Source organism: Micromonospora sp. H61 (assembly GCF_018070325.1).
GTDB classification, from domain to species: Bacteria; Actinomycetota; Actinomycetes; order Mycobacteriales; family Micromonosporaceae; genus Micromonospora; species Micromonospora salmantinae.
The window spans coordinates 1-41,969 of record NZ_JAGPXY010000060.1 but is presented as its reverse complement, the minus strand read 5'-3'; the positions used below and the strand labels follow the sequence as shown (position 1 = coordinate 41,969).

38 protein-coding genes are annotated in these 41,969 nt (G+C 72.1%); 12 read left to right on the top strand and 26 right to left on the bottom strand.

Annotated elements, in window-relative coordinates:
* Positions 1–279: 279 nt before the first annotated feature.
* Positions 280–621: an RNA polymerase-binding protein RbpA gene (locus KBX08_RS24860; protein ID WP_091398247.1), complete on the top strand. Its 342-nt coding sequence runs from the start codon at positions 280–282 to the stop codon at positions 619–621.
* Positions 622–708: 87 nt separating this feature from the next.
* On the opposite strand, the gene KBX08_RS24855 is transcribed toward KBX08_RS24860, so the two are convergent.
* From KBX08_RS24855 to KBX08_RS24815, 9 genes are all read right to left on the bottom strand, one after another.
* Positions 709–1,236 (bottom strand): FxsA family protein, encoded by a 528-nt coding sequence (locus KBX08_RS24855; protein ID WP_210785788.1) that lies wholly within the window; start codon positions 1,234–1,236, stop codon positions 709–711.
* A gap of 68 nt (positions 1,237–1,304) precedes the next feature.
* Positions 1,305–2,114, bottom strand: coding sequence for a polyprenol monophosphomannose synthase (locus KBX08_RS24850; RefSeq protein ID WP_307850646.1), 810 nt, complete (start codon positions 2,112–2,114; stop codon positions 1,305–1,307).
* Between the two features lie 34 nt (positions 2,115–2,148).
* Positions 2,149–3,843, bottom strand: a complete 1,695-nt coding sequence (lnt, locus tag KBX08_RS24845) for an apolipoprotein N-acyltransferase (protein WP_247670010.1) — start codon at positions 3,841–3,843, stop codon at positions 2,149–2,151.
* Positions 3,844–4,331: 488 nt separating this feature from the next.
* Entirely contained in the window at positions 4,332–5,348 is a 1,017-nt protein-coding gene (locus KBX08_RS24840; protein WP_210785786.1) for a glutamate mutase L, read from the bottom strand.
* A 40-nt stretch (positions 5,349–5,388) separates the two neighbouring features.
* On the bottom strand, positions 5,389–5,796 hold the full coding sequence (locus tag KBX08_RS24835) for a hotdog domain-containing protein (RefSeq protein WP_210785785.1): 408 nt from the start codon (positions 5,794–5,796) through the stop codon (positions 5,389–5,391).
* The gene (locus tag KBX08_RS24830) at positions 5,793–6,548 is read right to left on the bottom strand and encodes an OAM dimerization domain-containing protein (RefSeq protein WP_307850645.1); all 756 of its coding nucleotides are present in this window, start codon (positions 6,546–6,548) and stop codon (positions 5,793–5,795) included. Before KBX08_RS24830 ends, KBX08_RS24835 begins: the two co-directional genes overlap by 4 nt.
* Positions 6,545–8,104, bottom strand: coding sequence for a lysine 5,6-aminomutase subunit alpha (locus KBX08_RS24825; protein WP_210785784.1), 1,560 nt, complete (start codon positions 8,102–8,104; stop codon positions 6,545–6,547). The genes KBX08_RS24830 and KBX08_RS24825 overlap by 4 nt, the downstream gene beginning before the upstream one ends.
* A complete protein-coding gene (locus KBX08_RS24820; protein WP_210785783.1) occupies positions 8,101–9,666 on the bottom strand; it encodes an amidohydrolase in 1,566 nt (521 codons plus the stop codon). The genes KBX08_RS24825 and KBX08_RS24820 overlap by 4 nt, the downstream gene beginning before the upstream one ends.
* A 5-nt stretch (positions 9,667–9,671) precedes the next feature.
* Positions 9,672–10,721, bottom strand: coding sequence for a zinc-binding alcohol dehydrogenase (locus KBX08_RS24815; RefSeq protein WP_210785789.1), 1,050 nt, complete (start codon positions 10,719–10,721; stop codon positions 9,672–9,674).
* Positions 10,722–10,874: 153 nt separating this feature from the next.
* On the opposite strand from KBX08_RS24815, the gene KBX08_RS24810 reads away from it, so the two are divergent.
* Positions 10,875–12,266 (top strand): KamA family radical SAM protein, encoded by a 1,392-nt coding sequence (locus KBX08_RS24810; RefSeq protein ID WP_210785782.1) that lies wholly within the window; start codon positions 10,875–10,877, stop codon positions 12,264–12,266.
* Positions 12,267–12,321: 55 nt separating this feature from the next.
* Here the strand turns inward: KBX08_RS24810 and KBX08_RS24805 are convergent, their stop codons facing one another.
* From KBX08_RS24805 to KBX08_RS24790, 4 genes are all read right to left on the bottom strand, one after another.
* Positions 12,322–13,386: a hypothetical protein gene (locus KBX08_RS24805; protein ID WP_210785781.1), complete on the bottom strand. Its 1,065-nt coding sequence runs from the start codon at positions 13,384–13,386 to the stop codon at positions 12,322–12,324.
* Positions 13,383–13,952 carry an RNA polymerase sigma factor gene (locus tag KBX08_RS24800; protein WP_210785780.1) on the bottom strand — a complete coding sequence of 190 codons (570 nt, stop codon included), beginning with the start codon at positions 13,950–13,952 and terminating at the stop codon, positions 13,383–13,385. Before KBX08_RS24800 ends, KBX08_RS24805 begins: the two co-directional genes overlap by 4 nt.
* A gap of 116 nt (positions 13,953–14,068) precedes the next feature.
* Entirely contained in the window at positions 14,069–14,728 is a 660-nt protein-coding gene (locus KBX08_RS34485) for a polysaccharide deacetylase family protein (protein ID WP_210785779.1), read from the bottom strand.
* A 661-nt stretch (positions 14,729–15,389) separates the two neighbouring features.
* Positions 15,390–15,584, bottom strand: coding sequence for a CsbD family protein (locus tag KBX08_RS24790; RefSeq protein WP_088989634.1), 195 nt, complete (start codon positions 15,582–15,584; stop codon positions 15,390–15,392).
* 157 nt (positions 15,585–15,741) lie between these two features.
* Between KBX08_RS24790 and KBX08_RS24785 the strand changes: the two genes are divergently transcribed.
* Positions 15,742–16,353 carry a histidine phosphatase family protein gene (locus tag KBX08_RS24785; protein WP_210785778.1) on the top strand — a complete coding sequence of 204 codons (612 nt, stop codon included), beginning with the start codon at positions 15,742–15,744 and terminating at the stop codon, positions 16,351–16,353.
* Here KBX08_RS24785 and KBX08_RS24780 read toward each other — a convergent pair.
* The 3 genes from KBX08_RS24780 to KBX08_RS24770 all read right to left on the bottom strand — a co-directional run bounded on the left by KBX08_RS24780 (position 16,283) and on the right by KBX08_RS24770 (position 19,151).
* Positions 16,283–16,789, bottom strand: a complete 507-nt coding sequence (locus tag KBX08_RS24780; protein ID WP_091398289.1) for an Lrp/AsnC family transcriptional regulator — start codon at positions 16,787–16,789, stop codon at positions 16,283–16,285. The genes KBX08_RS24785 and KBX08_RS24780 overlap by 71 nt on opposite strands.
* 107 nt (positions 16,790–16,896) lie before the next feature.
* Positions 16,897–18,039 (bottom strand): acyl-CoA dehydrogenase family protein, encoded by a 1,143-nt coding sequence (locus tag KBX08_RS24775; RefSeq protein WP_210785777.1) that lies wholly within the window; start codon positions 18,037–18,039, stop codon positions 16,897–16,899.
* A complete protein-coding gene (locus tag KBX08_RS24770; RefSeq protein WP_210785776.1) occupies positions 18,036–19,151 on the bottom strand; it encodes a Xaa-Pro peptidase family protein in 1,116 nt (371 codons plus the stop codon). Before KBX08_RS24770 ends, KBX08_RS24775 begins: the two co-directional genes overlap by 4 nt.
* A gap of 202 nt (positions 19,152–19,353) precedes the next feature.
* Here KBX08_RS24770 and KBX08_RS24765 point away from each other — a divergent pair, with 202 nt between their 5' ends.
* Positions 19,354–20,721, top strand: coding sequence for a glycosyl hydrolase family 18 protein (locus KBX08_RS24765; protein ID WP_210785775.1), 1,368 nt, complete (start codon positions 19,354–19,356; stop codon positions 20,719–20,721).
* Between the two features lie 64 nt (positions 20,722–20,785).
* Here the strand turns inward: KBX08_RS24765 and KBX08_RS24760 are convergent, their stop codons facing one another.
* Positions 20,786–21,673 (bottom strand): winged helix-turn-helix transcriptional regulator, encoded by an 888-nt coding sequence (locus KBX08_RS24760; protein WP_210785774.1) that lies wholly within the window; start codon positions 21,671–21,673, stop codon positions 20,786–20,788.
* 164 nt (positions 21,674–21,837) lie between these two features.
* On the opposite strand from KBX08_RS24760, the gene KBX08_RS24755 reads away from it, so the two are divergent.
* The 3 genes from KBX08_RS24755 (at position 21,838) to KBX08_RS24745 (ending at position 24,416) form a co-directional block, all read left to right on the top strand.
* Positions 21,838–22,065: a hypothetical protein gene (locus tag KBX08_RS24755; protein ID WP_112588019.1), complete on the top strand. Its 228-nt coding sequence runs from the start codon at positions 21,838–21,840 to the stop codon at positions 22,063–22,065.
* A gap of 58 nt (positions 22,066–22,123) precedes the next feature.
* On the top strand, positions 22,124–23,080 hold the full coding sequence (locus KBX08_RS24750) for a 5'-3' exonuclease (protein WP_210785773.1): 957 nt from the start codon (positions 22,124–22,126) through the stop codon (positions 23,078–23,080).
* 127 nt (positions 23,081–23,207) lie between these two features.
* On the top strand, positions 23,208–24,416 hold the full coding sequence (locus tag KBX08_RS24745; RefSeq protein WP_210785772.1) for a low temperature requirement protein A: 1,209 nt from the start codon (positions 23,208–23,210) through the stop codon (positions 24,414–24,416).
* A 14-nt stretch (positions 24,417–24,430) separates the two neighbouring features.
* Here KBX08_RS24745 and KBX08_RS24740 read toward each other — a convergent pair whose 3' ends face one another.
* Both KBX08_RS24740 and KBX08_RS24735 read right to left on the bottom strand, forming a co-directional pair.
* Positions 24,431–25,189 (bottom strand): aspartate/glutamate racemase family protein, encoded by a 759-nt coding sequence (locus tag KBX08_RS24740; RefSeq protein WP_210785771.1) that lies wholly within the window; start codon positions 25,187–25,189, stop codon positions 24,431–24,433.
* Positions 25,186–26,013, bottom strand: coding sequence for a hypothetical protein (locus KBX08_RS24735; RefSeq protein ID WP_210785770.1), 828 nt, complete (start codon positions 26,011–26,013; stop codon positions 25,186–25,188). The genes KBX08_RS24740 and KBX08_RS24735 overlap by 4 nt, the downstream gene beginning before the upstream one ends.
* 253 nt (positions 26,014–26,266) lie before the next feature.
* Between KBX08_RS24735 and KBX08_RS24730 the strand changes: the two genes are divergently transcribed.
* Positions 26,267–26,473: a hypothetical protein gene (locus KBX08_RS24730; RefSeq protein ID WP_007460667.1), complete on the top strand. Its 207-nt coding sequence runs from the start codon at positions 26,267–26,269 to the stop codon at positions 26,471–26,473.
* Positions 26,474–26,551: 78 nt separating this feature from the next.
* On the opposite strand, the gene KBX08_RS24725 is transcribed toward KBX08_RS24730, so the two are convergent.
* Positions 26,552–26,914, bottom strand: coding sequence for a helix-turn-helix domain-containing protein (locus KBX08_RS24725; RefSeq protein ID WP_210785769.1), 363 nt, complete (start codon positions 26,912–26,914; stop codon positions 26,552–26,554).
* Between the two features lie 95 nt (positions 26,915–27,009).
* Between KBX08_RS24725 and KBX08_RS24720 the strand changes: the two genes are divergently transcribed.
* Together KBX08_RS24720 and KBX08_RS24715 are read left to right on the top strand one after the other, a co-directional pair.
* Positions 27,010–27,891: an NAD(P)-dependent oxidoreductase gene (locus tag KBX08_RS24720; protein ID WP_210785768.1), complete on the top strand. Its 882-nt coding sequence runs from the start codon at positions 27,010–27,012 to the stop codon at positions 27,889–27,891.
* Positions 27,892–28,053: 162 nt separating this feature from the next.
* Positions 28,054–29,013 (top strand): TIGR03557 family F420-dependent LLM class oxidoreductase, encoded by a 960-nt coding sequence (locus KBX08_RS24715; RefSeq protein ID WP_210785767.1) that lies wholly within the window; start codon positions 28,054–28,056, stop codon positions 29,011–29,013.
* Positions 29,014–29,214: 201 nt separating this feature from the next.
* Here KBX08_RS24715 and KBX08_RS24710 read toward each other — a convergent pair whose 3' ends face one another.
* From KBX08_RS24710 to KBX08_RS24690, 5 genes are all read right to left on the bottom strand, one after another.
* Complete coding sequence (locus KBX08_RS24710; protein ID WP_210785766.1) at positions 29,215–30,576, bottom strand: right-handed parallel beta-helix repeat-containing protein; 1,362 nt, start codon at positions 30,574–30,576, stop codon at positions 29,215–29,217.
* Positions 30,577–30,838: 262 nt separating this feature from the next.
* Positions 30,839–32,935 carry an APC family permease gene (locus KBX08_RS24705; protein ID WP_210785765.1) on the bottom strand — a complete coding sequence of 699 codons (2,097 nt, stop codon included), beginning with the start codon at positions 32,933–32,935 and terminating at the stop codon, positions 30,839–30,841.
* 87 nt (positions 32,936–33,022) lie between these two features.
* Complete coding sequence (locus tag KBX08_RS24700; protein WP_210785764.1) at positions 33,023–33,424, bottom strand: hypothetical protein; 402 nt, start codon at positions 33,422–33,424, stop codon at positions 33,023–33,025.
* A 376-nt stretch (positions 33,425–33,800) separates the two neighbouring features.
* Positions 33,801–34,571 (bottom strand): DUF5995 family protein, encoded by a 771-nt coding sequence (locus KBX08_RS24695; RefSeq protein WP_210785763.1) that lies wholly within the window; start codon positions 34,569–34,571, stop codon positions 33,801–33,803.
* A gap of 145 nt (positions 34,572–34,716) precedes the next feature.
* Positions 34,717–37,614 carry a LuxR family transcriptional regulator gene (locus KBX08_RS24690; protein WP_210785762.1) on the bottom strand — a complete coding sequence of 966 codons (2,898 nt, stop codon included), beginning with the start codon at positions 37,612–37,614 and terminating at the stop codon, positions 34,717–34,719.
* 194 nt (positions 37,615–37,808) lie between these two features.
* On the opposite strand from KBX08_RS24690, the gene KBX08_RS24685 reads away from it, so the two are divergent.
* A complete protein-coding gene (locus KBX08_RS24685; protein ID WP_210785761.1) occupies positions 37,809–40,061 on the top strand; it encodes an adenylate/guanylate cyclase domain-containing protein in 2,253 nt (750 codons plus the stop codon).
* Between the two features lie 30 nt (positions 40,062–40,091).
* On the opposite strand, the gene KBX08_RS24680 is transcribed toward KBX08_RS24685, so the two are convergent.
* A complete protein-coding gene (locus KBX08_RS24680) occupies positions 40,092–40,637 on the bottom strand; it encodes a YciI family protein (RefSeq protein WP_210785760.1) in 546 nt (181 codons plus the stop codon).
* Between the two features lie 165 nt (positions 40,638–40,802).
* On the opposite strand from KBX08_RS24680, the gene KBX08_RS24675 reads away from it, so the two are divergent.
* On the top strand, positions 40,803–41,969 hold a 1,167-nt coding region (locus tag KBX08_RS24675), incomplete at its 3' end, for a BTAD domain-containing putative transcriptional regulator (RefSeq protein WP_210785759.1).

Sequence of the window (41,969 nt, the reverse complement as noted above, 5' to 3'; positions counted from 1 at the left end):
GTGCCGCTGGCCCGCCGCGGCGCCGCCACTCCCGGGGACGCCGCCTGACGCTCGGGGCGCAACCGTCGGTAGGCTCGGGCGGAAAACCTCCCCGGGGGCAGCGGACACACCCCGTTGTCCCGACCCGCCTGGGGATCACCTCACCGGGTGAGCGTCCCGGCCGGCTACCCTTGGTCCCGGCCCACCCGTGGACGCCTCACGCCCTCGGGCGGGAATGGCTCGACGGGGACGCACCGTTACACCCAGAAGACCAGCACCACGAACGAGGGGAAGTCGATCATGGGCGAGCGTATGCTGCGCGGAAGCCGCCTTGGCGCGGTGAGCTATGAATCCGACCGCAACACGGAGCTCGCGCCGCGTCAGACCCGCGAGTACCTCTGCGCCAAGGGCCACCAGTTCGAGGTGCCGTTCGCCGTCGACGCCGAGGTCCCGACGACCTGGGAATGCAAGTTCGACGGCAGCGTCGCCCGACTCGTCGACGGCAACGAGCCGGAGCAGAAGAAGGCCAAGCCGCCGCGTACCCACTGGGACATGCTTCTGGAGCGGCGTTCCATCGCCGAGCTGGAGGACATCCTGGAGGAGCGCCTGCAGGAGGTTCGGACCCGCCGCGGCCGCGCCTGAGCCGCACGACGCACGATGACGGCGCCCCCGGGGTTTTCCCCGGGGGCGCCGTCATGTCTGTCCTCAGCGCGGTAGGTGGCCCGGTCTTCAGTGCCGGCCGGGCTCGACGATCTCGCCCTCGATGGCCCGACCGCCGTCGACCACCGGCTGTTCCGGCTGTGGAGTCGGTTGCGGGGTGTGTTGCGGCGCACCTTGGCGCACCCGCACCGTGCGGGGCCCGAACAGGTCACCGGCGACCATCGACGACACCCGCCGCTCGGTGGCGCGGCGCACCCCGGCGCGGGCCAGTCGACGCACCGGCGGCACCAGCAGCAGCAACCCGACCAGCCCGCTGACCAGGCCGGGCACCGCCAGCAACAGCGCGCCGGCCAACCCGACGAGCCCGTCGGTCACCTGCCCGCCCGGGGGCTGCCCGGCGGCCGCGGCGGCGCGGAAACCACGCCAGGCGCGCATCCCCTCGCGGCGCAGCAGCACCAACCCCAGCAGGGACGCGGCGAACACCAGCAACACCGCCGCGCCGAACCCCAGCGCCCGTCCCACGCCGACGAACACCGCCAGCTCCAGCACCACCGCCAGCAACAGGGCCAACGGCACGAACCTCAGTCCTCGGCGCATCTCACCTCATCGCCATTCCTGCGGACACCACGGACGTGTTCCGCTCATCCAGCATGACACGGCCGCGCTCACGGCCACCGTGCCTGGCCGGTGGCGGTGCCGTGCAGGCCCCGGCGTACCGCCTGGCGCCGGTCGCGCACCCCCCACGCGGTGATCCGCCACAACGCCTCGGCCACGATCTTCGGGCTCATCTTGCTGTCGCCGCGTTCCCGCTCGGCGAAGGTGATCGGCACCTCCACGATGCGCACCCCGGCCCGGTGCGCCAGCCGCGACAGCTCCACCTGGAACGAGTAGCCCTGCGACGTCACCGACTCCAGGTCGATGGCGTCCAACGCGCTGATCCGGTACACCCGGTAACCGCCGGTGGCGTCCGAGACGGGCATTCCCAACGCCAGGCGCGCGTACAGGTTGCCGCCACGCGACAGCAACAGCCGCCGCAGCGGCCAGTTGAGCACCCGCGCGCCGCTGGTCCACCGGGACCCGATCACCACGTCGGCGTCACGGGCGGCGTCCAGCAGCGCCGGCAGGTCCTCCGGGGCGTGCGAGCCGTCCGCGTCCATCTCCACGACCGCCTGGTAGCCACGCTCGCGCGCCCACCCGAACCCGGCCAGGTACGCCGCACCCAGGCCCTGCTTGTCGTGGCGGTGCATCACCTGTACGTGCGCGTCGCCGTCGGCGAGGGCGTCGGCGATCGCGCCGGTGCCGTCGGGGCTGTTGTCGTCGGCGATGAGGATCTGCACCGCCGGGGCGGCCCGCCGGACCCGGCCCACGATCACGGCGATGTTGTCGGCCTCGTTGTAGGTGGGGATCACCACCAGCACCCGGCCCACCCCGGGCACCTCGTCCGCGCGTCGGATCGTATCGGTCGCCTGGATCACGGTTCCTCCGCTCCCGCCGGCGTACCGGCTGTTGCTATCCGGGCCTGACCCGCTGCCGCCGGCGCAGCACCGCCGCGCCGACCAGGGCCGCCGCGGCCAGCGCGGCGAGCGCCACCTCGGGCCACCAGCCGAGGCGGGTGGCGAGGGTGCGTCCGTCGTCGAGCCGCAACTGCCGCACCACGACCTCCCGGGTGTTGAACCCGGTGGCATCGCTTACCCGCCCGTCGGGTGCGACGAACCCGGACACCCCGACCGTGGAGGCCATCAACGCCGGCCGTCCGTGCTCCACTGCCCGCAACCGCACCATGGCCATCTGCTGGCGGGCCTCCGCCACGTTGAAGGTGGCGTTGTTGGTCTGCACCACCAGCAGTTGCGCGCCGCCGGTGACGGTGTCGCGGACCACCTCGTCGTAGGCGACCTCGAAGCAGATCACGTCACCGAGCACGGCGGGGCCGGCGCGTACCACGCCCGGGGTGCTTCCGGGCACGAAGTCGTTGCGGATCAGGTCGACCTGCTTGCTGACCATGCGGGCCACGTCGCGCAGCGGCACGTACTCGGCGAACGGCACCGGGTGGCGTTTCGTGTACAACTGCTCGAGGTCCGCGCCGGTGCCGGGGCGCCACAGGATGCCCGCGTTGCGGACCTGCCCGGCGTCGGGGCCCAGCAGGACCGCGCCGACCAGGATCGGGGCGCCGATGGTGTCGGCGGCCTGGGAGATGCGCGCACCGGCGGTGGGGTTGCGCAGCGGGTCGATGTCGCTGGAGTTCTCCGGCCACACCACCAGGTCGGGTCGCCGCTGTTGCCCGGCGGCGACCCGCTCGGCCAGTTCGATGGTGGCGTCGACGTGGTTGTTGAGCACCGCCTGCCGTTGGGCGTTGAAGTCCAGGCCCAGCCGGGGCACGTTGCCCTGCACGATCGCCACGGTGACGGTGGCGCCGGACCCGGCGGTGGCTACCGGAACCAGCAGACCCCCGGCGGTCAGCGCGACGGCCACGACGGCCGGTACGACCACCGGCGTCCACCGCCGCCCCGGCGCACCCCCGGCGCGTGCAGGGTCCTCCAGCGGGCCCTCAGCGCCCGGCACGGCGTCGCTCGCCGTGGTGGTGGGCTCAGGTGCGGGGCGCTGGGCGGTGACCCAGCCCCGCCAGACGGCGGTGACCAGCAACCCGCCGATGAGGGCCACGACGAAGGTGACCAGCGGGGCGCCGCCCAGCGCGGCCAGGCGCAGCAGCGGCGAGCTGTCCTGGCTGAACGCCAACCGCCCCCACGGGAACCCGCCGAACGGGGTGCGGTCGCGCAGCGCCTCCTGCCCGACCCAGAGCAGCCCGGTCAGCGCCGGCCACGCCCAGCGGGCGCGGTCGACCAGCGGCGACACCCAGGCGGTGGCCGCGCCCAGCAACGCCAGGTAGCCGGCCTGAAGCAGCGACAGCAGCACCCACGGCAGGTAGCCGGTGTGCAGGTTCGTCCAGGCCAGCAGCGGGGCGAACAACGCCACCCCGGTCAGGAAGCCCAGGCCGGCGCCGGCGCGCAACCGCCGCCGGTGCGCGGCGGCGGCCAGCAATGCCACCCCGACCGGCGCGAGCGGCCACACCCCGTACGGGGGGAACGCCACCAGCAGCGCCAGCCCGGCGGCCACGGCCAGGGGCACGGCGACCCGCAGCGGCAGCGGCCGACCGGGAACGACCGGCCGGGGCAGCGCCGCCGGGGTGTGCGTCTCGTCCCGGTCCAGGGTCGTCACCGCTTCACCTCGATCACGGGGCGAAGGTTACCTGGCTGGCGGGTGCACCGGCCGCGTCGGGCCGTCGGGGACGAACCGCCCGGTGGACATGAAATCGGGGCGCGGCTCGCGCCGCGCCCCGATGCTCCCAGGCCCTTCCCGGCCGGTGTGGCGAGAATGGGGCACGACGACCTTCGGACCGACCGGACGTGGACTGGCTGCCCCCGCCGGGCCGTTGTCTACTGGCCGTGCACCTCACCCTGCCCGTACACCGGTAACCGCGGCCGGTTCGCGCCGCCCCGCCGACCCCCGCCCGCTGGACCTGGCCGCCGCGACGATGACGCTCAAACATGTCACTCGGCCAGCGGACGAAGGGACGAAGCGAACAACAGCCGCTTCCCGTGGTAGGACTCAAAGACGGTACGTGCCGACCCCCGTCGGTTGTCAACCCGCAGCCGGCCTGTCGTGTGTTGCGACACGGCGTGTCGGGTCGGCGAGTCTCAATGCGTCCGCAGATGCTGACGCAGCAGCGCCTGCGCGGTGCCCCGGTGCTCCTCGGCGAGCAGCCCTGCGGCGGCCAACACGTAGTCGGCGTCGACCACCGCCGCGGCGGCGCGCGGCAGCGCCCACCCGCCGGCGTGGTCGGCCAATACCGCCGTCAGCACCTGCCCGGACACGTCCGCCGACGAGTGCCGCAACACCCCACCGGAGCCCACCAGCATCCGCACGTCGCGCAGGTCCCGCCCGGCCCGCTCACCGGTGGCGGCGCCCCGGGCGTGCCGGCGCAGCGCCACCGTCGCGGCGAGGGTGGCGAGGCGCCGGTCCACGGCCCGCTCGACGTCGTCGACGGCCAGCAACGCCGGGTCGGCCGCCCGGCGCGCCGCGGCAGCACCCAGGTCGTCGGCCTCACCGGCGGTGAGCAGCCGCTCCTCCGCGGCGGCCCGCACCACCCCGGGGGCGCTCCTCCGCAAGCCCAGGTCGCCCTCCACGGTGCGGGCCCGCCCCAGGCTGCCGGCGTCCTCCCGGCCCGGCCCGGTGGCCCGCTCGTCGGGCGTGAGCACCGAGTACACGTCGGTGGTGGCCCCACCCACGTCGACAACGGCCAGGTCGCCGCCGAGGGTGTCGGCGAGCACCTCCACACCGGTGAGCACCGCGTCGGGGGTGGCCGCCCGCAACGCCGTCAGGTCGGCGGCGTCGAGCCGCCCGGCCGCGACTTGCACCACGTGCGCGCCGGCGGACAACCCGACCCGCCGGCCGGCCTGAGCGGTGACCAGCGGCTCGTAGCCGATCACGGCCAGGCGCAGCCCACCGCCGGCCGACGAGCACACGTACCAGGGAACGTCGCGCACGCCGAGCCCGGCGGTGGCCGCCGCGACCGCGGCGTCCAGGCCGTGCAGCACGTCGGTGCCCACAGTGGTGGGCGCCGACGCCGCGCCGGCCAGCACACCGGCGGCCAGGTCCACCACCGCCACCTTCGTGTACGTGGAACCGACGTCGGCGCAGACCGCCAGGGTCACGAGTTTCCCTGTTCGCGACTGCGGGGCTCGCAACCCCGGCTCACTCCTCGCGACTCACGCTGGCGGCGGGGACGACCACGGTGCCGGTCGCGGTGACCGCCACGATCGGCGGGTCGAGGACCTCCGCGGCGGACGCGGAGCGGTCCGGGCGACCCCTACACACGACCGCGCAACTCAACTCCAGGGTGCGGCTGCGGGTACCCAGCCGCGCCACCCGCGCGGTCACCTCGACCACGTCCCCGGCATGGACGGGCGCGTGGAACCGCACGTCGGCGTACCCGGCGAACAGGCCCTCGTCGCCGTCGGTGCGGATGCACACCTCAGTGGCGACATCGCCGAACAACCCCAGCGCGTACGCCCCGTCGACGAGGTTGCCGGCGTAGTGGGCGTGCGAGTACGGCACATACCGCCGGTGCGTCACCGTCAACCCGAGCCGTGCGTCGGTCATGCCATCGCCTTCCGTTGCGTGATCAGGGCGTGCACGAGGTAGCTGGCCACCTCACCGGGCGTGGTGCCCCGACCGAAGATCCGGTCCACGCCCAACTCGTCGGTCATCGTCTCGTCGAAGCGGGGACCACCGACGATCAGCAGCGGCCGCCGCCCCGCCGGCATCGCCTCCCGGAACGCCGCCGACATCTCCCGGGTGTTGTGCAGGTGCGCGTCGCGTTGGGTGACCACCTGCGACACGAGCACCGCGTCGGCCTTCTCCGCCCGGGCGGTCTCCACCAGCTCCGGCACGCTGACCTGCGCGCCCATGTTGGTGACCTTCAACTCCCGGTAGTACTCCAGGCCCTTCTCCCCCGCGATGCCCTTGACGTTGAGGATCGCGTCGATGCCCACCGTGTGCGCGTCGGTGCCGATGCACGCCCCGACCACCGACAACTTGCGCCGCAACCGCTGCTTGATCACCGTGTTGACGTCCTTCGCCGACAGCAGCGCGAAGTCACGTTCCACCACCTGCACGGCGCCCAGGTCGACCAGGTGGTTGACCCGCCCGTAGACGACGAAGAACGTGAACCCGTCGCCCATCGGCTTGGCGTGCACCACCATCGCCGGGTCGATGCCCATCTTGTTGGCCAACTGCACCGCCGCGCCCTCGGCGCGCTTGTCGTGGGTCACCGGCAGGGTGAACGACACCTGCACCATCCCGTCACCGGTGGTGTCCCCGTACGGGCGCACGATCTGCTTCTCCCCGCTCACGCCGCGGCCTCCAGGATGTCGGTGGCCGGGTTGCAGTAGTCGGCCTCGTGCGCGGCCACCCCGGACAGGCCCTTGCCGCGATCCGCGGGCCGCTTCATGATCCCGAAGGTGCCCTCGGCGATCGCCGTCAGCAGCGTCTGCTCCCCGATGCGGTCCAGCAGGTCCAGTGCCTCACCGAGGACCTGGTTGGCACGACGGCGGATGAACCCGCCCGGCGCCGGCACGAAGTCCTCGTGCAACCCACCGGCCGCGCCGAGGACGTAACGCACGTTCTGCAGGGCGATGTCCCGGTCGGACAACCACGGCGTCACCACCGCCTCGGTCATCATCCCCACAAGCAGAATGCCCTGACCGGTCAGCGCACCGGCCAGGTTGAAGAACCCGTCGAGCAGATTGCCCCGGAACACGTCACCGGTCATGTGCTTCGTCGGCGGCATCCACTTCAACGGCGCGTTGGGGAACAACTCCCGGGCCAGCAACGCGTGCGCCAACTCCAACCGGAACGACTCCGGCACCTCCGGATTGATCTCGAACGCGTGCCCCAACCCCAACTGCCAGTCCGCCAACCCCGCCTCGTGCGCGAAGAACTCGTTGAGCAGCTGCGACACCGTCACCGTGTGCGCCTCGTCGACAGCGTCGGCGGTGGTCAGGTAGTTGTCCTCACCGGTGTTGATGATGATCCCGGCGCGGGCGTGCACCTGCCGGGAGAACCGCTGGTCGACGAACGTACGCACCGGGTTGATGTCGCGGAACAGGATCCCGTACATCGAGTCGTTCAACATCATGTCGAGGCGTTCCAACCCGGCCAGGGTCGCGATCTCCGGCATGCACAGCCCGGACGCGTAGTTGGTCAACCGCACGTAGCGGCCCACCTCCTTCGACGACTCGTCCAACGCCGCACGCATCAGCCGGAAGTTCTCCTGGGTGGCGTACGTGCCCGCGAAGCCCTCCCGGGTCGCGCCCTCGGGCACGTAGTCCAGCAACGACTGCCCGGTGGAACGGATCACCGCGATCACGTCCGCGCCGGCGCGCGCCGCCGCCTGCGCCTGCGGAATGTCCTCGTAGATGTCACCGGTGGCGACGATCAGGTAGATCCACGGCCGCTGCGCCGGGTCGCCATGGCGCTTCACGAGGCGGTCCCGCTCGGCGCGCCGCCGGTCGATGCGCCGAATGCCCGCGCCGACCGCCTTACGCGCCGCCGACCGGGCCGCCGTGGCCGCCCGCCCGGTGGGCTGGGTGAACCGCACCGACCCGGCTGCGGCCTTCTGCGCCAGCAACGTCACGTCGGTGCTGCCCTCGCGGACCAGGGCGTCGAACACCGGCACCGCCACCCCGTGACCCAACCCCACGTCCGCGGCCACCGCGTCGACGAGCCGGTTCACCCACGGGATGCCGTCCGGGTCGGCGCCGGTCACCCCGGCCAACCGCAGGACCGCCCGCTCCACCGACACCGTGGTGTGGCTGCGCGCCAGGTCCACCACCGGCTGCCCGGCCCGACGCGCCAACTCCCGCGCCCGCGCCACCAGCACCGGATCAAGATCAAGCTTCCCGGTCATGACGACCCTTCCTCGTAGATGACCTCACCGCGCAGCACCAGACGCCGGCACACCGGCAACGGCGTCGGATCGTCCGGACCCCGCGCCTCCGGGTCCTCGGCCTGCAACACCGGCAGACCCCGCTCCACCCCCGCCGGCGTCGACCACACCGCGAACGTCGCCGGCGCACCCAACGCCAGGACCCCCTCGACGTCCAGGTGCACCGCCCGCCACCCGCCCCGGGTGTGCGCCGCGAACGCCGAGCGCACACCCATCCGGTGCGCCGGGTTGTGGTGCGCCACCGCCGCCCGCACCGACCCCCACGGGTCCAGCGGCGTCACCGGCGAATCCGACCCGAACGCCAACGCCACCCCCACCGAGTGCATCGCACCCATCGGGTTCGACTCCAACGACCGGTCCAACCCCAACCGCGTCTCGTACATCCGGCCCGCGCCACCCCACAACCTGTCGAACGCCGGCTGCATGCTCGCCACCACCCCGTACTCCACGAACCGCGCGATCAACGCCTTATTCATGATCTCCGCGTGTTCGATGCGGTGCCGGGCCGCGCGCAACCGCTCCACCCCCACCGTCCGCGCCGCCGCCGCGAACCCGTCCAGGACGGTGCCGATCGCCGCGTCACCGATGGCGTGGAACCCGCCCTGCATACCGTGCGCCGCGCAGTCCAACAGGTGATCGCGCACCTGCTCGACCGACAGGTACCCGTGCCCGCAGCCGTCACCGTCGCCGTACGGCCGCGACACGTGCGCCGTGCGCGAGCCCAACGCCCCGTCGGCGAACAGGTCCCCACCGGCGCCGACAGCGCCCAACTCCCGGGCCCGCGCCGCACCACCCAACTCACCCCAGTACCCGTACACCTCCGGCAACCCCGCACCGGAGATGCCCAGCAAACCGGTGAAGTCCTCCTCGTCGGAGATCTCCGGGCCACCACACTCGTGCACCGCCGCGATCCCCAACGACGCCGCGTGGGCCAGCGCCACCCGCTGCGCCGCGACCCGCTGCGCCCGACTCACCGAAGCCTGCGCCGCCGCCCGCACCACGTGGTGCGCGTCGCGCCGCAACCAGCCCGACGCGTCGTACCCGGCCGCCTGCACCGCCTGCGGGCACGCCGCCAGCAACGCCGACGACACCAACGCCGAATGGATCGACGCCTGCGACAGGTACACCCGCCGACCACCGGCCGCCCGGCCCAGCGCCGCCGCGTCCGGCAACGTCGGATCCGACCAACCCGACTCGTCCCAGCCATGCCCCAGCACCACAGCGTCCGCCGGCAGACCCGCCGCGAACCCCGCCACCGCGTCGAGCAACTGCCCCGCCGAGCGCACCCCGGACAACGCCAACCCGGACAACGCCAACCCGGTGTCGGTGGCGTGCACATGCGCGTCGACGAACGCCGGCGTCACCAACGCCCCGCCCAGGTCCACCACCCGATCGGCCGACGGCGCGTCACCGTCGGTCCCCAACCAGGCAATCCGCCCACCGGACACCAGCAGCGCGGTGGCGCTCGGGTCGGCGGGGCAGTGCAGCACTCCACCGCGATACAACGTCGAGGGGTTCGTCATGACCTTCAGTCTGCCGCGACCCGCGCCGCGAACAGCTGACGCACCCCAGGCTCGGCCCGCAGCAACCCCAACGCCAACTCCGCGTGCCCCGGCACGTACCCGTTGCCCACCAGCATCGTCACGTCCGCCGCCAACCCCTCCGCGCCCAACGCGGCAGCCGAGAAGCTCGTCGCCATCGAGAAAAAGATCACCGTGCCGCCGTCAGCGGTGGCCAGCACCGCCCCGTGCTCACACCCCGGCACGTCCACGCAGACCACAGTCACGTCCGCCGGCACCCCGAGCGCGGTGGTCACCGCCGTGGACAACCCCACCGGGTCGCGCGCGTCGGCCAACGCCACCACCGACGCCAGACCGGCGGCCGTCAGCGCGTCACGCTCCGCCGCCACCGGCACCACCCCGACGGTACGCGCGGCGCCCGCCCGTCGCGCCGCGGCGAGAGACAACGACCCGCTCTTACCCGCCCCACCGATCACCGCGACCCGCACCGGCGTCGGATCACCGCTACGCCGACGCTCCTCGACGTAACGCGACACCACCCGGGCGGTCAACGCGGGCGCCCCGCACACGTCCAGCACGGCGAGGGACAACTGCGGGTCCTCGTCGTCGGGCAGCACCGCGGCGATGGAACGCGCGAACAGGATCGCCCACCCGTCACAGGGCACCTGCTCGCTGCGCCCGTCCCACCGGGCCAACCCATCGGTGATCACCAGAGGCGTCAACGTCAACGACACCAGGGTCGCGACCCGCTCCCCCGCCCTGAGCCCCAGCGGGGACCGCCGACCGGCCTCCTCGACCGTGCCGATCAACATCCCGCCCGAACCGGTCACCGGGTTCTGCATCTTCCCCCGGGTCGCGATGATCTCCAGCACCTCGGCGCGGACCGCGTCACCGTTGCCGCCGTGCTTCTCCGACAACTGCCGGAAGCTCGCCGCGTCCAGGTTGAGCCGCTGCACCCGGATCCGCACCTCGTTCGGCGCGATCGCCGCCGACGTGTCCAGGCGCCAGGCCGCCTGCGGCAACACCCCCGCCGGTTGCACGACGCGGTGCAGTCCCACCGGTGACGTCACGCCAACCTCCCCCTGCCAGCCGTCCGAAGCCCCGGTCAAGGCTCGCGTAACGGGAAAACTTACGGCAGACTAGTTTCTGTACCGAATATTTTCCAGTAGCCTTCGGGCTTCGATGATCAGCCGTAACACCGAGGAGGGGCCGTGACCCAGACCATCCCGCACCCCCGTCACGTCCCGGCCGCCACACCGACCGCCGGGCAGCCCTACGAATACCACCGCCGCCCCCTGGTCGAACCCGACTGGACCCGCTTCCCCGGCTGGCGCCACGTCACCCGCGACCAGTGGGAATCCGCCCAGTGGCAGCGCGTCAACTGCGTCAAGAACATCAAGCAGCTCCGCGCCGTCTTCGGTGACCTGATCGACGAAACCTTCTACGCCGACCTCGAGGCCGACCAGTTGGCCCTGGCCACCATGTCCATGCTGGTGCCACCACAAATGATCAACACGATGGTGCCGTTCGCGACCCTCACCACCGAGGCGCTGCTCGCCGACCCCATCCGCCGCTACATGATCCCGGTCGCCTCCGACCGACGCACCGACTGGCCCTCACACCCCTACGCCAGCCGCGACAGCCTCCACGAGCACGACATGTGGGTCGCCGAAGGGCTCACCCACCGCTACCCCACCAAGGTCCTCGCCGAACTGCTCTCCACCTGCCCCCAGTACTGCGGACACTGCACCCGCATGGACCTCGTCGGCAACTCCACCCCCGCCGTCGACAAACTCAAACTCACCCTCAAGCCCGTCGACCGCTACGACGCCCACATCGCCTACCTCAAGGCCCACCCCGGCGTCCGCGACGTGGTCGTCTCCGGCGGCGACGTGGCCAACGTCCCCTGGCGCAACCTCGAGTCGTACCTCATGCGCCTGCTGGAACTGGATACGGTCCGCGACATCCGGCTCGCCACCAAGGCCCTCATGGGCCTACCCCAACACTGGCTGCAGCCCGACGTCGTCGAGGGCCTGGAACGCGTCGCCCGCACCGCCGCCCGCCGCGGCGTCAACCTCGCCATCCACACCCACGTCAACCACGCCCAGTCGCTCACCCCACTGGTCGCCAAGGCCGCCCAGACCGCCCTCGACGTCGGCGTCCGCGACGTCCGCAACCAGGGCGTCCTCATGCGCGGCGTCAACGCCACCACCCCGGAACTGCTCGACCTCTGCTTCGCCCTCCAAGGCGAAGCCGGGATCCTGCCGTACTACTTCTACATGTGCGACATGATCCCCAACGCCGAACACTGGCGGGTCCCGGTCTGGCACGCCCAGCAACTCCAACACGACATCATGGGCTACCTTCCCGGCTACGCCACCCCCCGCATCGTCTGCGACGTCCCCTTCGTCGGTAAGCGCTGGGTGCACATGCTCACCGACTACGACCGTGAGCGCGGCATCTCCTACTGGACGAAGAACTACCGCACCTCCATCGAATCCGCCGACCTGGAGGCGCTCAACAAGCGCTACGCCTACTACGACCCGATCGACACCCTGCCCGCCGACGGCCAGCAGTGGTGGCACGACCACCGCGACGACTGACCCACCGACGGCGGCGCCCCCGAGGTGATCACCCCGGGGGCGCCGCCGTCCTCCGTCACCGGCAGCCCAGGCCCTGGACGTATCCGGGCCGCAGCGTCCCGGCTGCGATCTCGTCGGCGTACTCCCAGAACACCTCCGGCCAGTCGCCCGTCTTGTCCATGTCCCGCAACACCCGCCACCCGTGGCTGCTCCGCAGCGCCTCGGCGGCCCGCCGCACCCCGGCCTCATCCCCGCTCGTCCTCGCGCGCTGCCACTCCGCGATCCACCCGCAACCGACCCGCGACGTCACAGCGGCGCCGAACTGATAGGGATCGTTGACGCCGACGTCAACCAGTGCCGCCACATCGAAGCCCGGCGGGAGCGGCACGTCCGCGAGCACCTCGGCCGCCCGCGCCAGCGCCCGCTCGGAAGTGACGATCTCCGGCGGAAGCGCACCCAACCACGTACGCGCATCCGCCCGGACCACATTCGCGAGGACCCGGGCGAACCCTTTCCGGGACCAGTCACCCCCGGTGCGCAACTCGACGAAGACCCCGTCACGGGGACGGAGCAACACCTCGAAGTCGCTGGCGGAATACTCGAACAGGTCCCCCGGCCAGCCATCGACCTGCACAGCCTTCGGACGACTGACGTTGAGCCGGTCGGCGTAACGGTCGGCGTAACCGTCAGCCGGATACCAGTCGAACTCCAACTCGCGCCCACCGTTGCGAAACACGATGGTGCCCGCCTCCTGGGTGAACCCGTACACGACTGTCGCCTTCCAGCCGGGCCGGTTGATCAGCAACCGCGGATTCTTCTCCGCAGCCCGCATCGCCACCGGCGAGTAGACGACCGGAGCACCGGCGCTGGGAGCGGAAGCCACCTCCCCGACCTCTTCGGACCCGCGCGGCAGAACAGAGACGGACAGGACGCTGGCGAGGACCACGGCCGCCGCCGTCGCCACGCCAGCAAAGCGACGCACTCTCGGTTGCCGTCGGGGTGGTTCCACGAACCGACCGAGCGTCGACTCCGACATGATCTCCCCCAGGAGGGCCTGCTTCACCCCGTCGAACTGTCCGACGAGGTCCCGCCGAGCGGGGTCAGCTTCCCGAACCAGCAGGTCAAGGTGTTCCTCGGTCATCTCTGCTCCTTCCGGGTGGCTGCGGTCAGCACGTCGAGTACATGTCCAGGCGGGCCAGGGCCGTCACCGACCAATTCGCGCAGCCTGGCTCGCGCACGCGAGAGCCGTGTCCGCACCACTGCGGGACCGACCCCGAGAACCGCAGCCACCTCGCGCGGCTGCAAGCCCTCCCACACGGTGAGCATCAACACCTCGCGGTCCAGCTCACCCAGACCCGCCAACGCCGCCCGGACAGCGAGCCGCTCGGGCACCTCACTGCCCGGATCGGCGGCGACCGCGGCGGCGATCTGCTCACGTAGCCGTTCACCCAGCCGCTGCCGGCGAACCCCACCCCGGTGATGGTTGGCCAGCACCCGCCGGGCCACCCCGTACAGCCAGAGCCGAGCTTCACCGTCGGCCGGAATGTCATGCCTGCGCCGCCAGGCGACCAGGAAGGTCTCCGCGACGACGTCGGCCGCGTCCTCGGGATGCGCGACGCGCCGCAGCGCGTACGCCAACAACGGCTCGAAGTGCTCAAGGTAGACGCGCTGGAAGCGGTCCTCGTAGTACTCAATGCCGGAGCTCACGTTCACTCCATGTCCGGTGGGACCTCAACCGTGACAGGTCGCGCCAGCCCGTTTCCCCTACCTCAACCCGGCCGCTCCCCTGGCGTGCACAGTGCCGCACCTGGCGCGACGGGCCGTCAGGCGGTCAACACCTCGGACAACGGCGCCGGCACCAGCCCCCGCTCCCGCAATCCGGCCAGGATGTGCGGCAACGCCTCATCGGTCATCGCCGCGTTCGCCTCGGTCACATGCATGATCACGACTGATCCGGGGCGAACGTGGTCCAACACCGCCCGCACCAACGGCTTCCACGCCGTCGCGAACGGATCGCCGCTGACCACGTCCCCGTCGACCACAGTCACACCCAGCGGTGCCAACGCGTCCAACGCCGCCGCGTCGTGGCACAAGCCCGGAAACCGGAAGTACCGGGTCTGCCGACCCCCGTACGGCGCGATCACCTCGAACGTCTTCGCCACATCGCCGGCCAGCTCGTCAACCGGCAGCCGGGGCAGGTCGTAACAGTCGGCGGTGAACGCCGCGTGCCCATAGGTGTGATTGGCCAACTCGAAGCGCGGGTTGCCGGCGATCCGCCGGGTCACGTCCGGATACCGCTTGACCCACTTGCCGGTCAGGAAGAACGTCGCCGGCACCTGCTCCCGCTCCAGCAGGTCGAGAATGCGCAGGTTCGCGTACGACTTCACCCGGCCGGCCCGCAGACTGGCCAACATCCCATCGGTCATGTCCGCGTCGAAGGTCAGCGCAACCTTGGCACCGGTGCGCGGGCCGTGATCCACCACCGGCGCCCTGCTCCCCACCCGCGTCGCGCCCGGGAAAGCCGGAACAGCCGGAACCGTCGGTGTCGGGACACTCTGTGGGGTGGCGGGAGCCGTTGGCGTCGGAACCGCCTGCGATGCGCCGGCCGGCGGCGCGGGCGCAGACGTGGACGAGCCGACGAAGACCGGCCCCTCCGGTGGTGGCACCCGGGACGCCGTGCACGCGACACTGCCGACAACGGCCGCCGCAACCAGTACGCCACACCACAATGGGCGGAGGCGGGGTCGGATCACGCCGCAGATCATCGCAGACGCGAAAGCGCCTCACTGACCCGCGCGGACCGTCTCGAACGCCGGCGGACGCACCTCGCCCACCTCGCCCCCGAGAGGCAGTGGCCCCCCGGCGACGCGGGCATTGCGCGCGTGGAGCGTCGGGGCGGTGCCACTCCGGTCGGCGATATCCCTCAGAGGCATCAATATGACTCCCAGGTATATGGCTCACCAAGGATTCTCCCGCCCGAGATGGTGCCGAGGCCGCCACCGCAGTTGGCCACGCAGGGCCGCGGGGCGTACATGGTGACCGCCACGCCGAGCAGGAAAAAGGGCCAACGCGGCCAGCACCAGGGAACGCAGCACGACGGGTCCCCGGGCGACGGTGCGCCCGGGGACCCGTGGACCGCTCAGGTCACTTCGTGAACGAGTCCTTCACGTTTCGACCAGCGTCCTTAACGTTCTGACCGGCCTGCTTGGCGCGCGCGTCGCTCTGCTGGCTGGCGCCCTCGCCACGCATCCGCTCGTTGTCGGTCATGTCGCCGACGCGCTCCCTCGCGGCGCCGGCCATCTGCTCAACCTTGTTCTTTGCCTTCTCGGTGAAGCTCATCGCGCCTCCTCGGTCTGGCGGTTGTCCTGGCTCGCTTGCCCGGTCTCCGGGTGCCGAAACCGGCAGTGCCGGTCGGCACACCCGCTAAGGCATCCTAGGAAGATGGGTAGTGGGAGGGTCTCCTGTCGGCGCCACCTCGCGATGGTTAACTGACCGCATGGGAGAGCTCCTGCTGATCCGGCACGGCGAGACCACCTGGAGCGCCAGCCTGCGGCACACCTCGTACACTGACCTGGAGCTGACCCCCGACGGCGAGCGACAGGCCCGCACCCTGGCCGCGTTCCTGGCCGGCCGGCGCTTCGTCACCGTGCTGACCAGCCCCCGCTCCCGGGCGCTGCGCACCGCGCAGCTGGCCGGGCTCACCGTCGACGCCGTCGACGAAGACCTCAGCGAGTGGAACTACGGCGAGTACGAGGGCCGCACCACCGTCGACATCCACGACGACGATCCGCACTGGAACATCTGGACCGACGGCTGCCCCGGCGGGGAGTCCCCCGCGCAGGTGGGCGAACGGCTCGACCGGGTGCTGGCCCGCGTCACCCCGCTGCTCGACCGCGGCACCGTCGCACTGGTCGGGCACGCGCACAGCCTGCGGGTGCTCGGTGCCCGCTGGATCGGCCTGCCCCCGTCCGCCGGTGGGCGCTTACGCCTGGACACCGCCACGGTCAGCGCGCTCGGTCACGAACACGGCCGGCAGGTCATCCTGCGGTGGAACCAGCCGGCTCCTCCGGCGCCCGGGACCGCGACCGACTCGGTGCCGCAGAGCTGATCTTCGGCGGCCGGTTCTCGTACGGCGTGGACAACACCACAGTCGTCCGGGTCGTGACGTTCGCCGAGGTACGGATCTCCTGGAGCACCCGCTCCAGGTCGGTGGGGCTGGCCACCCGCACCAGCAGCAGGTAGAAGTCCTCCCCCGCCACCGAATAGCAGGAGTCGATCTCCGGCAGGTGGGCCAGCCGCTCCGGGGCGTCGTCCGGCTGCGACGGATCGAACGGCCGGATCGCCACGAACGCGGTCAGCGGCAGGTCCAGCGCCTCGAACGACACCCGGGCGGCGTACCCCTTGATCACCCCGCGCTGCTCCAGCCGACGGACCCGCTGGTGCACGGCGGACACCGACAGCCCCACCCGCTCGGCCAGGTCGGTGTACGACAGACGGCCGTCGGCGGTCAGCGCGGCGACGATAGCGCGGTCGATCTCCTCCACGGCGTGCAACCTACCGGGAAAACCGTCGCACGGCGACGAGGTACCCGAGTGGCGGACCGCGGTGGGCCGTGACACCCCCACCGCAGCCCCACCGCCACGTACCGCCGTCAGCCCTTGGCCAGCGCCCGCGAGATCACCATCCGCTGGATCTGGTTGGTGCCCTCCACGATCTGCAACACCTTCGCCTCACGCATGTACCGCTCCACCGGGTGGTCGGCCACATAACCCGCGCCGCCGAGCACCTGCACCGCGTCGGTCGTCACCCGCATCGCCATGTCGGTGGCGAACAGCTTCGCCTTGGCCGCCTCGATGGCGTACGGGCGGCCGGCGTCGCGCAGCCGGGCCGCCGCCAGGGTCAGCGCGCGAGCGGCGGAGATCTGGGTGGCCGCGTCGGCGAGGAGGAACCCCAGCCCCTGGAAGTCGATGATGGAGCGCCCGAACTGCTGCCGCTCCCGGGCGTAGGAGACCGCGTAGTCCAGGGCGGCCTGGGCCAGCCCGACCGCGCACGCCGCGATGCCCAGCCGGCCGGAGTCCAGCGCGGACATCGCGATGGTGAAGCCCATCCCCTCGCCGCCGATCAACCGGTCGGCCGGCACCCGCGCCTCGTCGAAGGCGACCTGCGCCACCGGGGAGGCGCGCAGCCCCATCGTCCGCTCGGCCGCCTGCGGGGTGATACCGGCCGTGCCCGCGTCGGCGAGCAGGCAGGAGATCCCCTTCGGACCGGGCCCGCCTGTGCGGCAGAAGACGTTGTAGAAGTCGGCAGTGCGGGCGTGGGTGATCCACGCCTTGGTGCCGGAGACCAGGTACGCGTCGCCGTCGCGATCCGCCCGGGTGGTCAGCGCCGCCGCGTCCGAGCCACCCTGCGGCTCGGAGAGGCAGTACGCGCCCAGCAACTCGCCACCGAGCATGTCCGGCAGAAGCTTGCGCTGCTCGTCGCTGCCGAACGCCGCCACCGGGTAGCAGGACAGGGTGTGCACGCTGACCGCCTCGGCGACAGCGAGCCAACGGCTGGCCAGGATCTCCAGCACCTGCAGGTACACCTCGTACGGCTGCGCCGCGCCGCCGTACTCCTCGGGGTAGGGCAGGCCGAGCAGGCCGGCGCGGCCCAGCGTGCGCAGCACCTCGCGGGGGAACTCGGCGCGTTCCTCGAAGGCCGCGGCCTTCGGCGCGAGCTCGCCGTCGGCGAGCTCGGTGGCGAGACCCAGCAGGTCGTGGGCCTCGTCGGTGGGGAGGATCCGGTCGACAGTCATAGCGCGATGAGCTCCGTGGGGGTGGTGTTGAGCCGTTGCACGCCGTCCGTCGTGCAGACGACGATGTCCTCGATGCGGGCGCCGTGCCGGCCCGCCAGGTAGATGCCCGGTTCGATGGAGAACGCCATGCCGGCGTCGAGGGGTCGGTCGTTGCCGGCCACCAGGTAGGGCTCCTCGTGCCCGTCCAGGCCGATGCCGTGGCCGGTGCGGTGCAGGAACGCGGGACCGTAGCCGGCGGCGGCGATCGGCGCTCGGGCAGCGGCGTCGCCCGCCGCGGCGGTGATCCCGGGGCGCACCGCCTCGACGGCGGCGCGTTGGGCGTCGCGCAGCACCTCGTAGTAGTCCAGGAAGTCGGCCGGCGCCGACCCGCCCGCCAGGTAGGTGCGGGTGCAGTCGGAGCGGTAGCCCGACGCCATGGTGCCGCCGATGTCGACAACCACCGGCTCGCCGAGGCCGATCGGACGGTCGGAGGTGCCGTGGTGCGGGCTGGCTCCGTTGGGCCCGGCCGCCACGATGACGAAGTCGACGGTGACGTGCCCGGCGGCGCGGATCGCCGCGGCGATGTCGGTGGCGACCTCGGCCTCGGTGCGACCGGGGCGCAGCCACTCGCCCATCCGCAGGTGCACCTCGTCGATCGCCGCGCCGGCCTCGGTGAGCGCCGCGACCTCCGCCGGGGACTTGCGGATCCGCAACTCGCGCAGTACCTCTCCGGCGAGCCGTTGCGCGGCGTCGGGCAGCGCCGCGCGCAGGCCGAGGACCTGCTCGGCCCACATCCGGTCGGCGAGCCCGACCGCCGCGACCGGGCCGTCGAGGGCGGCGACGACCAGGGGGTACGGGTCGGTGCCGTCGACGTGGTCGACGATGCGCACCCCGGTCGCCGGCGCGGGGGACGCCTCGGCGGCCGGGCGTTCGAGCCGGGGCACGACGAGGGTCGCCTCGCCCTCGGCGGGCAGCACCAGGCAGGTCAGCCGCTCCCCCGCGTGGGCGTCGTACCCGGTCAGATACCGCAGGTCGGAGCCGGGCGTGAGCAGCAGGGCGTCCAGGCCCGCGGCGGCCGTCGCGCGCTGCGCGGCGATCAACCGATCCGGCGGATACAGCTCGTCGATTCCCACCCCGTCAGCTTAACGGTCGTTTGGGCAAACCCCATATCGACACCGATCGTCGGAAAATCCATCGACGTTGATTGACGCGGACAGTTAACACTCTTTAAGATTTGGCTGCCTCGAGGCCCACCCGTCCCTGCGTCCCCGCACCCCCCGCCCGCGACAAACCTGCGCGGGCGGGTGTCGTCCCCCGCCCACGGGAAGGCCCCCGATGTCCTCACCACTGCGCCGCGCCCTCGCCGCCGGCCTGCTCGCGCTCGCCACGGCCGGCGCCACCCTCACCGTCATTCCCACCGCCGCGCAGGCCGTGGTGCTGCCGAACAACTTCAAGAGCGTCGGCTACATGCCCTCCTGGGCCGGCAACATCAACACCATCCAGTACAACAAGCTCACCCACATCAACTACGCCTTCGTCCTGCCCAACAGCAACGGCACTCTGCAAGGGGTGGACGGGGCCCGGCTCTCCTCGCTGGTCTCGCAGGGGCACGCCAACAACGTCAAGGTCTCCATCGCCGTCGGCGGCTGGAACGACGGCAACGACTCGGCCTTCGAGACGCTCGCCGCCAACGCCACCAGCCGCACCAACTTCGTCAACAACCTGATCAACTTCGTCAACCAGTACAACCTCGACGGCGTCGACATGGACTGGGAGTACCCCGACCCGGGCGCCTCGGCCAACAACTACACGGCCCTCATGACGCAGCTCAGCAGCGCCCTGCACAGTCGCGGCAAGCTGCTCACCGCCGCCGTGGTCAGCGAGGGCGGCAGCGTCCAGGGCGTCCAGACGGCAGTGTTCAACCAGGTCGACTGGCTCAACATCATGGCGTACGACGGCGGCAGCCCGCACGCCAACTACGACTGGTCGATCAACAGCATCAACCTGTGGAAGGCCCGCGGCCTGCCGGCCAGCAAGGCTGTCCTCGGCATCCCGTTCTACAGCCGCCCCGTCTACTACAACTACTCCTACCTGGTCGGACTCGACCCGGCGAACGCCAACCGGGACTGCGCCACCATCGGCGGCAGCCAGCAGTGCTGGAACGGCATTCCGACCGTCAAGCGCAAGACGCAGTGGGCCCTGGCCAACGCCGGCGGCGTGATGAACTGGGAGCTGTCGCAGGACACCAGCGGCTCGACCTCACTGCTCAGCGCCATGTACGACACCATCATGGGCGGCACCACCCCGCCGCCGACCGGCCGCACCGGTCAGATCACCGGGATCGCCGGCAAGTGCGTCGACGTGGCCTCGGCGAGCACCGCCAACGGCGCCGCCGTCCAGCTCTGGGGTTGCAACGGCACCAACGCCCAGACCTGGACCGTGGCCAGCGACAGCACGCTGCGCGCCCTCGGCAAGTGCGCCGACATCACCAGCGGCTCCACCGCCAACGGCGCGAAGGTCCAACTCTGGGACTGCAACGGCAGCGGCGCGCAGGTCTGGCAGGCGCAGTCCAACGGCACGCTGCGCAACCCGCAGTCGAACAAGTGCCTCGACGCCAGTGACAACAGCTCCGCCGACGGCACCCGGTTGCAGATCTGGGACTGCTTCGCCGGTGCCAACCAGCGCTGGACGCTCCCGGCCTGACGCCCCGCCCGCAGGGTCCCCGGACCAGCTGGCTCGCAGGTGCCCCCGGTCGACGCGAAAGGCGTCAGCCGGGGGCCCCTACGTGCTCACCGACCAGGGCGAGCATCTCCTGCACCGAGCCGGCCGGGTCGGTGACCGGGAACTGCACGGCCCGCACCACCGCCGTCGGGTCGACCAGCAGGGTCAGTCGCTTGAACCGGGTCATCCCGCCCGCGCGGAACACCGGCAGCAGCAACCCCGCCCCCAGCCGACCGTCCTCATCCGACAGCAGCGGAAACGGCAGTTCGGCGTACGCGGCGAAGTCGGCGAGCTGGTCGGGCCGCTGGGTGCTGATGCCGTACACCCGGACACCGGCTCTCACGAAGTCCGGATGACGCTTGGCGTACGTGGTCGACTCCAGGGTGCAACCACGGGCGCCGGGAATCTCCGCCCAGCCGGGCGGATAGCCGTGCGTCCCCGGCGCGTACGCCCCGGGGAACAGGTAGAGGACCGTCCACGCGTCCGTCGCGGCCACCGCCACCGGTTGCCCGTCGGCGGTGGGCAGGACGACAGCGGGCAACCGTCGGCCGACCAGGTCCTGCGCGCGGCGCGCCTCGGCCGAGCCCGCGCCGGCCGTCGCGGTCACGTCACCGTCGCCCATCAGATGCCTCGTCCCCCAGTCCTGCAGCGCGATCAGCACCGGCAACAGCCCCTCGCCCCTCGCGGTGAGCAGATAGTCGTACCGGGGTGGGTGTCGCGAATACGGTCGGCGCTCCAACACACCGTGCTCGACCAGGGCGGCGAGGCGCTCGGTCAGCGCCCGCCGGCTGACGCCCAGCTCGCGTTGCAGCGCGTCGAAGCGGGTCGTCCCGCCGGCGACGTCACGCACGATGAGGAACGTCCACCAGTCCCCCAGCACGCCGAGCGCCTGTGCGATGCCGCAGTCCGCATCGGCAAGATCCTCTCGCCGCACCGGCTACCTCCATTGGTTCCGTCCCGACTATAGTCCGTTTCAGATTGGAATGCTCTGCGTCGACGGCCGGCAGCGGTCCGCGCGTCGGTTTCCCCGACCGAACGCCACCGGGAGCCATAGTCTGGGATCGGGGAGCAGCCCGGACTCCCCACCGGGAGGACCACGTGGCAGCGAACCAGGCGAGCAGGGCGGCGACCCGCCGTCGCCGGCAACTGTGGGCCGGGGTCCTCGCACTCGTCGGCCTGGTCCTGCTGGTCATCGGGGTCACCGTCGCCGACGGCGTCGCGGCCTGGGTCGAGGTGGTGGTCGCGATCCTGCTGCTGGTGACCAGCTACGTCGTGCAGCGCCTGGCCCGACGCGAGACCGTCTACCGGCCCGACGAGCGACGCTGACATCACCGGCGGCCGGGCGTACGCCAGATCGTCGGACGGTTGTGCCAGGCTGTCCGGCGTGGCACACCGACCCCCGATCCTGCTGATCGACGCAGCCAGCCTCTACTTCCGGGCCTACTTCGGCATACCGGAGTCCGCCGCCAAGGCCGAGGACGGCACCCCGGTCAACGCGGTGCGCGGCTTCCTCGACATGCTCGCCACCCTGATCCGGGTGCGGGGCGCCGACCGGATGGTCTGCGCACTCGACTACGACTGGCGCCCGGCGTGGCGGGTCGACCTGCTGCCGTCGTACAAGGCGCACCGGGTCGCCCCGCAGGGCGGCGAGATCGTTCCGGACACCCTCTCCCCGCAGGTGCCGATGATCCTGGAGGTGCTGACCGCGGTGGGCATCACCGCTGTCGGCGCGACCGGCTACGAGGCGGACGACGTGCTCGGCACCCTCTCAGTGACCCAGCCCGGCCCGGTCGAGGTGGTCTCCGGCGACCGGGACCTGTTCCAACTCGTCGACGATGCGCGACCGGTCCGGCTGCTCTACGTCGGGCGCGGCGTCGCCAAGCTCGACGACTGCGACGACGCCGCCGTACGGGCCCGCTACGGTGTGCCCGCCGACCGGTACGCCGACTTCGCCGCGCTACGCGGCGACCCGAGCGACGGGCTGCCCGGGGTGGCCGGCGTCGGCGACAAGACCGCCGCCCGGCTGATCGAGCGGTACGGCAGCATCGCCGGCATCCTGGCCGCGCTCGACGACTCCGACTCGTCCTTCGCACCGGGCCTGCGCGCCAAGCTGGTCGCGGCGCGCGACTACCTGGGCGTCGCGCCGACGGTGGTCCGGGTCGCCCTGGACGTGCCACTGCCGGAGCTGCCCACCGCGCTGCCGAGCGCGCCGGCCGACCCGGACCGGCTGCTCGAGCTCGCCCAACGATGGAACCTGGCCGGCTCGGCCCGCCGCCTGGTCGACGCCCTCGCCGCCCCTCGCGGCGGCGCGAAGCCGTCGACGCCCCCGCAAGCGGGGTAACCACCCGACACGACCCGGTCGGGGGACGAGCGGGCGAACGCCGGATCCCGCGCTCGCCCGCTCGTTACCGTCCGTAGAGGTGGACCGGACAGGTCCATCGAGTCGAGCGGTTCCGCAGGAGTATCCCGTGCACCTCGCCGCGCCGGAGCCCGGATCGCCACGGGCCAGCGGTCCGCCGGTGCGCGACCCGGAGGCCCCACGCCGGGTCACCCTCCTCGAACTCTTCTTCGACCTGGTGTACGTGGTCGCACTGGCGCTCATCTCACGGGGAATGGTCGACCAGCTCGACTGGCACCGTGCCGCCGAGGCACTGATCATGCTGGCCGCCGTCTGGTGGACCTGGGCGATCACCACACTGGTCACCGACCTGTACAACCCGGAACGCACCGAGATCAAGCTGCTGATCAGCGCCGTGATGTTCGGCGCGCTGCTGATGACCACGGCGATCCCGCAGGCGTTCAACGATCGGGGGCTCGTCTTCGCCGGCACCTACGTGGCGATCCACCTGGGGCGTGGCCTGTTCCTGATGCCGGCCGTACGCCGCGAACCGCAGACCCAGCGTCGGGCGGCCCGCATCTTCGTCTGGTTCACGGTGTCGGCGATTCCATGGCTCATCGGCGCGTTCGTCAGCGGGGACGCCCGGATCGCGTGCTGGGCCGTCGCGCTCGCCATCGACTACCTCGGCTTCCGGCTCGCGTACCCGGTGCCGGGGCTCGGGGTGGTGCCCGAGAAGCAACGCAACGTCACCGCGGAGCATCTCTCTGAGCGCTACCAGCAGTTCTTCATCATCGCGCTCGGCGACGCCATCCTGACGATCGGCACCATGTTCAGCATTAAACACAACGAGGCCGAGAACATCGGGGCCTTCGCGGTGGCGTTCCTGACCACGCTGCTGCTCTGGCGGATCTACGTGCACAAGTCCGGCGAGCTGCTGCCGACCGCCATCCAGGCGGCCCAGTCGCCCAGCAAGTTCCTGTTCAGCGCGCCGTACACCCACCTGTTGATGATCGCCGGCGTGGTCACCACGGCGGCCGGCTTCCACCTGGTGCTGCACGAGCCGACCGGGCGGACGCCGCCGGCCTGGCTGGCGGTGATCCTCGGCGGCCCGGCGCTGTTCCTGGCCGGCCGGGCCTCGTTCGAGTACGAGGTGTTCAGCCGGGTGTCGTGGTCCCGACCCGGTGGGGTGCTGGCGCTGCTGACCATCGCCCCCGCCCTGCTGTACCTGCCGCCGGTCTTCGCCTCCCTCGGCGGGCTGCTGGTCCTGGTCGGCGTGGCCTACGCGGACTTCCGGCGTAGCCACGGCAAGCCGCCGGAGGCCCCGTCACCGCCGCACTGAACCAAACCCGCCCTTCACCGCGGAATCGGGCCGGCCAGCAGCCGGCCCGCGTCGGGCACGTACGGTTCGACACCCAGACCGGTGAGCAGTTGATGCACTGTCGCCGTCGCCGCGGTGAGCACCGGGCGCCCGAGACGGGCCTCCACCTGCGGCACGGCCGCCAACGACGGCAGCTGCACGCAGGCGGAGAGGACCACCGCGTCCACGCCGGTCACGTCCAGACGACCGGCCAGCTCGACCAGCCGCGCCGCGGGGATGCGCCCGACCGCCACGTTGTCCGGCTCGCAGAGGCTCACCGAGTCGGTCACCTGCACGCCGTACGCGGCGAGGTAGGCGGCGACAGTCGCTGTCAACGGCGGCAGGTACGGCGCGATCAGGGCCACCCGGCGGGCACCCAGCGCCCGCAGCCCGGCGACCAGCGCGCCGGCACTGGTCACCACCGGCATGTCGTGCCCGGCGCGAACGGCCGCGCGACCCAACCGCCGCTCGGCCCGCTCGTGCGCGCCGGCGCCCTCGCACATCACCGCCACCAGACAGGCGTACGCGAGCACATCGCAGCGGGCATCGGCCAGCTCCGCGACGCAGCGCAGGGCGGAGCGGTTCATCCGGGCCAACTCGTCGGCCGTCACCTGACGCAGCCGTACCCGACTGGCGTGGGTGGTGAAGCGGACCGTCGGATCGACGACCTCGCGTCGGCGCAGCATCGCCGGGATCTCGGTTTCCATCGTGGTGTTGGAACTGGGCACCACCAGGCCGATGCGGTAGCCGCTCACACCAGTGCCCCGGCGTACCCCCGGACCCGCAATCGTTCCCGGGCACCTCCGGCCAGGCGTACCTGTAGGCCGAGCGGCGCGGCGGCGCGGCGGACGTCGTCCAGGTGCAGCGATCCGTGCCGGTCCACGGTGAGCACCGGCGGTTCTTCGAGGTCACCCTCCGGCGCGTGGAACGAGAGCAGCGTGACCGAGGTGGTGAGGTAGCCCGGGTACGCGGCGCGGGCCGCGGCCTCGTCCCGGTGGACCAGCACCACCAGATCATCGAGGTGGGCGAAGTCGGCGGCGAGGGCGCCCGCCTTCCAGTGCGCCGGTTCCTCCGCCGCGCCGGTGAGATGCCGGGAGCGGTTCGCCGAGGTGATGTAGAGGTGATCCGTTCCGGTCTCGGCGAGCGCCCGCTCGAAGAAGGCGTTGGACGGGCAGGTCAGCCCTGGTGCGATCACCTGGGTGGTCCGCATCCCCTGGTCGATCTGGGTGAGGTGCTCGGGGAGCCGATCCGCCGCGGGCCCGCGGAAGCCGAACGGCCCGGCCCCGTAGAGGGCGTCCATCAGCGCCCGCACCCGACCGACAGGCAACCGCGGCGAGATCCGCGTCCAGTCGAACATCCCGGGGATCCGGCCGATCGCGGTGGTGATGCTGCCGACCTGGTGGACCGGACGGCCCTTGGCCAGGTTGACCCGGCGTACGGTGGCCGCGTCGGGACGCGTCACGATGACGTAGAAGTTGGCGAACGCCGCCGCGACGATCGCGCCGCCAGCAAGCGCGCGGGCCGCGACCGCGACGTCCTCGGGGCGGTCGATATAGAGGGGCGGTGTCGGGGCGTCCATGAGTCCTCCTCGGCGGGGCCGTGAGGCAGTTCTACGTCCCCTCACCCGGATGACGGCGAGGTCGGTCGCGGATCCGATAGCCGACAGGCGCTACCCGGTGCGGGCGGCGGATACCCGGGCGGTACACAACGACGGACGGCATCGGCCGGATGGGGGATCCGGCGGGGGTCCGTAGCACGCAACCGTTAGCCGCGCGACCCGATTGGGTACAACGGCTGCACCTCAGATCCACCACATACCTCAGGAGGCAGCGATGCGCGGCACCTCGATTCTCGGAGTCATCGTCGTGATCTGGTTGGTGATCGGCGCCATCGCCGGTGGCCAGCGCGGTTACTACAGCGGCGACGACACCAACTGCGCCGAGGCCGGCACCATCCTGGTCACCATCGTGGCCGGGCCGTTGAACTACATCGGCGCCAACCCGAAGGTCGACTGCAAGCTGCCCGAGCCTTCCAAGTAGACGACAGACGTACCCCGGCCCGTGTCCCCACTGCGGGGGCACGGGCCGGCGCGGTTTCGACGAGGTCGCGCAGGATCACTAGGCCGTCTCCTCCCCCGACCGTCGACCGGTCGACCGGTCGCGTCCCCAGGCGGCCAGTGGCTCCAGGGCCTCGTTGAGGCGCGTGCCGTCCTCGGTCAACGAGTACTCGACGCGGGGCGGCACCTCGTCGTAGGAGACGCGGTGCACCACGCCGTCCGCCTCCATCTCCCGTAGGTGGGAGGCCAGCACCTTCTCGGTGATCCCCGGAAGCAGTCGACGCAGCTCGCCGAAGCGACGCAGGGGGTGCTCGTGGAGCGCCCAGAGGATCAGCACCTTCCACTTGCCGCCGATCACCTCCATCGCGGTGTCGATACCGCAGGTGTGTCCGTCCGCGGTGCCCGGCCGGTTCACCGTCGCCATACCCACCCCTCCGACGTGCTCGCTCACCCCCGGGTAACCACGCACTCCGAAGTGCGTACTTGATCATCTGGGGACCGATGACCAGCCTAATCGGCATGGAACCGAACACTGTGGAGAAGCCCTCCGTCACGATGCTGGGACTCGGTGCGATGGGTACCGCGCTGGCCCACGCCTGGCTTGCCGCCGGCTACCCGCTCACCGTCTGGAACCGCACCCCGGCCCGCGCCGCAGCGCTCGCGCCCGACGGGGCAAGGATCGCGGGCAGCGCCGCTCAGGCGGTCGCGGCGAGCACCCTGGTGGTCGTCTGCCTGTTGGACGACAGCTCGGTCGACGAGGTGCTGGCTGGCGTGGACCTGGTCGGCCGGGACCTGGTCAACCTGACCACCAGCACCCCTGCCCAGGCCCGCGCCCGCGCGGCCTGGGCCCGCAGCCGCGGCGCGCGCTACCTGGACGGTGGAATCATGGCTGTCCCGCCGATGGTCGGCGTCCCGGAGGCCGGCGGCTACGCCTTCTACAGCGGCTCGCGAGCGCTGTTCGAACGGCACCGGGAGACGCTGGGCGTCCCCGTCGGCACCACCTACGTCGGCGAGGACGCCGGCTTCGCGGCCCTGCACGACGTGGCTCTGCTCAGCGCCATGTACGGAATGTTCGCCGGGGCCGCGCACGCCTTCGCCCTGATCCGTCGGGAGGACATCGACCCGGCGGCGTTCGCGCCACTGCTCGCCGACTGGCTCGTCGCGATGGTCCCGGCGGTGCACCAGACCGCCGACCAGCTGCGCGGCGGGGACTACACCACTGGAGTCGTCTCCCCTCTCGCCATGCAGGTGGCCGGCACCTCGACCTTTCTGCGCACCGCCGAGCAGCAGGGCGTCAGCCCCGAACTGCTCCTTCCCTACTTCGACCTGATGCGCCGCCGCCTGGCGGAGGGCGGTGGCGAGGAGGACCTGACTGGCGTGATCGATCTGCTGGTGCGGTGACGATGTCCGGTGGCTGGAGGCGGTTCCTTGGTGCCTGACGTCGCCCACCGCACACCGGCTAGGGCATCCTAGGAGGCTGGTTTGCAGCTCGCCGGCGTTTGTCCGCGCCGAGACCGGGAACCGCCGATGTCTCAGTCGGCGAACGGGATCGGGAGTGTGGGCATGCAGATCGGCTACAAGCTGGCCGCGGAGGGATACGGCCCGCAGGAGATCATCCGGCAGGCCGAGCGGGCCGAGCGGGCCGGCTTCGACTTCGTCGAGATGAGCGACCACTTCCACCCGTGGCTGGACGCTCAGGGGCACTCGTCCTTCACCTGGAGCGTGCTCGGCGCCATCGCGGCCAGGACCAGCACCCTGCGCCTGGCCACCGGGGTCACCTGCCCGACCGTCCGATACCACCCGGCGATCATCGCGCAGGCCGCTGCGACAATGGCGCTGATCTCCGACGGCCGGTTCACCCTCGGGGTGGGCGCCGGAGAGCGGCTCAACGAGCACGTGGTCGGGCAGGGCTTCCCCAGCGTGCGAGGGCGACACGAGCGACTACGCGAGGCGCTGGAGATCATCCGACTGCTCTGGCAGGGCGGCTACCAGTCATACGAGGGCCGGCACCTGCAACTGGAGGACGCCCGGATCTTCGATCTGCCGGACACCCTGCCCGTGATCGCGGTGGCGGCCAGCGGTGAGGTGTCGGCGCGGCTCGCCGCCGAGTTGGGCGACGGCCTGTTCGCCACCGAGCCGGACGCGTCGATCGTCGAGCACTACCGCCGCGCCCAGGGTTCGGGCCCGCGCTACGCCGAGGTGCCACTGGCCTGGGCCACCGACGAGCAACAGGCGGTGCAGGCGGTGTTGCAGACGAGCCGATGGATGGTCACCGGCTGGAAGGTGATGAGCGAACTGCCGAACCCGGTCAACTTCGACGCGGCCAGCGCGTACGTCGAGGAGAAGCACATCCGGCAGCTCTTCGCCATCGGCCCGGACCCGGAACCGCACGTCGCGAAGGTCCGGTCGTACGTCGAGGCCGGCTTCGACCACATCGTCCTGCAGAACGCCGGCCCCGACCCGGACGGCTTCCTCGACTTCTTCGCCGGCGACCTCTCCGGCCGTCTGCGCGCGATGGGCTGAGGGCGCACCCATCCGCTCGCCGACGGCAGGCCAGGAGGCTGGTTCGGAGCATTCGCCGCCGGAGGTGTCGCCCGCATGACCATCAGCTACGCCAGGGGTACAGCCGGCGCACCCGGCCCACCGGCGATCGGTCGATCGCTCCTGCGGGTCGGGTGCGTTTTGGACCGGTGTCCGCCACCCGGCGGGCCACCCCACTGATGGTCAGCGGAAACAGTTGGGAACCGGCGCCGTGCTGTCCAGGCAGTTGCTGGGCTCGTTGCCGCTGATCTCGGTCTCGTCATCGACCTTGGCCTGGGCTTTGTCCACGAAGAGGCCGCCCGGCCGAACGTCGGAGACATTGTCGGCCACTCGGCTCTTGAACAGCGAAATCTGGCCCATGGTGACGAAGATGCCGCCCGCCTTCTTGTCGGCGTCGTTGCGGCTGACGTCGCTACGGCGCACCAGCAGGTTGGACTTCTCCGAGTAGATCCCACCACCGTCGCCTTCGGACATGTTGTCCGTGATGGTGCTCTCGTCCAGCGGAAGCAGGCCCTGGAAGGTGGAGATGCCGCCGCCCTTGACCGTGGCGGTGTTGTCACGGATCGTCATGCCCCGCAGGTAGAGCACCGCGTCCGAGTTCGCGATGCCCCCGCCGACCTCGGCGGTGTTGCCGATCACCCGGACGTCCGAGACCTTGCTGCGCGCCGAGAAACTGGCGAAGCCCCCGCCCTGCGCCGCCTTGTTGTCGGCGAACGTGCTCCGGTGGACCTCGGCCGCTCCCCGGTAGTTGCCGAGCCCACCGCCATAGCTGGCGGCGGTGTTCTCGAAGAACTTCGACTTGTCCAGGGTGAGCACGCCACCGTTGAGCAGCCCTCCGCCCTTGCCCTCCTTGCCGATGGCGCGGTTGCCGACGAAGGTGCTGTCGCTGATCACCATGTTGCCGTCGTTGAAGACCGCGCCACCGCCTCCCTCGGCGGAGCGGGAGGTGCTTCCGATGATCGTCGTGCGCCGCACGGCGGCGGCGGCTCCATGGACCACGTGGATGCTGCCCCCCTCGGCTGCCGACCGGCCGTTCTTGAGGACGACGTCACTCAGGTCCAACTCACCACCATCGCGGACGGTGAAGAACCGGAACTCCTCGGCGTCCGGGTCGCGCCGGATGGTGGCGCCCTCCCCCCGGATGGTGATGGCGTGGTAGATGACAGGCAGACCGGCCTTGTCGTCCTTCGGATCGCGCGGGGGCGTCTCGGCGTCCCCGGGGTTCTCGGCGGTGTCGGCAGCCTCGCGGGCGTCCCGGATGCCGCCGTCGTAATCGTCGGGTTGCTGGAAAGCCTCGGTGAGGGTGTAGGTGCACTTGCGCGCCAGGCGAAGCTCGCCGCCACCCTCGGCGTTGGCACGGACGAGCGCCGCGATGAGCCGGTCGGAGTCGCAGGGCACCGTCACCCGGTCGGCCGCCGCAGCCGCCACGCCGGTCAGACCCGTCGTCGCCACCACCATGCCGCCAGCCACCAGACCACCGGTTAAGAACCACCGGGACCGCCGCCTGGGCCGCGCTGGGCGTCGACTCGCTCGGTACGTGAACATAGAACTTCCCTGCCCCTCGTGCATCTGAACACGGCCGCCCCCAAAACAGGCGCGGGGTGGCTAACGTCCCTACCGCCACCGAAATGACGATACGACGGTCAAATGTGACAAGGCAGGCGAACGTGAATAAGCTTGCGATTGCGCTTGGGTGCCCCGTCCGGCACCCGACCGGCACAACAGGGCCGAATCCCTCCGAAACACCGGCTCGGGGCCGCTCCAGTGCCAGGGGCCGGCCCCAATGGCGGCCACGTCAGCGCCGAACTCACCCGCCGACGTGGATGCCGGGTCGACGCAGCGGGTCCCGTTCGGTCCGGCGGATGATCTCCCGCACGACCGGCGGGGTGTCCCCCCGGCCCAGGATGAGGTAGCGCGCCAGATGCGCGATCGGGCTGCCCTCCGACCACTCGAAGTGCGCGTGCGGCCGGACGCCGGTGGCGTCCCGCAGGGCCAGCAGGATCGCGGCGATCGCGTTCGGCGCGGCCGGGCTGTTGGCCCGCAGCACCCGGAAGCCGCCCACCTCCATCCCGTGCACGCGCAACACCTGACTGAACTCCGACGGATCGACCACGTCGATCTCCAGGAACAGCACGTCCGCGGCCCCGGGCACCGGATTCATCCCGCGCTGCGCACGCTCCTTGATCGTGTACTCCTTCACCGACCCCTTCTGCCGCTTGTTCGCGATCAGGTGCAGCTGCCCGTCGTGCGCCAGCGACTCGGTGATGAACCGACGGGCCGCCTCGTCGAACTCGATCCGCTCGGCGCGCAGCTCGGTGGTCCGGGTGACCCGGGAGACCAACGAGACCACGATGATGCCGAGGATGAACAGCGCGGAGATCGTGATGCCGTCCGGCTGTTCGATGACGTTCTCCAGCAGCGCGTACAGCAGCACCAGGGTCAGCACTGTGAAGCCGATCGCGGAGCCACGCCGGTGATGACGGGCCGCGGAGATCGTCACCGCCACCGCGCCGGAGACCATCATGGCCAGGATCCCGGTGGCGTACGCCCCGGCCTGGGCGTTGACGTCGGCGCGAAAGGCGATCGTGATGGCGACGCTGACGACGGTGTAGACGATCACCACGGGGCGTACCGCCCGCGCCCACTCGGGTGCCATGCCGTACGACGGCAGGTAGCGCGGCACGATGTTGATCAGCCCGGCCATCGCCGAGGCGCCGGCGAACCAGAGGATGAGCACGCTGCTCACGTCGTAGACGCTGCCGAACACCTCCCCCAGGTAGGTGTGCGCCAGGAACGCCAGCGCCCGCCCGTTCGCGCCGCCACCCGGCCGGAACTCCTCCGCCGGAATGAGCGCCGTGGTCACGAAGGTCGTCGAGATCAGGTACACCGACATGATCAACGCGGCGGTGGTGAGCAGCCGACGAGTGTTGCGGATCCGGGCGGCGAGCCGGGCCTGCTTGTCCGCTCCGTCGGCCGAAACCAGGGGCATCATGCTGACCCCGGTCTCGAAACCCGACAGCCCCAGCACCAGCAGCGGGAACGCCAACACGGCGGTGACCAGCACCCCGCCCGGGCCGCCACCGGTCGAGGTCACCGCGGCCGTCCAGTTCGACACGATGCCCGGGTCCTCGACGATCCGGGCCACCGCGACCACGACGATCACCGCGTTGAGCACAAGGAAGACCGCGACCAGCGGGATGGCCACCACCACCGCCTCGCGGAACCCGAGCAGGAACACCCCGCCGAGGATGAGCAGCAGCACCACCGTCACCACGACCGGCACCACGGACCCGTGCAGGACGTCCGGCAGGTACGGGTTCTCCAGCAGGTGCACTGTGGCGTCGGCCGAGGAGAGGGTGATCGTGATGATCCAGGAGGTGGCCACGAAGCCGAGCAGCACGAGGACGAAAATCTTGCCCCGCCAGAACGGCAACAACCGCTCCAACATCGCCACCGAACCCTGACCGTGCGGGCTCTCGTGGGCCACCCGCCGGTACATCGGCAGCATGCCGAACAGCGTGAGCACGACGATCAACAGGGTCGCCAGCGGGGAAAGCGCCCCGGCCGCCACCGCCGCGATTCCCGGCAGGTACGACAGCGTGGAGAAGTAGTCCACGCCGGTCAGGCACATCACCTGCCACCAGGCGTGCCGACGGTTCTGCCCCTCGGTCGCCTCGGGGCCGGGCGGCTGCACCTGGTGCTGGAAGAGCCACCGGCGCAACGGGCTGGCCGGCGGCGCCGAGCGGGCCGGGGTGGCCACGCGTTCGGGCACCACGACGCCGTGCCGGCCGCCCCGGTGTGGGCGGGCCGGATCGCGGGCCGCCCGCAGCGCCGGGTCCGGGCCGCTCGGCGCGTGGCGGCGCCCGGTCCAGCGCCCTGGTTTCGCCCGGTGCTCGTCAGCCATCGCCAGTCCCACCCTCACAGGTCCTGATCTGACGGTAGGCGGTGACCCGGCGCCCGATCGGCGGAACCGGGCACCTGTTCGGCCTGCTCAGGACAGGTCCGTGACGGTGAACAGCCGGGCCAGCGCGGGTGGGTCGGCGACGGTCACCGTGGCCGCCGGGTGCCGGGGCCGCCCGCCAGGCAGCAGCGCCGGCACCGGTACGGCGAAGCGCAGGCAGATCCCGCCGGCCGCACTGCTGCCGAAGGTCGCACCGCCGTCGGCCAGCGACAGGTGCGGGCCGATCGCCCGCCACCATCGGTACGGCCCGCTCAGCTCGACGGCGGTGACGTTGTCCCGCTCGGTCCGCAGCCGCCACGGCCCGTACCGGATCATCAGGTCCCGTTCGGTGACGACGACCCAGGCCGTCGCCGGGCGGACCCCCAGCAGCGCCAGCACCGGGCGGAACACCGGGTCGAAGCGGAACGGAAACCGGGCCACCACGCCGGTCATCGGGCGCCGGGCCGAGCGGTGGGCCGCGACACCGGGCCGCCCGGCCGCAGGGGGCCGGGCCGCGCGGGCCGGGGGCGGGCGGCGGGCCGGCGCCGGGCCAGGACGGTCATGGCGCGGGCGTACCCGATCCGGGCCCGCCGACACCCCCGGATCCGCACGCCGGTCGAACTGACCCCCGTTCGGTGCTCCCCCACCGCCGGCCGACACCCCCCGGGCCGGCCGACGGTGGCAGACGGTCGACACCCCCCGGGCCGACCGGCTGTCCCCCGGCGTGACCGACCCGACCTCGGGCGGCCACGCGGGGTGGAACTGGTGGGACGCGCCCCCGCGCTCCGCCGCCCCCCACGGGGCGGAGCGCGGAGGCCCCCCGTCCCGGCTACTGCAGGAACGCCCCGAGGGGCGAGAGCAGCAACCGGCCGAGCGCCGCGGCGTTGTCGTCCAACCGTGTGCGCTCACACTCGCGGGCGTCCGGATCGTGCCGGCACCGCCAGATCTTCTGCGCGTTGCGCCAGGCGACATCGCGGGTGTACTCGACCAGTTCCCCCTGGTACCAGTCGTCGATGTCGCCGTTGAGCATGTCGATGAGCAGCTGCCACCGCTCCAGGTAACCCCGGCGCAAGCCGGGGATCTTGTCCGCGAAGATGTTGTTGATCTCGAGGTAGTCGTGGTGCTGGTCGCTGCCGTCGACCGGCTCCGACTCCAGGTGGTCGAACGTGGTCACCAGTGCGAACGGCAGGTCGAAGTTGATGTGCGCGTTCACCCCGGCCGCCGCCGACGGCAGCGGGCGGGCATCGGGCCCCCGCATCCGCTCGAAGAGGCACGACCACGCCTTCGGGGTGCCGGGGCTGGAGTCGGTCCACAGTCGCATCGCGTCGAAGTACCGGGCGGCGAACTCGACGTCGAGCCGGGAGAGGAAGACCGGATCGACGAAGCGGTCGTCGTACAGCCCGTCCAGCACGCTGCTGGTGATGGTCAGGTAGAGCTTGTTGAAGTCAGCGAGGGGGCAACTGGCTTCCAACGGTGGCAGCCGGACCAGCATGTCCTGGAGCTTGGTCAGGTGATCGACCACGGCCGGCACGTCCGCGGGATGATCGGCGAGCAGGTCGACGATGTCCCGGTGCACGGGCCCCCAGACCGGTTCGATCATTTTTCCTCCATTGTGGTCGGCGGCATCCCCCGTGCCGTCGTCGACGCGGCCCAGCCTCTCAGCCGACACCGGGGCACCGGATCAGTAGAACGACGTATCCCGGCGCGCACACGCGCCGGGATACGTACTTCAGTGGTCGGGTCGGTCAGCCCCGTTGGTTGCGCAACTGGATCGCGCTGGCCTGCACGCGGGTACGCACCTGGAGCTTGTCGAAGATGTGCGACACGTGCACCCCGATGGTCCGCTCGCTGATGAACAGCCGCTGCCCGATCTCCCTGTTGGTCAACCCCTCGGCGACCAGGGCGAGCACTTCCCGCTCCCGGGCGGTGAGCGCCGCCAACTCGTCGTCGGACGCCTCGACCGGGACGCTGCGCGCACCGGTGGTGCTGTCGCGCTCGTCCAGCGACACCCGGGCCCGCCCGGCCAGCTCGCGGATCTCCGAGGTCAACGGCACCGCGCCCAACCCCTGCGCCACCCGGTACGCCTCCCGCAGGAGCTTGCCGGCGGTCGCCACCCGGCTGCGCCGAGCCAGCAGCGCCTCGGCCTGCCGCAGCCGCGAGTAGGCCGCCGGATAGGGATGATTGCGTCGATCCCACTCGGCGGCCGACACGGCCCACAGCTCCGGATCGCTGCCGTCGAGGCGGCTCACCTCGGCGGCGCACAGCGCGAGGAAGCCCTCCACCACCGAGCGCACCGGCCGGGCGGCACCGGCGCTCTTGCGGGCCACCCGCTCGGCCACGTCCCGCAGCCGGCGCACCGCCGTCGGGTCCACCTCCACCGTGCGGCTGGCGTGCGCCTCAGCCTCGGCACGCAGTCCGTGCCAGACCAGCGCGGAGAGGATCATCACGTCGTCGGAACGGCTCTCGGTGAGGCCGCGCTGCACCGCCTGCCGGGCCACGTCGTGCCGGCCCTCCCACATGGCGAGCCCGGAGCGCAGGGTGAGCAGCGGAATGACGTGTCGCGCCCCGCCGCCGGCGAGCAGGGTCGCCACCGCGTCGAGGTCCCGACCGGCGGCCTCGATGTCGCCGTAGCCCACCGACAGCCGACACCGGGCCAACAGCAGCTCCACGGCGTCCGCACCGGACGGTCGGTGCCGCAGGGCCGCGGCCACCACCTTCTCCGCCTCGGCCCACTGGCCCACCCGGAACAGCCCGTTGATGGCGATGGCCAGCAGCCGGGTGCCCCAGGTGCGGCCCAGCCCCAGCTCGGCCACCCGTTCGGCGCCCCGCCGGGCCACCACCACGCCCTCTTCGAGGACGTTCAGCGGCCCGGTCAGCAGCTCCGCCAGGTGCAGGTACGCGCAGGCCACGTCCTCGGGTTGACCGGCACGCTCGGCGGTGTCGAGGGCGTCGCGCATGACCGCCAGACCGGCGTCCGGGTCTTCCAGACAGGCGTCGCTGAAGCCCAACGCCGAACTGGCCAGCACCACCTCCGTGGCCGAGCCCGCCACGTTCTCGGCCAACGCCAACGCCTCGCGGGCCCGCTCACCGGCGTCGGCGTAGCGGCCCAGGTGCAGCAACAGCTCGGCCAGGCGGGCGGCGGCGCTCGCCCGGTCCCGAGGGGAGCAGTCCTCCGCCTTGAGCGCCCGCTGGTACTCCTCCTCGGCCAGCGCGGAGCGACCGGCGGCGGCCAGGTAGCGGGCCCGGCGGATGTGCAGCGCGCAGCTCGGCTCGCCACCCCGCAGCGTGGCGAGCTCCTCCAGCAGGGCCAACGCGCGGGCATGCTCCCCACAGTGGTGGGCCGCCTCGGCGGCGTTCTCGAGCAACTCGACCCGGTCCACCGTCAGCGGGCCCGGCTCGGCGGCCAACTGCAACGCCGCCGACCAGTGTCGGTGCGCCTCGGCGTAACCGTGCAGCCGCTCGGCCTCCTGGGCGGCGGCCACCGCCGCCGGCAGGGCCCGCGCCGGCTCGCCGGCCAGCCGCCAGTGGTGCGCCAACCGGGCCTGGTGCAGCTCACCCGGCGCCGTGGTCAGCGCCTCGGCGTAGCGGCGGTGCAGCCCGGAGCGTTCGGCCGGCAGCAGCTCGTGCGCCAGCACCTCGGCCACGAGGCGGTGCCGCAGCCGGTAGCCCTCGTCGGCGCCGACCAGCAGCCGGTGCGCCACCGCGGCCCGGGCCGCGGCGATCAACTCGTCCTCCGGCATCCGTAGCACCTCGGCCAGCAGCCAGTGCTGCACCGGCTCGACCCCGGCGGCCACCGCGTGCACCACGGCGTGCGCGTGTTGGGGCAGCGCGTCGACCCGGTCGAGGAAGATCTCCCGCAGGGTCTCGGACAGGCCGTCGCGGCCGTCGCGCAGATCCCGGGCCAACTCCTCGATGACGAACGGGTTGCCACCGCTGCGCTGCCACACCTGCTCGGCCGCGTCCGCGGTCAGCGTCCGGCCGACCACAGCGGCGGCGAGCGTCTCGGTGTCGGCGCGGCCCAGCGGCGCCAGGTCGAGCACCCGCACCGTGCGGAGCCGACGCAGCTCGGTGAGCACCCGGCGCAACGGGTGCACGCCCTGCAACGACTCGGCGCGCACCGCCGCCAGCACCGACAACTGAAGATCACCCAGGCCGGCGAGCAGGTAGAGCAGGAGCTGCCGGGTGCTGCGGTCGACCCACTGGAGGTCGTCGAGGATCAGCACCAGCGGGCGGCCCTCGGCGATCAGGTGCAGGCCACGGGAGACCCGCTCCAGCAACGCGCCGGCGCCGTCCGGGCCGGCGGTCTCGTCGGCGAACATCTGCAGCAGCCCCCGCACCGCCGAGGAGGTGCGCGCGGGCGAGGCGGACACCTCGGTGTCGAACCGGCGCAGCGCCTGCAGCAGCGGGTGCAGCGGGGAGGCGTCGCCGATGTCGAGGCAGCTGCCGGTGAGCACCACGGCGCCGCGCTCCCGTAGGCGGTCGCCGATCTCGCCCAAGAGCCGGGTCTTTCCCACACCGCTCTCGCCGGTCAGGAAGACCGCCGCGGTCTGCCCGTGCGCGGCGTCGCCGAGCAACGCGGACCGAACCGTCTGCACCAGCTCGGCCCGGCCCACGAGCGGTGCGGTGTCCACATCGCTGGCCATGCCACGCAGCCTAATCACAGTGCCCCTCACCGTTCTACGGCCGCCCACCGCTTGTGGTACTCCTCGCGTCGACTTTGCGACTAAAGGTTGCAGGTGGCCGACATACGTCGTTCGGCAGATCCCCCGTCGGCCCACTAATGCCAATCTCCGGAGGTGATCAGGCAACAGCGGGGAGAAAGGCCGGTGCGACACCCATGACCACCAGCATCATCGTCGACACACAACGGACCGTCACCCCGCTCTGGCCGGTACCTCAGGAGAGGCGCGTCGTCACCGTCCTCTTCGCGGACATCGTCGGCTCCACGGCCCTGGTGGACCGGCTCGACCCCGAGGACGTCCGAGCGTTGCAACGGGCCTACTTCGACACCGTGGCAGGTGTGCTGCACCGCTGGCACGGGGTGGTGGAGAAGTACATCGGCGACGCCGTGATGGCGCTCTTCGGCGCTCGGCACTCCGACGGCTTCGACGCGTACCGGGCGGTGCGCGCCGGGCTCGAGATCCAGGCCGCGCTGGACCGACGGCCCATGGTCGACGGCATCAGGCTGCGTGTCCGGGTCGGTGTCGCCACCGGCGAGGTCGTGGCCGACCTGGGCGACGTCGTCACCGGTGGGCACGGCGTGGCCAGCGGCGCGGTGATCACCACAGCGGCCCGCCTGCAGGAGTACGCCGCGCCCGGTGCCGTCGCGCTCTGCGCGGCCACCGCGCGCGCCACCGCCGGCCTGATCACCCAGCGTCAGCTCACGCCGGTGCCGGTCGCCGGTCGGGTGCCGCCGGTGCCGGTCTGGCACGCCGTCGGTCCGGTACGCCCCGGCGCCGACCGGCACGACGGCCCGTTGATCGGTCGACGCCGCGAACTGGCCACCATCCACGACCAGTTGGGCGCGGCCATCCGAGACCGGACGCCACGCTGGATCTCACTGGTCGGCCCCACCGGCAGTGGCCGCAGCCGGCTGCTGCACGAGCTGACCCGTGGGCTGACCACGGTGGACGGATTGGCGGTCCGCTGGTGCGTGGCGCACTGTCAGCCGTACCCCGATCAGGTGTTGGCGCCGGTCGCGCACCTGCTCCGCAGCCTCGCCGGGATCCGGCACAGCGACGGCCCGGCGGCGGTCCACGACCGGCTCGTCGCCGCCCTGACGCCGCTGTTCCCGCCGACCCGGGTGGCCACCGCCGTTCCGGCGCTCCAGCGGATGCTGACCACCCCGGACGGCTCGGCCGCCGCCCTCGCCGGCGCGGCGATCTGCCGCGAGGTCCTGCTGCGGCTGGCCGCCCACCGGCCACTGATCGTGGCAGTCGACGACCTGGACCGGGCCGCGCCCCCGGTGAGCCGCTTCCTGCACGCGCTGTTCGGCGCGGCGACGGAGCGCGGGCTGCCGCTGGCCCTGCTCACAGTGCACCAGCCGCAGTGGGCCGACACCCGGCCCGGCCCGGCACGCCAGATGACGATCGGACCACTGGCCACTGTGCAGTCCGGACGGCTGCTGCGCCACCTGCTCACCCGGGCCGGGCAGCCGGTGGCCCTGGTCGACCGGCTGCTGCCGCTGGTGGGAGGCCGCCCCGGGCACGCGGCGGCGTACGTCACGTCGCTGGTGGACGGTGCCGATCCGGCGGCCCTCCCGCTGCCCGAGGCGGTACGTCGAGCCGTCGGCGCGGAGCTGGACCAGCTCGACGGTGAGCGGCGGGCGGTCCTGATGGCCGCCGGCACCCTCGGTGGTCTGATCTCCGGGGCGGCCGTGGACCGGGCACTCGGCTGGACGCCCGGTCGGTCCGCATCCGCGCTCCGCAAGCTGGTCGCCGCCGGGCTGCTCCTCCCCCACCACGTCGACGGGTACGCGTTCGCCGCTCCCGCGCTGCGCCAGGTCGCCGTCGAACGGTTGCCCCGCGCCCTGCGGGTCGTCTTCCAACGCCGGGCCGTCGACGTGCCGAGCGGCGACGCCGGGCACCTGGATGCCACCCCGCCCGACCCGCGCGCTCGTGGCGTCAACGGCTCGGCGGCGAGGAGTGCGGAGATCGTGCGCCTCGACACCGTCGGCGCTCGGACCGGCCGCCTCGACGCCGTCTTCGCGGCGCTGGCCCCGGCAGGGCCGGGCGGTGGCACCGGCCCGACCGCGCTGAGGCGAGGCAGTCCCACCCCGACGATGGCCACCCGTCCCGCCGCGTCGGGTTCCGACGCCAACCGTACGGCGGGCTCACGCCGGCTCCGAGCCGTCGCCTCGGCGGGCGACGTACCGCCGACGCCTGCCACGGCGGCGTCCCGACCTCGGCGCAGTGCGGGCGGTGACCCGTTCCGGGACATCGGACGCCCCGCAGCGCCGATCCGCCCCACGCCGGCGGGTTCGGCTGGGCACCGGACACTCGCCGACGCCGGCACTGCGCCGGGCGTGGTGCGGGCAATACCTCGCCCACCGTTGATCCGCCCACTGGACGGCCTGCCCGCCACCGCCTGACCATGGGGCATCGGGGCGGTTCAGGGCAGGTCAGGACGGTCGCCCTCCGAACTGCCAGTTGTGCACCTCGATGTCGGCGTACCGGTCCACGGTCAATATGGCGCGCGCCGCGTCCGGGTTCGGCGCCCGCAGCAGCGCGGCGGTGCCGAGCCAGGTGACGCCGTCGTCGGCCAGCAGGGGCCCGTACGCGACCAGCTCGTGCGGGTCGGGCGGCACGGCCAGGTCGGCGGCCTGCCCGGCGCCGAGGCCGAGCACCAGATAACGGGTGCCGCCGGTCCGGCCGCCAGGGAAGTCCCACATGGTGCGGCCCAGCGTGTTGCGCCACCGGCGCAGCAGCACGTCCCGGTACACGCCGGCCTGGTAGTTCGGTTCCTCGAACGCGAACGCCCGCGCGGCGGCCGGGTCGGGCACGTCGACGATGTGCACGCTGCCGGTGGGCGTGTCGCCGACGAAGGTCGGGCCACGGGCGATCATTCCCGCCGCGTACCGGTCCATGTACGACCAGTGCTCGGGCAACAGGTCGTCGCGCAAGGCCGCCGAGCCGGGCCGGTCACTGTGGTAACAGAGAAACTCCACGCCGCATTCTCGCCGGGTGCCCCTCGTCGGCGGCGGGCCGGGTGCCGCAGTGGCCGCTACGGTACGGACGCCGAGGCCAGCAGCGCGCGCCTGCCGTGATCTGGATGCCCGGTGTCCCGTGGCAGCGGTCGAGCCGCTCACCAGCGCGACTAGGATTGGTCCGTCATGCTGCTACGGGTGCTCGGGCCGCTTGAGGTCGAGGTCGACACAGGCGGGCCGGTCGACCTCGGCGGCCCCCGCCAACGCGCTGTGCTCGCGCTGCTGCTCGCGGCCCGCGGCGAGGTCGTCTCCGTCGGGCAGATGATCGAGGATCTATGGCGGGGTGACCCGCCGCCCCGGGCGATCGCCTCCCTCCAGGCATACGTCTCGCATCTGCGTCGCCTTCTGGAGCCGGCCCGTGAGCGCCGGGCGCCGGCCCGGGTCCTGGTCACCGCGCCACCGGGCTACGCGCTGCGGCTGCCTGTGGACGCCGTCGACGCCGGTCGGTTCGAGACGTTGCTCGCCGAGGCGCGTGCGGTCGGCCCCGCCGACCCGGACCGGGCACGTCGGTTGCTCAGCGTCGGGCTCGAGCTGTGGCGCGGTCGGGCGTACGCCGAATTCGCCGGTGAGCCGTGGGCGCAGCCGGAGGTGCTGCGGCTGGAGGAACTGCGGCTCGGCGCCCGGGAGCTGCTGCTCGACGTGACGATGCGCTGCGGCGACGCGGCCGAGGCGGTGCCGGAGGCGGAGCTGTTGACCCGGCAGGCGCCGCTGCGGGAGGAGAGCTGGCGGCTGCTGGCGCTGGCGTTGTGGCGTACCGGTCGGCAGGGCGACGCGCTCGCCGCGCTGCGCCGGGCCCGGACGACCCTGGCGGACCAGCTCGGACTGGACCCGGGCCCGGCGCTGGTCGAGGTGGAGTCCGCCATCCTGGGCCAACGACTCGACCTGCTGCCACCGGCGGCGGCGACAGCGCTACGCGTCCAGCGGCAGGGGCCGGTGGAGGTCTTCGTCGGCCGGGAGGCAGAGCTGGAGGCGCTTCGGCAGGCAGCCGCCGAGGCGGTGGCGAGCGGGCCGCGAGTCGCTCTGCTCAGCGGTGAGGCCGGGGCCGGCAAGACGAGCCTGCTCACCCGGTTTCGGGACGAGCTCACCGCCAACGGCTGGCTGGTCGCTGTCGGCCGCAGCCCCGAGGTCGAGGGCGCCCCGCCGGCCTGGGCCAGGGTCGAGGCGCTGCGGCAACTCGCCGAGCAGGCGCCCCCGGGCGATCTCACACCGGCGCTCGCCCCGCTGCTCGGTGGGGGCGACGGCGAGGCCGGCGGCGACGTCACGGCCGGCCGGATCCGGCTGCACCGCGCCGTC

Coding starts and splice junctions, on each gene's coding strand:
- KBX08_RS24735 (WP_210785770.1), bottom strand. CDS start 26,013: ATGGACGCCCCGACACCGCCCCTCTATATCGACCGCCCCGAGGACGTC.
- KBX08_RS24730 (WP_007460667.1), top strand. CDS start 26,267: ATGCGCGGCACCTCGATTCTCGGAGTCATCGTCGTGATCTGGTTGGTG.
- KBX08_RS24720 (WP_210785768.1), top strand. CDS start 27,010: ATGGAACCGAACACTGTGGAGAAGCCCTCCGTCACGATGCTGGGACTC.
- KBX08_RS24775 (WP_210785777.1), bottom strand. CDS start 18,039: ATGACTGTCGACCGGATCCTCCCCACCGACGAGGCCCACGACCTGCTG.
- KBX08_RS24690 (WP_210785762.1), bottom strand. CDS start 37,614: ATGGCCAGCGATGTGGACACCGCACCGCTCGTGGGCCGGGCCGAGCTG.
- KBX08_RS24765 (WP_210785775.1), top strand. CDS start 19,354: ATGTCCTCACCACTGCGCCGCGCCCTCGCCGCCGGCCTGCTCGCGCTC.
- KBX08_RS24805 (WP_210785781.1), bottom strand. CDS start 13,386: ATGACCGAGGAACACCTTGACCTGCTGGTTCGGGAAGCTGACCCCGCT.
- KBX08_RS24725 (WP_210785769.1), bottom strand. CDS start 26,914: ATGGCGACGGTGAACCGGCCGGGCACCGCGGACGGACACACCTGCGGT.
- KBX08_RS24695 (WP_210785763.1), bottom strand. CDS start 34,571: ATGATCGAACCGGTCTGGGGGCCCGTGCACCGGGACATCGTCGACCTG.
- KBX08_RS24785 (WP_210785778.1), top strand. CDS start 15,742: ATGGGAGAGCTCCTGCTGATCCGGCACGGCGAGACCACCTGGAGCGCC.
- KBX08_RS24705 (WP_210785765.1), bottom strand. CDS start 32,935: ATGGCTGACGAGCACCGGGCGAAACCAGGGCGCTGGACCGGGCGCCGC.
- KBX08_RS24825 (WP_210785784.1), bottom strand. CDS start 8,104: ATGACCGGGAAGCTTGATCTTGATCCGGTGCTGGTGGCGCGGGCGCGG.
- KBX08_RS24835 (WP_210785785.1), bottom strand. CDS start 5,796: ATGACCGACGCACGGCTCGGGTTGACGGTGACGCACCGGCGGTATGTG.
- KBX08_RS24790 (WP_088989634.1), bottom strand. CDS start 15,584: ATGAGCTTCACCGAGAAGGCAAAGAACAAGGTTGAGCAGATGGCCGGC.
- KBX08_RS24820 (WP_210785783.1), bottom strand. CDS start 9,666: ATGACGAACCCCTCGACGTTGTATCGCGGTGGAGTGCTGCACTGCCCC.
- KBX08_RS24700 (WP_210785764.1), bottom strand. CDS start 33,424: ATGACCGGCGTGGTGGCCCGGTTTCCGTTCCGCTTCGACCCGGTGTTC.
- KBX08_RS24710 (WP_210785766.1), bottom strand. CDS start 30,576: ATGTTCACGTACCGAGCGAGTCGACGCCCAGCGCGGCCCAGGCGGCGG.
- KBX08_RS24685 (WP_210785761.1), top strand. CDS start 37,809: ATGACCACCAGCATCATCGTCGACACACAACGGACCGTCACCCCGCTC.
- KBX08_RS24855 (WP_210785788.1), bottom strand. CDS start 1,236: ATGCGCCGAGGACTGAGGTTCGTGCCGTTGGCCCTGTTGCTGGCGGTG.
- KBX08_RS24860 (WP_091398247.1), top strand. CDS start 280: ATGGGCGAGCGTATGCTGCGCGGAAGCCGCCTTGGCGCGGTGAGCTAT.
- KBX08_RS24715 (WP_210785767.1), top strand. CDS start 28,054: ATGCAGATCGGCTACAAGCTGGCCGCGGAGGGATACGGCCCGCAGGAG.